This is a genomic window from Bradyrhizobium sp. MI1.11 (genome assembly GCF_055811255.1).
In genome coordinates, this window is the sequence record NZ_JBVVPM010000009.1 from 183,045 (window position 1) to 230,199 (window position 47,155).

Annotated in this window: 43 protein-coding genes and 1 pseudogene; 14 read left to right on the forward strand and 30 right to left on the reverse strand. The window is 60.7% G+C overall.

Going from position 1 to position 47,155, the window contains the following annotated elements; genetic code table 11:
• Positions 1-231: 231 nt before the first annotated feature.
• From AC0L30_RS12425 to AC0L30_RS12450, 6 genes are all read right to left on the reverse strand, one after another.
• The gene (locus AC0L30_RS12425; RefSeq protein WP_473404351.1) at positions 232-1,227 is read right to left on the reverse strand and encodes a tripartite tricarboxylate transporter substrate binding protein; all 996 of its coding nucleotides are present in this window, start codon (positions 1,225-1,227) and stop codon (positions 232-234) included.
• A 312-nt stretch (positions 1,228-1,539) separates the two neighbouring features.
• Positions 1,540-2,775, reverse strand: a complete 1,236-nt coding sequence (locus AC0L30_RS12430) for a CaiB/BaiF CoA transferase family protein (RefSeq protein ID WP_473404352.1) — start codon at positions 2,773-2,775, stop codon at positions 1,540-1,542.
• A 1-nt stretch (position 2,776) separates the two neighbouring features.
• Positions 2,777-3,574, reverse strand: coding sequence for an enoyl-CoA hydratase/isomerase family protein (locus AC0L30_RS12435; protein ID WP_473404353.1), 798 nt, complete (start codon positions 3,572-3,574; stop codon positions 2,777-2,779).
• Positions 3,575-3,671: 97 nt separating this feature from the next.
• The gene (locus AC0L30_RS12440; protein ID WP_473404354.1) at positions 3,672-4,661 is read right to left on the reverse strand and encodes a fumarylacetoacetate hydrolase family protein; all 990 of its coding nucleotides are present in this window, start codon (positions 4,659-4,661) and stop codon (positions 3,672-3,674) included.
• Between the two features lie 1,203 nt (positions 4,662-5,864).
• The gene (locus tag AC0L30_RS12445) at positions 5,865-7,427 is read right to left on the reverse strand and encodes a fatty acid--CoA ligase (protein ID WP_473404355.1); all 1,563 of its coding nucleotides are present in this window, start codon (positions 7,425-7,427) and stop codon (positions 5,865-5,867) included.
• A gap of 162 nt (positions 7,428-7,589) precedes the next feature.
• Positions 7,590-8,537, reverse strand: a complete 948-nt coding sequence (locus AC0L30_RS12450; protein WP_473404356.1) for a LysR family transcriptional regulator — start codon at positions 8,535-8,537, stop codon at positions 7,590-7,592.
• 174 nt (positions 8,538-8,711) lie between these two features.
• Here AC0L30_RS12450 and AC0L30_RS12455 point away from each other — a divergent pair, with 174 nt between their 5' ends.
• Positions 8,712-9,164 (forward strand): MaoC family dehydratase, encoded by a 453-nt coding sequence (locus tag AC0L30_RS12455; protein WP_473404357.1) that lies wholly within the window; start codon positions 8,712-8,714, stop codon positions 9,162-9,164.
• Here the strand turns inward: AC0L30_RS12455 and AC0L30_RS12460 are convergent.
• The 10 genes from AC0L30_RS12460 to AC0L30_RS12505 form a co-directional block, all read right to left on the reverse strand.
• Positions 9,161-10,003 carry an SDR family oxidoreductase gene (locus AC0L30_RS12460; protein WP_473404358.1) on the reverse strand — a complete coding sequence of 281 codons (843 nt, stop codon included), beginning with the start codon at positions 10,001-10,003 and terminating at the stop codon, positions 9,161-9,163. The two genes, AC0L30_RS12455 and AC0L30_RS12460, sit on opposite strands and share 4 nt — an antisense overlap.
• Positions 10,003-10,794, reverse strand: a complete 792-nt coding sequence (locus tag AC0L30_RS12465; RefSeq protein ID WP_473404359.1) for a crotonase/enoyl-CoA hydratase family protein — start codon at positions 10,792-10,794, stop codon at positions 10,003-10,005. Before AC0L30_RS12465 ends, AC0L30_RS12460 begins: the two co-directional genes overlap by 1 nt.
• 182 nt (positions 10,795-10,976) lie before the next feature.
• The gene (locus tag AC0L30_RS12470) at positions 10,977-12,077 is read right to left on the reverse strand and encodes an NADH:flavin oxidoreductase (RefSeq protein ID WP_473404360.1); all 1,101 of its coding nucleotides are present in this window, start codon (positions 12,075-12,077) and stop codon (positions 10,977-10,979) included.
• A gap of 70 nt (positions 12,078-12,147) precedes the next feature.
• Positions 12,148-13,347 (reverse strand): ABC transporter substrate-binding protein, encoded by a 1,200-nt coding sequence (locus AC0L30_RS12475; RefSeq protein ID WP_473404361.1) that lies wholly within the window; start codon positions 13,345-13,347, stop codon positions 12,148-12,150.
• A 100-nt stretch (positions 13,348-13,447) separates the two neighbouring features.
• On the reverse strand, positions 13,448-15,043 hold the full coding sequence (locus AC0L30_RS12480; protein ID WP_473404362.1) for a class I adenylate-forming enzyme family protein: 1,596 nt from the start codon (positions 15,041-15,043) through the stop codon (positions 13,448-13,450).
• Positions 15,044-15,381: 338 nt separating this feature from the next.
• On the reverse strand, positions 15,382-16,161 hold the full coding sequence (locus tag AC0L30_RS12485; protein WP_473404363.1) for an SDR family oxidoreductase: 780 nt from the start codon (positions 16,159-16,161) through the stop codon (positions 15,382-15,384).
• Between the two features lie 93 nt (positions 16,162-16,254).
• Complete coding sequence (locus AC0L30_RS12490) at positions 16,255-17,076, reverse strand: enoyl-CoA hydratase-related protein (protein WP_473404364.1); 822 nt, start codon at positions 17,074-17,076, stop codon at positions 16,255-16,257.
• Between the two features lie 84 nt (positions 17,077-17,160).
• Positions 17,161-17,865 carry an SDR family NAD(P)-dependent oxidoreductase gene (locus tag AC0L30_RS12495; RefSeq protein ID WP_473404365.1) on the reverse strand — a complete coding sequence of 235 codons (705 nt, stop codon included), beginning with the start codon at positions 17,863-17,865 and terminating at the stop codon, positions 17,161-17,163.
• 17 nt (positions 17,866-17,882) lie between these two features.
• The gene (locus AC0L30_RS12500; protein ID WP_473404366.1) at positions 17,883-20,204 is read right to left on the reverse strand and encodes a molybdopterin-dependent oxidoreductase; all 2,322 of its coding nucleotides are present in this window, start codon (positions 20,202-20,204) and stop codon (positions 17,883-17,885) included.
• A gap of 19 nt (positions 20,205-20,223) precedes the next feature.
• Positions 20,224-20,844 (reverse strand): TetR/AcrR family transcriptional regulator, encoded by a 621-nt coding sequence (locus AC0L30_RS12505; protein WP_473404367.1) that lies wholly within the window; start codon positions 20,842-20,844, stop codon positions 20,224-20,226.
• Positions 20,845-21,015: 171 nt separating this feature from the next.
• Here AC0L30_RS12505 and AC0L30_RS12510 point away from each other — a divergent pair, with 171 nt between their 5' ends.
• Both AC0L30_RS12510 and AC0L30_RS12515 read left to right on the forward strand, forming a co-directional pair.
• Positions 21,016-22,215 (forward strand): acetyl-CoA C-acyltransferase, encoded by a 1,200-nt coding sequence (locus AC0L30_RS12510; RefSeq protein ID WP_473404368.1) that lies wholly within the window; start codon positions 21,016-21,018, stop codon positions 22,213-22,215.
• A 93-nt stretch (positions 22,216-22,308) separates the two neighbouring features.
• A complete protein-coding gene (locus tag AC0L30_RS12515) occupies positions 22,309-23,520 on the forward strand; it encodes a multidrug effflux MFS transporter (RefSeq protein WP_473404369.1) in 1,212 nt (403 codons plus the stop codon).
• Between the two features lie 10 nt (positions 23,521-23,530).
• Here AC0L30_RS12515 and AC0L30_RS12520 read toward each other — a convergent pair whose 3' ends face one another.
• The 6 genes from AC0L30_RS12520 to AC0L30_RS12545 form a co-directional block, all read right to left on the reverse strand.
• Positions 23,531-24,184 carry a flavin reductase family protein gene (locus AC0L30_RS12520; protein ID WP_275168241.1) on the reverse strand — a complete coding sequence of 218 codons (654 nt, stop codon included), beginning with the start codon at positions 24,182-24,184 and terminating at the stop codon, positions 23,531-23,533.
• Positions 24,185-24,319: 135 nt separating this feature from the next.
• Positions 24,320-25,333: an NAD(P)H-dependent flavin oxidoreductase gene (locus tag AC0L30_RS12525; protein ID WP_473404370.1), complete on the reverse strand. Its 1,014-nt coding sequence runs from the start codon at positions 25,331-25,333 to the stop codon at positions 24,320-24,322.
• Positions 25,334-25,354: 21 nt separating this feature from the next.
• Positions 25,355-26,542 (reverse strand): acetyl-CoA C-acyltransferase, encoded by a 1,188-nt coding sequence (locus AC0L30_RS12530; RefSeq protein ID WP_473404371.1) that lies wholly within the window; start codon positions 26,540-26,542, stop codon positions 25,355-25,357.
• Between the two features lie 14 nt (positions 26,543-26,556).
• Positions 26,557-27,687: an acyl-CoA dehydrogenase family protein gene (locus AC0L30_RS12535; RefSeq protein ID WP_473404372.1), complete on the reverse strand. Its 1,131-nt coding sequence runs from the start codon at positions 27,685-27,687 to the stop codon at positions 26,557-26,559.
• Between the two features lie 23 nt (positions 27,688-27,710).
• Positions 27,711-28,892: an acyl-CoA dehydrogenase family protein gene (locus tag AC0L30_RS12540; RefSeq protein ID WP_473404373.1), complete on the reverse strand. Its 1,182-nt coding sequence runs from the start codon at positions 28,890-28,892 to the stop codon at positions 27,711-27,713.
• 9 nt (positions 28,893-28,901) lie between these two features.
• On the reverse strand, positions 28,902-29,639 hold the full coding sequence (locus AC0L30_RS12545; protein WP_473404374.1) for an SDR family oxidoreductase: 738 nt from the start codon (positions 29,637-29,639) through the stop codon (positions 28,902-28,904).
• A gap of 496 nt (positions 29,640-30,135) precedes the next feature.
• Between AC0L30_RS12545 and AC0L30_RS12550 the strand changes: the two genes are divergently transcribed.
• Complete coding sequence (locus AC0L30_RS12550) at positions 30,136-30,879, forward strand: SDR family NAD(P)-dependent oxidoreductase (protein WP_473404375.1); 744 nt, start codon at positions 30,136-30,138, stop codon at positions 30,877-30,879.
• Positions 30,842-31,558 (forward strand): glutathione S-transferase family protein, encoded by a 717-nt coding sequence (locus AC0L30_RS12555; RefSeq protein ID WP_473404376.1) that lies wholly within the window; start codon positions 30,842-30,844, stop codon positions 31,556-31,558. Before AC0L30_RS12550 ends, AC0L30_RS12555 begins: the two co-directional genes overlap by 38 nt.
• Before the next feature lie 24 nt (positions 31,559-31,582).
• Here the strand turns inward: AC0L30_RS12555 and AC0L30_RS12560 are convergent, their stop codons facing one another.
• Both AC0L30_RS12560 and AC0L30_RS12565 read right to left on the reverse strand, forming a co-directional pair.
• On the reverse strand, positions 31,583-32,782 hold the full coding sequence (locus AC0L30_RS12560) for a CaiB/BaiF CoA transferase family protein (protein WP_473404377.1): 1,200 nt from the start codon (positions 32,780-32,782) through the stop codon (positions 31,583-31,585).
• A gap of 100 nt (positions 32,783-32,882) precedes the next feature.
• Positions 32,883-33,515, reverse strand: a complete 633-nt coding sequence (locus AC0L30_RS12565; protein ID WP_473404378.1) for a DsbA family protein — start codon at positions 33,513-33,515, stop codon at positions 32,883-32,885.
• Between the two features lie 239 nt (positions 33,516-33,754).
• On the opposite strand from AC0L30_RS12565, the gene AC0L30_RS12570 reads away from it, so the two are divergent.
• Positions 33,755-34,267, forward strand: a complete 513-nt coding sequence (locus AC0L30_RS12570) for a winged helix-turn-helix transcriptional regulator (RefSeq protein WP_440639825.1) — start codon at positions 33,755-33,757, stop codon at positions 34,265-34,267.
• Between the two features lie 33 nt (positions 34,268-34,300).
• Here the strand turns inward: AC0L30_RS12570 and AC0L30_RS12575 are convergent, their stop codons facing one another.
• Positions 34,301-36,175, reverse strand: coding sequence for an AMP-binding protein (locus AC0L30_RS12575; protein WP_473404379.1), 1,875 nt, complete (start codon positions 36,173-36,175; stop codon positions 34,301-34,303).
• Entirely contained in the window at positions 36,159-37,358 is a 1,200-nt protein-coding gene (locus AC0L30_RS12580) for an ABC transporter substrate-binding protein (RefSeq protein ID WP_473318452.1), read from the reverse strand. The genes AC0L30_RS12575 and AC0L30_RS12580 overlap by 17 nt, the downstream gene beginning before the upstream one ends.
• Positions 37,359-37,700: 342 nt before the next feature.
• Between AC0L30_RS12580 and AC0L30_RS12585 the strand changes: the two genes are divergently transcribed.
• A complete protein-coding gene (locus tag AC0L30_RS12585) occupies positions 37,701-38,861 on the forward strand; it encodes an iron-containing alcohol dehydrogenase (RefSeq protein ID WP_473404380.1) in 1,161 nt (386 codons plus the stop codon).
• Positions 38,862-39,038: 177 nt separating this feature from the next.
• Here the strand turns inward: AC0L30_RS12585 and AC0L30_RS12590 are convergent, their stop codons facing one another.
• Positions 39,039-39,251, reverse strand: a complete 213-nt coding sequence (locus AC0L30_RS12590) for an SDR family oxidoreductase (protein ID WP_473404391.1) — start codon at positions 39,249-39,251, stop codon at positions 39,039-39,041.
• On the reverse strand, positions 39,221-39,874 hold the full coding sequence (locus AC0L30_RS12595) for an SDR family NAD(P)-dependent oxidoreductase (protein ID WP_473404381.1): 654 nt from the start codon (positions 39,872-39,874) through the stop codon (positions 39,221-39,223). Before AC0L30_RS12595 ends, AC0L30_RS12590 begins: the two co-directional genes overlap by 31 nt.
• 14 nt (positions 39,875-39,888) lie before the next feature.
• Here AC0L30_RS12595 and AC0L30_RS12600 point away from each other — a divergent pair, with 14 nt between their 5' ends.
• The 3 genes from AC0L30_RS12600 (at position 39,889) to AC0L30_RS12610 (ending at position 42,375) form a co-directional block, all read left to right on the forward strand.
• A complete protein-coding gene (locus AC0L30_RS12600) occupies positions 39,889-40,329 on the forward strand; it encodes a winged helix-turn-helix transcriptional regulator (protein ID WP_473404382.1) in 441 nt (146 codons plus the stop codon).
• A 206-nt stretch (positions 40,330-40,535) separates the two neighbouring features.
• Positions 40,536-41,528 carry an NADP-dependent oxidoreductase gene (locus AC0L30_RS12605; RefSeq protein WP_473404383.1) on the forward strand — a complete coding sequence of 331 codons (993 nt, stop codon included), beginning with the start codon at positions 40,536-40,538 and terminating at the stop codon, positions 41,526-41,528.
• 43 nt (positions 41,529-41,571) lie between these two features.
• Positions 41,572-42,375, forward strand: a complete 804-nt coding sequence (locus tag AC0L30_RS12610) for an enoyl-CoA hydratase/isomerase family protein (protein WP_473404384.1) — start codon at positions 41,572-41,574, stop codon at positions 42,373-42,375.
• A gap of 250 nt (positions 42,376-42,625) precedes the next feature.
• Here AC0L30_RS12610 and AC0L30_RS12615 read toward each other — a convergent pair whose 3' ends face one another.
• Together AC0L30_RS12615 and AC0L30_RS12620 are read right to left on the reverse strand one after the other, a co-directional pair.
• Positions 42,626-43,495, reverse strand: coding sequence for an SDR family NAD(P)-dependent oxidoreductase (locus tag AC0L30_RS12615; RefSeq protein WP_473404385.1), 870 nt, complete (start codon positions 43,493-43,495; stop codon positions 42,626-42,628).
• 59 nt (positions 43,496-43,554) lie between these two features.
• Positions 43,555-43,980 (reverse strand): Rrf2 family transcriptional regulator, encoded by a 426-nt coding sequence (locus AC0L30_RS12620; protein WP_473404386.1) that lies wholly within the window; start codon positions 43,978-43,980, stop codon positions 43,555-43,557.
• 30 nt (positions 43,981-44,010) lie between these two features.
• On the opposite strand from AC0L30_RS12620, the gene AC0L30_RS12625 reads away from it, so the two are divergent.
• The 4 genes and pseudogenes from AC0L30_RS12625 to AC0L30_RS12640 form a co-directional block, all read left to right on the forward strand.
• Entirely contained in the window at positions 44,011-45,075 is a 1,065-nt protein-coding gene (locus tag AC0L30_RS12625; RefSeq protein ID WP_473404387.1) for an NAD(P)H-dependent flavin oxidoreductase, read from the forward strand.
• Between the two features lie 43 nt (positions 45,076-45,118).
• Positions 45,119-45,661 (forward strand): 2Fe-2S iron-sulfur cluster-binding protein, encoded by a 543-nt coding sequence (locus AC0L30_RS12630; RefSeq protein ID WP_473404388.1) that lies wholly within the window; start codon positions 45,119-45,121, stop codon positions 45,659-45,661.
• On the forward strand, positions 45,658-46,644 hold the full coding sequence (locus AC0L30_RS12635; protein ID WP_473404389.1) for an FAD binding domain-containing protein: 987 nt from the start codon (positions 45,658-45,660) through the stop codon (positions 46,642-46,644). The genes AC0L30_RS12630 and AC0L30_RS12635 overlap by 4 nt, the downstream gene beginning before the upstream one ends.
• Positions 46,641-47,155 (forward strand): annotated as a pseudogene (locus tag AC0L30_RS12640) (hypothetical protein); the annotation flags it as partial. The gene AC0L30_RS12635 and the pseudogene AC0L30_RS12640, both read left to right, overlap by 4 nt.

The following is a 47,155-nucleotide window of genomic DNA, read 5'->3' on the forward strand; positions in this document are numbered from 1 at the left end:
TGACAGTGGACATAGTTACCTTCACACCCGCGTTCGGCCATACCATATTGGCGCAGCTTCGGGTATGTCTAGTCTCACCTAGCCCCTCGGCGATAACGGTCCGCAATGCTCACGGGCGCCGGCGGCCTCAATCACGGTTCCGAACCGCTGCAAACGTTCTCCGAACGTTCGGATCGTTTCATTGCGAGCCGCTGCAGCAGAGCTGTTCGTGGTTCCTTGGTTTCGGGGACTCTACTGCGGCTCAATTGAGAGCGATCCAAGGACGGTCATATACTTCTCGCGCTCGCTTTTGAAGAATTTCATTGCTTGAGAAACGTCCATGGGGGCGACTCGCCGCGAGGCGTTTGCTTTGATCCTCGCGAGATTCTCGTCACTCGCGCTCCAAGCGTTTAACGCATCATTCAAACGCGCGACGACATCGTCAGGAGTACCCGGCGGCGCAAGCAAGGCCGACCAGATACTGTACTCGAACTTGCCAACTTTCGCGCTCTCGCTAACAACCGGAACGGTCGGTAAGGCCGGATTGCGCTCCGCGCTGGCGACGGCGATCGCATTGACCTGCCCCGTCTCGATGAGATCAAGCGTTCCACCGCCCAGCGGCGCGAATGCGAGGTCGATGTGTCCGCCTAGCAAGTCCGCGATCACCGGCGCGGCACCCTTGTACGGCACCTCCAGAAATCTTGTCCCGGTCCGCATCTGGAAATCGGCGCCAACGACATGTGGCGAAGATCCGGCGCCCCAATGTGCAAGAATCAATTCCTTGCTGCCCGGCTTCAGCGCATACTCGACTAACTCGTCTATCGATTTGAACGAATGGCTCTTGCTCGACAATAGGATGAAGTCGGACTCGCCGAGGATGCCTACTAACTTGAACTTCTCAGGTTCATACTTCGCCGACGGAATGGTAGCAGGCGCTGTCAGGAAGTCCGAGCCTGTGGTACCGAGCAGCGTATAGCCATCCGCCGAAGCCCTTAGCACGGCCGTTACAGCAATCGAGCCGTTCGCGCCAGGGATATTCTCCGTGATTATCGGTTTGCCCAGATGCCGCTCCAGCACCACATTCGCAGCGCGGATCGAAACATCAGCTGGGCCGCCAGCCGGAAATGCCACCTTCACACTGAGCGGCTTTGTCGGGTAGCTTTGTGCAATCGACGGTCCCGTCGTCAAAAGTGCAAGCAGCGCTCCCCATAGCAATATGGTGGTGGTGATCTGAATGCGTGTTCTCATGTGCGAACTACCGGATTCCTCGTTCCAAATTCCCGCGCGGGACCACTTTTTCAATCCAGCGGGCTATGAAATCGCGATGAAGAACGCAACGAAAGTAACGAGCGTCACACTCCAGCCGACAATTATGATGGTCCACGATTGCGCCAAGATGTGATTTTGATTCGACTCTGAGATCTCGTCCATTTTCGTTATCAACTCTGGAATTGTTCATTCAGATTTCGGAACGACATCACAAACCGTCGCTCTTCGAAAAGCACCTCTAGCATCACTCCTTTGGAGGTGCTGTCCGCTCATGCGCCTTCGGCACCTTGGCTACGATGTTTCCGAACGGAGAGCGGCCCGCGGATGGGAAACCAGAACTCCAGCGCTGCTCAGACGCTTCAATTCCGCATCGCTGAGACCGAGTTCGCTGAACACCGCGAAGTTATGCTCGCCCTGGAAGGCAGGGGTGCCAATTGGTGCCAACTCCTCTGCCGAAAATCGCCACGGCCGACCTGGCAACCGATATTCACCGCCGCTGCGGTCAGAGACGCGTTGTACGGCGCCCCAATAATCGCTCCACTCCGATGCCGTGAGTTCCTTGACCGACCGGATCTCCCCCATGGCAATCTTGGCCTCGTCGAACTGGGCGTCGAGTGTCGCCATATCCGGAAACGTCAGCATCCAGGACTGGATGATCTGGTGCAGCACGCCGAAATTCAGCCGGCGCGCGGCGGCAGTGGAGAACCGCGGATCATCCATCAAATCGACGCGGCGCATGGCGCGCAGCCAAGACGGAAAAGTCCGGCTGCCTATAATGCTGGTCGCGACTGTGAAATTTTCCCCTTGCGGCCCAGTGAAGAACGAGCAATCGGTGGCGCCGAGGACCGCAGGTTCCGCCCCGATGTCGTCATCGGACAAATCGACATGCGCGCGCTCGTTGACCGCCAGCAGCGTCGCTGCCATTGCAACGTCGATATACTGGCCCTTCCCGGTCCTCTGGCGGCTGTTGAGCGCAGCAAGAATCGCGATCACGGCCTGCAATCCGGTGTAGACGTCGGCGTGTGACAGGCTGTCGGTGCGCGGCTCGGTCAGCGCGCTGCCGTAGTGACGAACGCTGTTTTCGGTAAAGCCAGCCTCGGCCTGCACGGTTGGCGCATAAGCCATCCGGCTCCGCCACGGACCGCCCTGGCCATAGCCAGTGATCGACGCATAGATCAATCGCGGGTTGCGTTTGGACAGTGTCTCGTAATCAAGGCCGAAGAAACCCAGAGTACCGGCTCGGAAATTTTCGACGACGATGTCGGCGCTATCGCAGAGCTTCAGCGCCAGATCATAGGCGCCCGGTCTATTGAGATCGAAGCTGACATTGCGTTTGCCGGCGTTTTGCTGGGCGTAATAGCCCGACATGCCGTCCGTCGACGGAAAGGCGAAGCGCGAAACATCCGGGCTTGGCGGTTCGATTTTAACGACCTCGGCTCCGAGATCCTGCAAGGTCCGAGCGCACAGCGGACCAGCCAGCACGCGGGAGAAGTCAACGACACGGATTCCATTCAAGGGGCCGGCCATGTCAACGCCCCGCGAACTTGGCGAGACCGGGCCCGTTCTTGCGGAACGACGCAAGACCAGTCTTGAGATCTTCCGACGCCCAGATCGGCGCCTGTACTCTTGCCATTGCCTCGTCCGCAGCAACCACACCTTGACTGACGGCGATATGAGCGAGCTCCTTGGTCGCGGCATGGGCGACCGTAGGACCCTGCGCAAACTCCTCCGCGACAGCCATGGTCGCCGCCTCCAACGACTCTTCCGGGACCGTGAGATTGATCAAACCCCACTTTTCCAGCGTCGGTGCATCGTAGCGACGGGCCAGCATCGACATCTCCTTGGCCCGCTGTGCCCCGATCCGTTGCACCTGCCGCTGGATTCCACCCAACAACGGATGCAGCCCAAGGGTCGCCTCGACCGAGCCGATCTTCGCGGAAGAGGCTGCGATGATGTAATCGCACGACAGCGCAAGCTCGAGACCGCCGCCCAGGCAAACGCCGTGAACGCTGGCGATTAACGGAATTGGCAGCAGTTCCATGAAGCGTAGGAATTCGACGCCGTTCAGCCGCCGATTTTCACTAACCTGATCCGCGCTGCCTCCCTCTACCCGCTTCTCGAAAATATCCAGATCTGCGCCAGCGGAGAAATGCCTCAGGCCGCTACGGATGACAATTGCGCGGCTGCCTGCCACTCGCGCCGCCTCCACCTGCTCCACGATCGCGTTGAGGAGCTTGGGGCCGAGCAGGTTGTACGGCCGGTAAACCATCGTCAAAACGGAGATATTGCCGCGCTGTTCGCGCGTCACCAATGCATCCTCGGACAAAGCTTCCTCCTGTTTGCCAGCGGTTCTCGCGACCGCGTCATTTCAGCCACGCAAGCTACATCATGACTTGCATTTTGCAAGCTGCAATTTGCCTGCATCAGACGTCCTGGCGTTCGACCCGATTCTCCAAGACGCCGATATTCTCGACTTCGAGCTCAATGCTGTCTCCGTGATCGAGATACCAGCCAAGCTCGAGGCCGCAGCCATTTCCTACAGTACCGGAGCCGATGAACTCACCGGGCATCAACGTTTCGTCCCGGGTGATGTGAGCGATGATTTCCTCGAACGAAAATAGCATTCCCTCGCTCGTGCCTTGTGAACGAACCTCGCCGTTGACACGGGCCTCCATCTTGAGCTTGTAGGGATCGCCGATTTCGTCGGGCGTCACAATCCACGGCCCGAGCACGTTGCCGCCATCGAAGCTCTTGCCTTTGGCCGGCCCCAACCGCCCTTCCATCTCTATGCGCTGAGCATCCCGGGCCGAAAAATCATTGAAGATCGTGTAGCCGAAAATGTGATTGCGCGCCTTCGCAGCAGGAATGTTCGCGGCTCTATTCTTGGTGACAATTCCGAATTCCAATTCGTAGTCCATTACCTGGCTATAACGCGGCCATCTGACCGTCGTGTTGGGTCCCTTCACGCTAAAGCGGTTGGTAATGTAGTAGATCGGCTGCTTCCGATACACCTCAGGCAGTTCGGGCAGCGGCGCCGCCTGGAGGCGGGCGAGCTCGGCCATATCGCCGGCCTGTCGCGCCTTTAGCTTGAGATGCCCAATCGGGCCCTGAACGATATGAACCGGAAACGACATGCCGTCGCGCATCTGACGCGGCTCCGGCAGCGGGGCGAGAAGCTTGGATTCCCCAACCGCGGAATTCAAATCCTGATCTTTCCGGTAGCGGTCGAGCAGGTTGGATGCTTCGTCGAGCGCAGCGTCACCGTGATCTACAAGATCAAGCATCGAGTTGAACGCCGGATTTGGCTTGCCGGCTCGCTGCGATGCCAAAGCGAGATCAAACAACAAGCTGCCGCCGGCATGGACTAGCCCGACCTTATTATGACCGCCGGATCGATAGGTAGCTAGTTTCAAGATGCGCCTCCCAACGAAATGAGCAGTCTCTGGGCCGCAGCATAGACGACAGCTTGCACTTTGCAAGCCGTAGCCCGAAGCTGAACTCGGAAAGACGACTGATCGCGCCAGTGCAGATCGGCCGAGTAGGACTAGACAGTGTAGGAGGCATAGAAGGCAGGATGGCTGCTGTCAGGCGGTCGATCCATCCGCGATTTCACGGCTCATTTGCGCGGAGATTCTTTCCATCCATGTCGCGCAGAGCACTGGTTTGCGCCATAGTGCCACGCCTTAGCGGCTGCGTGCCCATGCGGCGATGGCTTGAACGACGGCGGCGGGCTGTTCACAGGGAAGAGCATGGCTGGCGTTGGGTACCACGCTCACGCGGTCGCCGAATTCGTTCTTCAGTTCGTCAATCGTATCACGCGGCCGGAATGGGTCATCTGCAGCTTGCAGATCGAGTATGCGAGCCGTGCCGCTCGCCCACCAGGATTCTGGTTTCGTGTTGATCCCAGCGGGCTGCTGGCTGTCGGTGACGGCCTAGCGCGCTCGACGTTTCCTGCACATGGGGTTCGTGCACCAGTAATCCCGTGTACCACCTGCGCTTGCGGCCGTGTTGGAGTAGCCATATTTTGCCTGAGTGCGCAGGGTCCCGTGCCCTAAGGCCGCCGCAACCTCCTCGCCGGCTCCGAACGTCTTCTTGAGATCTGCGATCAACTGGTGGCGCATAACGCTGGGAGTGACCGTCACCTCGCTCTCCGCAAACGTCGTCTCCCCGAGCGCCTTGATTTCGCGAAAGGTCAGAAGACAAACGCCACAAGGCTGCCCAAGACGGCGACTGATAAAGCTACGAGAACGACAAGAAGTTGCCCAAACTGGACCTCCGTCATGTCGATGTCAGGCATAGTGACCATAGCGCATGTGATCATGAGACAATTTTCCATGGTGCTTCCTCGTTGCGGCCAAGATCGTGACCGATGGCGATTTGTGTCGGGCCTGCGATCCGAAGCACTTCAACGGTCGATTTCGTCACCACCACGCGGCAATCCGATATGTGCAAAAACGGCGATCTCGCATGCATCTGGTTCAATGGCGCTCAGGAGCGCATGTCCAACATCTAGGTCTGCTTCTCAGGTCTGCCCGCGGGTCGTACTGATGGTCACAGGCCGAAAAGTGGTCTGATGATTCCAAGCGTTCGGAGCGGAATCCCTCCAGCAGACCGCCTCAGTTGACCTTCCGCTCGTATCCTTTCCAATAGCGTTCGCGCAGCAATCGCTTCAGTATCTTCCCGGATGGATTGCGTGGAAGTTCGTTCACGAATTCGATTGACTTCGGGATCTTGAACCCAGCCAGCCTTTCTCGCGCGAAATGAAGTATGTTCGCGCGGTTCGCCGGGCGATCCGGTTTCAACACGATAAGCGCTTTGACCGCCTCACCCCACCGATCGTCGGGCACGCCGATGACGGCAACGTCGGCGATATCAGCGTGTCCATACAAGGCACTTTCGATTTCCGCGGGGTAGACGTTCTCTCCGCCGGAAACGATCATGTCCTTTAAGCGGTCGTGGATATACAAATACCCGCTTTCATCGAGGAAACCGGCATCGCCAGTATGCAGCCAACCGCTCTGGAGAGTCCTCGCGGTATCTTCGGCCCTGTTCCAGTATCCCCTCATATTTTGCGATGAGCGACAGACGACCTCCCCCACCTCCCGAGGCGGCAATGACTTTCCCGAACCATCAATGACCCGCAATTCGACGCCGGCGATGGGACGGCCACACGACCTCAGGACTTCGTCATTGCCAGCGGAATGGTCTGCGTCTCCGAGAACGGTGATCACGCCGGTCGTTTCAGTAAGGCCGTACACCTGAAAGAAACCCGTATGCCTGAACACGCGAAGCGACTTTCTAAGAAGTTCGAGCGGTATCGGGGACGCCCCGTAGAGAATCTGCCTCAGCGAGGAGAGATCGACTTTCTCGGCGTCAGGTTCGGCCAGCATAGCCAATAGCATTGCAGGGACGAGGAAGGTGATCGAGATCCGATCACGCTGTATCGTTTCGAGGGCCACTGATGGAACGAAATCGCGAAGCACGATCGTCTTGAGGCCGGTCATCAGGCCGAGCACGCCGGTGCCGACTCCCGCGATGTGGAACAGCGGCATGGCGAGCAGCATGACGTCGTGGGACGACCATCCCTTCCAATCGTCGAGCGGCTGCAAAGGAAAGTTTGCATGTGAAAGCTGCACACCTTTCGGATAGCCGGTCGTGCCGCTGGTGTATAATTGCAGACAAATGTCGTCCGGGCTGACCGGGAAGCCCGGATCACACCGAGGATGGGCATCGCGCCATTTCAGGTAACGCGTGTCCAGCACAATTATCTGGCGAACCGTTTCCAGCTGATCCTGGATCTTGGAGATGATTTTCTCGAACGATTCGCCGACGAAGAGGATTTCAGTCTGGGCGTCGTTGATTGCAAAGACGATCTCGGGAGGCGCGAGCCTTACATTGATCGGAACCACGACCGCGCGCATCTTGGCCGCCCCGAGCAATACTTGAAAGAAGATATCTGAGTTTCTGTCGAGAATCGCAATACGACTCGCCGGTCGCAGGCCTGTCGCCGCGAGGCCGTTGGAGACTTGATTGGATGCTTCGTCGAGGCTCCGATAGCTTGTCTCGCGCCCTTCGAAGCTCAGGGCGATCGCGTCGGGAGTGCTTGCCGCGTAGCGTCGCGGAATTTCCGCGATCGTCTGGATCGGCCTTCGCGACAAGGACCTGTCCGGTTCGATCATGGATCCCTCCCCCTATGTGTTTTGGGATACAGGATGGCTGGCAGTGCGCTCCGTAACTATCTAAATTCTGGACTACCGCTATTCAGCGCTGAATGACCGCGGCCCCTCGCGCGTTTTGCAGCGACGCGTCCAAACGGGACGCTATGGGATACTTGCAGCGCCCTAAGCTTTGCGCTTGGTCGACCTCGCACTCCGGGGGGCACCCGCAAGCCATTCTCTGGAAGTTGCGAATTCTGCCTCCAGAAATCGCCTCACTTCTCGAGTCAGGTTTCTCAGATCGGTCTCGCGCCTGCGGAGCAGCCATACGTTCATCGTAACGGTTTCTTGCGGCAGAACCTGAACCAACCCCTCAGCCTGCGCGAACGGCACAGCAAGGAGCGCAAGCCCGAGCCCACAACCGGCGGCGGCAAAGTGGTTTGCCACCGGATTAACCCGAACAACACTTCGGGTGCCCGCCGCTTCCGCGAAATACTCCAATAGGTGCCTCTGATTGGGCCGAACATTGCGGAAGGTGACAAAATCGGCCGTATGGCCGATGATGTCGTGATCCTTCAGGTCAGGCAACGACCATGGCGCGGAGCGTCCGGCGAGGTACTGCTCGGAAGCGAATATCCCCATCGGAACGTCGGCAACCCGCTTTCCGATGAGATCGTTCTCGCCAGGGTCTCCCATCCGGATGACGTAATCCAGGTCGCTCGTTGCCACGCTCTGCTGGCTCACCGTAGAGATTATTTCCAGATAGATGCGGCTGTTGCGGCGCCGCAACTCCTTAACGCGAGGCAGAAGCCAATGCTTGGTCATGCCTTCGGTCGCCGATATTCTGATCACGGACGATCTCTGCCCGACCCGCGAACGCAAATCGCGTTGAAACGACTCGAATGCGAGCATCATATCGCCGGCCGAGCGCTGCAGATCTTCGCCTTCCTGCGTCAGCTTCACGCCAGACGGCGCACGAAAGAACAGCGGCGCGGCGACGTAGCGCTCCAGCTCCTTGAGACGCCTGCTCAGCGTCGGCTGGCTCATACCCAGCTCGTGCGCGGCGCGATTGACGCTTCCGGTCCTCGCCACCACGGAGAATAAGCGAAACAAATCCCAGTTTGCCCCGGTCACGTTCTGGTCCTTTGCCGCCTAGGATTCTTGCGCGCCGGCGGAGCCGCGGGACCCGGAAACGCCGACAAGCGTTATTCAGTATCGCTGTCCCCATTCAACAAAATCAGCATAGCCTTCTTTGCAGCAGTGCGGAATATGCTCAGTATTCAACAGTCGAAACGGCGGACAGCGGCGATGACAACGGTCACACTTGCAGCGATCAGGGATTTCGTTGGCCAGACCCTCGGCAGATCAGATTGGGTGACCGTGGACCAAAGCATGATCGACCAGTTCGCGGCATGCACTGGAGATAAACAATGGATCCACGTCGACACAGATCGTGCGAGCAAGGAGAGTGCCACCGGAGGCACCATTGCCCACGGCTTCCTGACCCTGTCGTTGATCGCCTCACTGGGCATGGGCTTGGGTCTGGCTCCGGTAGACGCATCTGCCGCCATAAACTATGGCTTGGATAAGGTGCGGTTCTTGGCACCGGTAAAATCGGGTAGTCGCGTTCGGCTTCAGCTTTCCATCATCAGCATCGATCCGAAAGACAACGGGAGTATGCTGATCAAGGGCAACGCAGTCCTCGAGATCGAGAACAGCCAAACACCCGCGCTGGTTGCCGAGACGCTGGTGATGCCCTAGCCCGATATCACCGAAGTCAGGCCGCCATCCACGGCAAGTATCTGTCCGGTGATGTGCTTGCCGGCGTCGCTGGCGAAGAGAACTGCGGCGCCTTTCAGATCGTCCTCGTCGCCGATGCGGCGCAGCGGTGCGCCCGCGGCGAGCTTTTCGATACCGACGGCCTCGATGGTGCCCTTCGTCATCTTCGACGGGAAAAAGCCGGGCGCCAGCGCATTGGCCGTGATTCCATAGCGCCCCCAACTCCCCGCCAGCGCCCGTGTGAAATTCACCACCGCACCCTTGCTCGTATTGTAGGCAACCATCTGCATGTCCCCGGAACTTCCGAACAGGCCTGCGATGGAAGCAAGGTTGATAATGCGGCCATATTTGTTGGGGATCATCGAGTGCTTCGCGACCTGTTGGCTGAGCAGGAACAGCGAACGGATATTCAGGTTCATCACCTTGTCCCATGCTTCGATCGGGTGATCCTCGGTCGGCGCCCCCCAGGTTGCGCCCGCGTTGTTCACCAGAATATCCACCCGCCCGAGCTTCTTGATTGCTTCGTCGGCGAGCCGCTTGACGTCCTCGTCCCTGGAATTGTCCGCTGCAATCCACTCCGCCCTGATGCCGAGACCGGCAAGATGCGCCTGGGCTTTTTCAAGGTCCGGCGCCTTGCGAGACGAAATCAACACCCGAGCTCCTTGCTCGCCGAGCGCCTCGGCGATCTGTAGCCCAAGGCCACGGGAGCCGCCTGTAATCAGGGCATTCTTGCCGGTGAGATCGAATGCCTTCTTGATGCTTCCCATAGTCATATCCTCAAGCTTGTGGGCAAAGTTCTGCTGTGCGATCGGTGGGATCACTATCTTCCGCGGAACACTGCCGAGCGACGTTCCACGAAAGACTGGATGCCTTCTTTCATGTCTTCGCTGCTGAAAACGCGGTCCTTGATCTTTGGGATGTAATCGATCGCTGCTTTTTCACCGGCCTCGATGTATTTGAGCGCGGCCTCCTTGGTCACCTGAATGCCAATCGGAGCGTTCGCGGCGATCAGATTTGCAATCTCCATCGCGCGACCTATCTGCTGGCCGGGAGCGACGACTTCCTGAACAAATCCGACTTTATAGGCGCGCGCTGCGTTGAACTCGTCGCACAAGAAGAGGTGGTACATCGCATCTCCCCATCCGGCCCGGGTCAGATACCGGAAATGGGCTCCACCAAGGGGCGCGATCCCGCGCTTGGATTCCATTTGGCAGAACCGGGCGTCGTCGGCTGCCACCACGATGTCGCCAGCCAGCATCATTTCGATACCGATGGTAAAACAGATCCCCTGCACTGCTGTCACGATCGGCTTACGGCACCGGTTTTTCAACGCGAACGCATCGATGTTGCCGGGCTTGATCTCGGTATTCTCGGCCTTGGGTCCGAAGAACTTCGGCATATCGAGGCCCGCGGTGAAGTCTGGACCCGCCGCGCAGAGCACTCCGACCCAGTAGCCTTCGGTGCGGTCCAGAAGCGTCATCGCATCGGACATCTGCGCCATCATCTGTGGACTGAAGGAGTTCTTCTTGGCCACGTTGTCGATGATGATCTTGAAGACATGTCCGTGCACTTCGGTCCGAATCTGGCCGACTTGGGTCTTCGTCTCGCTCATTTGCTCGTCTCCCGAATTGCATCCTGACGACTGCACAACGACACGCAGGCTTCTCACGCCGACTGGCGTGCAGCCACTCTTCCCCGCCCAATTTGGAACAGGTGCCGAAACAACGGCTACAAAAGATTTGAATAACCCCTATTCAGAGAAGCGCCGCAGCCTCAACCCTTCACCGCTACCCGTTAGCTCAGCGCCGAGAACGCAGTCCGTTCGAAAGCCATCAGCTCTTCCGTCCTGCCGTCACGCACCTTCAGAAGCCATTGCGGGTCCTGAAGTAGCGCGCGCCCCACCGCGACCAGATCAAACTCCTCGCGATCAAGGCGGCGGATCAACTCCTCCAGAGACGCCGGCCGGGAGCTTTCTCCACCGTATGCCGCAATGAATTCGCCGGTCAGACCGACCGACCCGACCGAAATGGTCGGCGCTCCGGTCACCTTCTTGGCCCAACCAGCGAAATTCAAATCGGAACCTTCGAACTCCGACTCCCAGAACCGGCGTTGTGAGCAATGCAGAATGTCGACGCCGGCGTCGACCAGAGGTTTGAGCCAGGCTTCCAACGCCCGAGGCGTATCGGCCAGCTTTACCTCGAAGTCCTGCTGCTTCCATTGGCTGATCCGGAGCAATATCGGAAAGTCCGTTCCAACCGACTTGCGTACCGCGCGGACGATATCGGCGGCAAATCTCGCTCGACCAGGCAGATCCCTGCCTCCATAGGCATCCTCCCGGCGATTGGTACCTTCCCAAAAGAACTGGTCGATCAGATAGCCGTGCGCCCCATGCAATTCGACAGCATCGAATCCAAGTTGCTTCGCAGCGAGCGCTGCATCCGCGAAAGCGCGAATGGCGTCCGCGATGTCCTCTTCGCTCATCGGCTCGCCGAACTTCTTCTCCGGTCGCGACAGACCGGACGGACTGTCGTAAGCACCGGGAGGGGACCAATCCGGGGCGCGCGTGCGAACGGCTCCAACATGCCATAGCTGTGGTGCCATCAGCCCTCCGGCGGCGTGCACCTCTTCGATGACACGCCGCCACCCGGCCAGCTCCTTCTCGCCATGAAAACGGGGAACATTCGGATCGTTCAGGGACGCCGGACGATCCACGCCGGTCCCCTCCGATATGATCAACCCGACGGCTCCTTCGGCCCGGCGGGCGTAATACCGCGCGACATCTTCAGTCGGAATTCCGCCCGGAGAGAATGAGCGCGTCATCGGCGCCATCACGACCCGGTTCGGCAAGTTCAGCCCTTTCAGCCTGAAAGGCCGGAAAAGTACGTCGCTGGACATTGGTCCTCCATAATTCGGCTGATCGCCTTGCCGGCTCAGTTCACCCGCATTGGGCCTTCAGACGGCCAATTCACCTGGTCTCGGCGCTGAGCACGTTACCGAATTGCTCCCAGCTGGAGTCATTCCAACGCTGCAGTTGCAGCTGGGTATACGCCATGCTGCTTTCCGGGCCCGTGTTGATCGTAGCGCCCGGCATGAGAGTGGGAAGCGACAGCCCGCGTATGCTCCGCGATTGCTTGACGATATTCTCGCGTGAGAGATCGTTGCCGCACTGCTTGAGCACCTGCTCCAGGATCTGTCCCTGCTGGGTACCGAACAGATAATTGTTATCGCCGATATCGGCGCCCGGCAGGTATTTGGCAAAGAAGTCGCGGTACCACTTAATGCCGGGATCGTCGGCCCACTTCTTGTCGTTCGGGTCCTTGAAGATGGTCGCAGCGACTATGCCTATGGCCTTCTCCGGTCCCGCCGGGACGATAGTCGACGACACGGAGCTCGAGACGAGATTGATCAGGAACAGCGGCTTCCAACCGATCTCGTCGACTTTCTTGATGGCCTGCGCCGCGAATTTTGGCGTGCCGGCCACCAACAAGGCCTCTGCGCCGGACGACTTCAGCGACACGACGTGAGAATCAATGGTTGGCTCGGTCACCTCGTAGGAGGACACGACGACTTTCTTGTCGAAATCGTCCTTCAGGTATCCCTTGAATGCGTTGACGAAGTCCTTACCCAAATCGTCGTTCTGATACAGAATGGCAATCTTCGCGCCCGGACGGGTCTGGGTGATGTATTGCGCGTAGATCCGTCCCTCGGTGTCGTAGCTCGGCAATCCAGTCGTGGTCATCGGAAATTCAGCGAAATTCGTGAATTTGGTGACTCCGCTCACGACAAACAGATGGGGTACTTTCTTCGCGTTGACGTACTTGATGGTGGCGCTGATGCCGGGCGTGCCCAACGGACCGAACAGGAAGGCCACCTCATCGCTCTCGATCAGTTTTCTGGTCTGCTCTACCGTTTTGGGAGGGCTGTAACCATCATCGTAGGTGACGAGGTTGATTTTCCGTCCGTTGATTCCGCCACGCTCGTTGATCGAATTGACGTAGGCGATCATGCCCTTTCCGGTGTTGCCGAGCGGCGAAGCGGGGCCGCTAAACGGAAAGGTCGCCCCTATCTTCACCTCGGATTCGGTGACTCCCGGCGTTTCCGCACGAGCCGGCGCGCCCCCTACAGATACCGCGAGCGCAGTCGCAATCATGATCTTCCCGAACATGGACATCTCTCCTCCCGGCGACGGCTCGCGCCGCTTCTCGATTTCTTCTCCCAGCGGTCAAAGCGTGTTCTGGACGCCCTGCTTATGTTCCCTGCATGCGTCAGACCGCAGCCGCCACATCGGACCTGGTTGCGACCGCCGGCGCGACCGCCATCTCGCGCAATTTGTGTTTGAGTATCTTTCCGGTGGAGGCCGATGGCAGAGCCTCGAGCACGATCACCTCGGTCGGACGCTTGTACGATGCGAGCTGTTGAGCCGCGTACGACTTCAGGTCCTCGGCGCTAACGCGTGCGCCGGGAAGAAGCTGCACGAACGCGACGACCTCCTCGTTACCGTCGACCGATCGTCCAACGACGGCCGATTGCACCACCTTGTCGTGCGAGTTCAGCACAGCCTCCACCTCGGCGGGGTAAACGTTGAAGCCGGAGCGGATGATCAGTTCCTTGGTGCGGCCGGCGATATACAGATGCCCCTCGCCGTTGACCCGGGCGAGGTCCCCCGTGTTGAACCATCCCTGGTGGTCGATCGCGGCCGCCGTCAATTCCGGGGCGCGATAGTAGCCGAGCATTACATTGGGGCCCCGGACGTGCAATTCGCCGACCTCACCGGTCGCGACTTTGTTGCCTTGCATGTCCACGATCCGGTGCTCGATACCGGGAAGAAAGGGGCCAACTGACTCGTCTGCGACAGGATGCTCCGAACGGACACCCGACAAGCCCGGCGAGCATTCGGTGATGCCGTAATTGTTCAAGAGCGGGATTCCAAACTCGTCCTCGATCCGCTTTTTCAGATCGAGATCGAGGGGAGCGCCGGCAACCGACATGAGCCGCAACCTGCCCCGTTCGAGCCGCTGGATACCCTTCACGGTCTTGTATTCCAGCAAACGCTGATATGTGGCGGGCACGCCGAACAGGCTCGTAATACCCTCTTCGGCTATGGCATGTGCCAGCGCAGCCGGATCGGCCTTGGCTACGACGTGCAGGGTGCTGCCATGCATCAGCGTTGCAATCAGCAAAATCGAATAGCCGACGATGTGGGACATCGGCAGCACACCATAGATGCGGTCGGCCGGATCGTTCTTGCGCAGCAGCCCCGAGACCCTTCCGGTGAAGAGGAGGTTGCGGTGGCTCAACATGACCCCCTTCGGGGCACCGGTCGTGCCCGATGTGTAAAGAAGACCCGCAACCTGCCGCGCGCCATCCCTCTCGACGGGCTCCGGTTTCGCATCGGCATTGAGAGGACCGATACCAATTCCGCCAAACGGCCCTACGGCGCTGATCTCGGCCCCGATGCGGCTGGCGTGATCGGCGGCTTCCTTCGAAAGCGCCGCGTTGAACAGCACGCGCCTTGCGCCGCTATGCGTCCCGATCTGGTCGATCTCCCGGGCCGACAGGCGGGGATTGACCGCGATGCCCCATGCATCGAGCTTGCTGGCCGCAAACAGGATCGCGCCCAGAGCCACGCTGTTCTCGCTCGCGATCATCACGCGATCGCCGGGCCTGATCCCGAGATCGGCGAGATCCGTCGCCGCGGCGTTCACGGCATCGGAGAACTGCCGGTAAGTCCACGAACGCCCCCCTTCCACGAACGCCGGATGATCCGGGATGTCCCGCACGAAGGGCGCGTAGACCTCGTGTACCCTGGACGGCAGTCCATCCAGCAACTCGGCCGCAGTGATATCGTCCACGCTCCTCATGCCGTCCTCCCTGGTGCTTTGTTTTTGAGATCGCAGAGCGGCCCCCTTCAAACGGAAGGTCCGCACGGTCACTCCATCTGCCGATCAGTAAATCGTTCTAAAATAGAACTGTCAACACGAATGGCGGCGCGGTGACCTCAAAAGCCAGCTATATTGAAGCAATGGCAGAATTCCTATTCGGAATTGTAGGCAGAGCGCCCGTTCGAACGCAGCTGCGGTGATCAGTGCTCGCTGGAGTCTGCTGATCCTGGTGCAACGCTCGCGCTACCGCTCAGGTTTTAGAAGCTTCTGTCGGGACTTGGATGCGTTCGCCGGGTTGAGAGTTCGCGCACCCAGGGTCACCATTTCTCGACCCATGGCCGGAGCACGACTTCGAACGCCCAGGTCGACCGATGCTGCCGATGAAGCTGCAGATATGTTTTCGCGATATGGTCGGGGTCGGCCATATTGTCCTCGACAGTCGTCCCTGCCAGCCGATGCGCGCGAGTGCCGTCCTCCTGGGTCCAGCCGATCGCGGCGTCGATCGGCACATTCGCTATGTGGACGCCCTGCGGCATCAGTTCTCTTGCCATGCTTTGCGCGAGTCCGGACTTGGCATGACATGCCATTGCAAACGCGCCACTTGACGGAAAGCCCTTGAGCGCCGCGCTAGCGTTCGTGAAGATGATCGTTCCTCTCGCGCCGTTGCCGTCGGGTTCGTTTCCGAGCATGAGCCGAGCTGCTTGTTGACCGACCAGAAACGCGCTGAACGCCGAGTTTCGAAGAGTTTCGAGCACCATGACCGGGTCGGCTTCGATCACGTTCTTGCGGAAAATGCCGGGAACCCGGCCGTCGATGTTGTGCACGACAAGCCTTGGCTTTCCGATCTCTTGAACGACATTCTCGAACAGCCGTGCCACGGCTGCCGGTTCGCTTGCATCGCAGGCGTACCGACGCACGCCATACGTCTTCTCGAGAGTTTCAAGCACCGCCTTTTCGGGATTCCTGGCTGCAACACCAACGCGCATGCCGCTTTCCGCGAACAGCCTGGCGCAACTCGAGCTGATACCCGGGCCGCCGCCGATAATGAGAGCAACCTCCTGGGCGGAAGTCTGGGTGTCGCGGTTGGATTGAATCATGTTGCTGCCTCCGATGCGACTGGTGACCTATTGCTTCGCTGCAATGACGACATTGCCCTTTGCGCCCGGCCATCCCAATGTACCCAGCGGGTTTCACCTGTAAGTTGGAGAACGTTTCTCAATGAAAGCGCGGACGGCTTCGGCGTGTTGCGCAGTCCCTGCCGCAAGTACCATCCTCTCGGCCTCCTGATCCAATGACGTCAGGAAATCAGCCGACAGCGCAAGATCGAGATTGTCCTTGATGGAGGCAAACGCGCTCCCCGGACCGTTCGCCAATATCCTTGCCACCGCAAATGCTTCCTGTTGCAGTTCGGAATCGGACACCACGCGATTTACCAGTCCCAGTGCCTCACAACGGCGTGCATCGAGCCGTTCGGACAAATACATGAGTTCGCGAGCACGCGACGTACCGGCCAGCCGGGTCAATAGCCACGAAATGCCGTAATCGCCGGTCAGCGCAATCTTGGCGTACCCAGTCGTCATGATGGCGGATTCGGCTGCAATACGAATGTCACAGGCGAGGGCGATGGCAAGTCCGGCGCCAGCCGCCGCTCCCGGCAAGGCCGCGATGGTGGGCTTGCGCACCGAGACAAGTACGCCGGTGAGGGTTCGCTGACGATCCCTTAGTCGCTCGACCTTCTCGCTGACTGACATGGCCGGTGCTGCAGTGTTGCTGCCCATCCCCTTGACGTCGCCGCCCGAACAGAAGGCGGTGCCCGCACCGGTAATCAGCAATGCTCCGACGTCCGGATCGTCACCGTTGCGCTTGATCATCCGACGCAACGCCGGCGTGAGATGATCGGACAGCGAATTTCGTGCCGCCGGTCGGTTCAAAGTGATCACGGCGACCCGATCCCGAATCACACACAGCAGTTCGTCCGTTCCCGTATCGATTGAGATTGATTCATCCGCCATGTTATGTCCTCTCAAGTTTCGCGCAGAGCTCTCCAAATGACGAAGCGCGCACTACGGGTGATCGTTTTTCGCGTCAGCCGGGGATTACCAATTTTCGCGGAATGGCCGCAGCTCGGTAAGAAACGACCAGGCCGATCGGTCCTGACCGTAAAGATGAAATAGTTCTTCAGCGATCGCGGCAGGCCTGATGAAAAATTCATCTGGTTTGTCGCTCATCCGCGCGCGCATACGAGGGGTGTCGATCACGGCGTCGATGAGGACATAAGAGACGTGGACGCCGAGAGGTCCCACTTCGCGCGCAATCGATTCAGCCAGAATGCGCTGCGCCGCCTTTGTCGGCGCGAAGCCGGCGAAATTGGCCTTGCCCCGGATCGACGACGTGTTTCCGGTCACCAGGATTGCGCCCTTGCCGCGATCGATCATGTCAGGAGCCACTTCGCGCGCGAGGTACAACAAGCCCATTACGTTGACCTCGAAGTTGCCCTTGAGCATCTTCGGATCGATCTCGCGAAAACTCCCCCAGCCCCCGCCCACCGCGTTGTGGATGAAAACTTCAGCCGCGCCAAAACGGTGCTTTATATCGCTGACCACGGCATGCACTTGGCCCTCATCTGAGACGTCGCAGGTTACCGCGTGCACGTCCGGGAGCTCTTGCGCAAAGCGATTAATGAGCTCCGCTGAGCGAGCGAGCGCCATGACACGGAACCCGCCAGCGGAGAAGCGCCTGACGATGGCAGCTCCCGTGCCGGGCCCTACCCCCGTCACGATCGCGATCGGTTTCTCGGTCATTTGACGCTCCCTTCGAGTTATTGTGCGGCCGCTCTCATATGAATTCGCTCGGACTGCGCCTGATATGCGGCCGCCTCCTGCGCGGACACCAGGGCCAAACGAACCGCAACATTCTTGTGGTAGGGCGTACCGGCGATTGGATCGCGGTTGCCGCTCTCTGTGAGCAGATTGATACGCGGTCCGTTGATCAGTCGCTCTCCGTCCGACGCGGGGTATGCCTGGCCGTAGCCGTGCGGGAGCGCGAGCTGCCCATTCCTCATGCCGTCGTCGACCTTACAGCGCACCACGAGCCGGCCGAGCACGGACTCCACAGCGACCCAGTCACCATCCTCCGCGCCCAGATTCCTCAGATCGCTCGAATTGATCAACAAGGCGCCGTCCGGATCCTCGCGACGCCACGCGGGATCGCGAAAGATCTGGTTAGCATTGAACATGCGACGGCCACCGGCGGCCAGCATGAAGGGAAACTCCTTTGGCGCGCCCGCGGCTCGCGGATCGAGACGCGCGAGCCATTCCAGCATCTGAGGAACGGCGAGCCGCACCTTGCGATCCGAATGGCCGATCAATGACCAGACCTCGTCATAGTCGTGCTGAGTAATCGCCGTCCCTTGCCGGGCAGCCACGATCGTGTCGAACAGGAGATCGCCGAGCTGATGATCCGCCACGTCGTCCGATGCACTGATTGCCCGCCGCACCGCCTGAGGCGACCGCTTCGCGCAAGCCAGCGCCGCGCTCCACATAGGCGCCGCGGCCGCCGTACCATCCGGAAGCGTCTGCCCCAGTGTATGGTAGAGCACTAGGGCAGGCACTGCCGCTGGGTTTTCCGCGATGAAAGCACGAAAGGCCGCGGCGAATTCCGGTCGCGAGCGCCGTGCTATTTCGCGCAGCGGCGCGAGCACATTATCGCCCGGCAGAAGCCCCAGGGCGGATGCAAGCCGCGTGTAGATCTCAGGCTCAGGCAAAGTGCCGGCAAGCGGCGGCAATACGCCGGCTCGCACGTGGAAAAAGTTGGTTGGAAACTCGAAGTTGAACAGGGTAAACTCTGTCTTCTCAAATTGCGAAGACGCAGGGAGAACGTAGTGCGCAAGCCGCGCGGTTTCGGTCATCGCAACGTCGACCACGACGCATAGGTCGAGCGAGCGCAGCGCACGTTCTACCGCCTCGGTGTTTGCCGCCGTGTTGGCGGGGTTGGAACTGTCGACCCAGACGCAACGCAACCGGTCGGCATGGTCATTGAGCACCGCTTCAGGAAAGATGTTGGGAGGCAGCAGTCCCCCAATGATCGCGTCGCCAGTCGGCGCGAACGCCTGGTTCGGTGAATTGCCCCACAGAGGTTGAAGCCAGCTATGCAATTGGTTCGTACCTTTCCGGCCGAAATTTCCAGAAAGCATGATCAAGAGCTTCTCTAGATAGGAGTTGAGTGTCGAGTTGATGCCTTGCTGAATGCCAAGCTCGACCCGCACCACCATGGCCTTCGCGGCCGCAATCATCGCGGCGCAACGCTCCAGATCCGCAATCGAGATATCGGCGGCTGCCGCCCATTCCTCGACGGGAATGTCTAGTAAGGCCTGCCTCACGTCTGCGAAGCCGATCGTGTGCTCCTCAATGAACGTCTGGTCGATCCGATCGGACCGGACTAGCGTGGCCAGCAATGCGCCAAGGAGAAATGAGTCCGTGCCGGGGCGGACTGCGAGATGCAGATCCGCCATTTCCGCAGTTTCGGTTCGCCGGGGATCAATGACGATCAGCTTGCGCGCCGGATCCTTGCGTATCTGATTGAGATGATCGCGCGCATTGGGGAAGCCGTGCGCGATCCAGGGATTTGCACCGATGACCAGCAAGAGATCGCAATGATGGACATCCTCGGCGGTGTGACACGTCTGGCTGCCGAACATGTGGCCATTGACCCAGAAGTCGCCGGTCTTCTCCTGCGAAAGAGCGTTGAACACGCTGCGCGAACCCAGCGCGCGCAATAATCCGCTGGCATAGGCGCCGCCGGCGTGGTTGCCCTGCCCGCCCCCACCGTAAAGAGCGATACTCTTGCCACCATATCTGTCGACGATATCTCGCAGCCGCGCCGCAATATCCGCGATCGCCACGTCCCACTCGATTTCGTCGTAGCCTCCGTCCGTGCGTCGACGTAGCGGCTTCGTCAGCCGATCCTTGTGATGTGCATAATAGGGAATCCGGGTCGCCTTGTTGCAGAGATAGCCCTGTGATTTCGGACTCGAACGGTCGCCTCGCACCTTCTCGAGGCGCTCGTTGTTCACGAACACCTCGATCCCGCAATTGATGTAGCACAGGTTGCAGGCTGTCTTGAGCCACTTGCCGGCCGTCATGGTGACCTCCCTGATATTGCTATTTGTCGCAGCGCATCGTCCTTGTCGCTCTGAGCCGAGGCTTTTGAATCCGGCCACCGGCAGTCATGCGTCCCGCAGCGAGAATGCTGTCGGAAAGCTTCCCAGCACCAACGGCACGCGACAGCACGATCGATCCGACCAAGGTCGCGATAGCGCCGGTTGCGATTTGGCGGGCCTGTCGAGGTGACTCGTCGGGAAGCAGCTCGACAAAGACATCGATCATCTTCTCCAGCTTGGAAGCCAGGGCCTGCTGCTCGCTCGCGCCCGATCGAGCGACATCGACCGCAAGGGTTGGAAGCGCGCAACCGTGTTTGGGATTGTCTCGATGCTGGGGACTCAGATAATCGGTAATCAGCGTCTCGAAGCGTTCACCATTGGCCTTGTCGTTGGTCAGCTTTTTCCAACGATCGGTGGTCTGGTTCATCGCGAAGGCTATCGCCTCACCAACAAGCGCTTCACGAGACTCGAAATGGTTATAGAAGCCGCCATGCGTCAGACCTGCAAGCTTCATCAAGTCGATAACACTAAGGCCTTTGGCGCCCTTCAGGCGTAAACCGTAAGAGGCATTTTCGACTATTCGACGGTGCGTCCGACGCCTGTGGTTCTCTCCGTAGCGCATCGCCACCCCGTTGCAAGCTTCCAAGAGGACCGGCTGTACCACCGTACTCGTCCCCTCCGAACAGTTCTGGAACCGCGCTTCCTTGAAGCCTGCGGCAAGATTTCATTGCAATGCCTCCCATCTTATATGACTATCATCATATAACAAGAGATATCAGCAGGAGAGCTCGCGATGGCCGCCGTTTCAGATCCCGTTGTCATTCTTTCCGCCGCGCGGACGCCCCTTGGCCGATTCATGGGCGAGTTGTCGTCCGTGAGCGCCCACAGGCTCGGCGCTCACGTGATCGGCGCAGCGCTGGAACGGGCGAAGCTGGCGCCTGAAAGGATCGACGAGGTGTTCATGGGCAATGTGCTGCCGGCGGGCCAGGGCCAGGCCCCGGCACGCCAAGCCGCCCGCGGCGCCAAGTTGCCAGATGCCACCGGTGCCACCACCGTTAACAAGGTCTGCGGCTCCGGCATGAAGGCGACTATGCTCGCCCATGACATCATCAGCGCCGCATCAGCGGAGATCGTGTTGTCCGGAGGAATGGAGAGCATGAGCAATGCTCCCTATCTGCTGGCGAAAGCGAGGGGCGGGTATCGCGCCGGGCACGACCGGATCATCGATCATATGCTGATGGACGGGCTGGAGGACGCCTATGAGACCGGGCGCTCGATGGGCGATTTCGGCGAGGCGACCGCGGAAGCCTATCAATTCACCCGCAAGGACCAGGACGCCTACGCGATCGAGACGTTGACCCGCGCGCGCAAGGCGGTCGAGGGCGGCGCGTTTAAGGCCGAGATCGTGCCAATCACACTATCCGAAAAGGCCGGGCCGCGGATCATCGCCAATGACGAGCACCCGCTCAAGGTCGATCCCGCCAAGATCCCGGGGCTGAAAGCCGCGTTCCGCGCCAACGGCACCATCACGCCGGCCGCCTCCTCCGCCAATGCCGATGGCGCCGCAGCCCTCGTTCTCGCAAAGCGCTCGCTCGCGGATCGCGACAGCCTCCCCGTACTGGCCGAGATCAAGGGCCACGCCACCCACAGCCAGGAACCGCAATGGTTCACCACGGCGCCGATCCCGGCGATCCGCAAGCTGTTGGACAAGGTCGGCTGGAGTGTCGGAGATGTCGATCTGTTCGAGATCAACGAGGCCTTTGCCGTAGTGGCAATGGCTGCGCAGAAGGATCTCGGCATTCCCAGGGAAAAACTGAACGTCAATGGCGGAGCCTGCGCGCTCGGTCATCCCATCGGCGCCACCGGCGCGCGATTGATCGTGACGTTGTTGCATGCGCTCGAAGCCCAAAACCTCAAGCGCGGTGTGGCGGCTCTCTGCATCGGTGGTGGTGAGGCTACCGCGATCGCGATTGAGCGCGTTATCCGCCGATAGCACGGACAATCCCTGTAAATGGCCCGGCGAGCAGCGCCCAATCGCGACGCTCGCCGTATAATCTGCCTACCCCCTATTACCGCGAAAGTTCAAATGGCCGACCAGTGCGAAGCAATCGAATCCGCGCCGCCGAGTGTTAACATCTCCGGCGCGCTGCCGATTGCGATCCTTTCCCTCCTGGCCGCCATGGGAACGCTTGCGACCAACATTTTGCTGCCTTCGCTGCCCCAAATTGCGATCTCGTTGAATGTCACGAGTGCGGCGGTCACGTCCGCCATCACCGCCTTTCTTGCAGTGTTTGGGCTGGGCCAGCTTCTGGTCGGGCCGCTTTCGGATCGCTACGGAAGACGCTGGCCGGTCCTGATCGGATTTGCCGTGTTCTTTGGCGGCAGTGTTTGGTGCGGTTTGGCGAACGATCTACCTAATCTCTTGGCCGGCCGCATCGTGCAGGCTGCCGGCGCATGCGCGACGTCAGTGCTGTCTCGCGCCATCGCCCGCGACATGTTCAGTGGCGCGGCGCTGGCACGTGCGATGGCGCTGATCATGATCGTGATGTCGGCAGCTCCTGGATTTTCGCCGCTGCTTGGCGGCGCACTCGATCACAGTTTTGGCTGGCGCTCCGAATTCGCGCTCGTCGCGGCGTTCGCCGCTGTTGGCGCCATTGGCTACGGCATCGTCCTCGGCGAAACCCACCATTCGACCCGCACTCCGCTCAATCCGGCCGCTATCGTCAGGACCTATGCTGGCCTTTTTGGCGATCCTCGTTTCGCGATACCGGCCGCAACCGGGAGCCTGATCATAGGCGGCTTGTTCTCGATGTTTTCGGCTGCACCGCGGTTATTCATCGAAGCGCTGCACTTCACGCCGATCCAGCTCGGCCTCTTCTTCGCCGGCACTGTCTTTATCGTATTCGCCGCCGGTATGCTGGCGACGAGATTGGCACCACGCTACGGACTCGATGGCCCGATCCGGGCGGGCTTGTGGGCGACGGCCGCCAGCAGCCTTGCGATCCTGCTCATCTCGATGGTCAGCCCGACTTTCTTGCCATTTCTAGGCGCGATGTGCGTATTTCTCCTCGGCATGGGCATTGTCAGTCCACTAGCCGCCGCGCGAGCGCTCTCTCCATTCGGGGAGAAAGCCGGCGCGGCGTCGGCGCTGCTGGGCTTCTCGCAAATGATGACTGCCGCGATCGGCGTATGGCTTGCCGCCACGGTGTCGCATCAAGCCATGTTGGCGCTGGGCATCGTATTGAGCACGTTTTCTCTGCTGGCTCTTTGCCTGTACGCGCGGCGCCCGGGGTCTTGATTGGCGTCAATCAAGTGCCGTGGAATTCCGGTTTGCTGCTGCCAGGCGGCCGCTTCATCTCGAACATGTTTTCCGTTCTGACCTCGAGGTAATCTCCACCACGGCCGGCGCGCAGAATGGGACGCGCAAGTGCCGTGTTGTAGACGCCGTCCTCGATCAAGGACTTGTCGATGTATACCGCGACGACCTCGCCGAGCACGAACCACCCTTCTACCTTCTCGCCGCGCGCATTCGCCAACTGAGAGACGTCGACGACCTTGCATTCCATTGCCGCCCTGCTCTCGCCTACCCGCGGCACAGCTACGTGTCGCCCGGGTACTGGCGTCAGCCCTGCTGCTTCGAACTCGCTCACGCCGTGATCGAGAGGCGCCGCAGTCGTGTTCATGCGCTCGCCCAGATCCATCGTAACCAGATTCCAGACAAACTCCCGAGTCTCGCTGACGTTCTTGACGGTGTCCTTCCACGAAATAGAGGAGAACCCGATTATTGGAGGGTCGTAGAGAAACGCATTGAAGAAGCTGTACGGAGCAAGATTCAGTTGCCCGGCCGCATTCCGCGACGAAATCCAGCCAATCGGACGCGGCGCGACGATCGCGTTGAACGGATTATGTCGGAGTCCGTGGCCCTTCGATGGCTCATAGTAGTGGAAGTCGGCCGGATCCATACATTCTCCTTCCCAAGGCTGCCGACAGTCGGCCGCTCGCCAGTCGCGTCTCATCGATAGTAGTCAACGCACGCTCGATCATGCATGCGCAACCTCGTCAAAACATACGGTAGCAGCACAACGGTCCCAAAGCCCTTACGCAATCGCCCGGGCGACAGCCGGCCTGTGCTCGGCAGCATCGAGGAACCCGATCAGACGCTCCCGGATGATCTGCTCGGCCTCCATCATGATGCGGTTGATCAGCTCCTTCACCGTCGGGATGTCGTGGATCAGTCCGACCACCATGCCGCAGCTCCAGGCGCCCGCGTCCATGTCGCCATCGACCATCACTCTCGGATAGACGCCCGCCACCTGCTCGTGGATATCCTCAATCTTGAGGCTCGCCCCCTTCTCGCGCTCGACCTCGAGCAGATGATCGACCCCCTTGTTCTTCAGCACGCGCTCGGTGTTGCGCAACGCTCGCATCACCAGCACGGTATCGAGCTCGGTGGCTTTGACCAGGGCCTGTTTCACGTTGTCATGGACGGGCGCTTCCTTGGTTGCGACAAAGCGGGTGCCCATGTTCATGCCGGCGGCGCCCATCGACAGCGCGGCGACGAGGCTGCGCGCGTCCGCCATGCCCCCCGAGGCTACGAACGGAATCTTCAGTTCATCCGCCGCGCGCGGCAGCAGGATCATGTTCGGGATATCATCCTCACCGGGATGGCCACCGCATTCGAAGCCGTCAACGCTCACGGCGTCGCAGCCGATCCGCTCGGCTTTGAGCGAATGCCGCACTGAGGTGCATTTGTGGATCACCTTGATGCCTGCCGCCTTCAGCGCGGGCATGTACGCTTCCGGGCTGCGGCCGGCGGTCTCCACCGCCTTGACGCCGCCTTCCTTGATGGCGGCGATATATTCCGGATACGGCGGCGCGGTGAAGCTCGGCAGAAAGGTCAGGTTCACGCCGAACGGCTTGTCGGTCATGTCGCGGCAACGCGCGATTTCCTTGGCCAGCAGCTCCGGCGTCCGCTGGGTGAGCCCGGTGATGATGCCGAGCCCGCCGGCGTTCGATACCGCAGCTGCCAACTCGGCAAAGCCGACGTAGTGCATGCCGCCCTGGATGATCGGATGCTGGATGCCGAACAGTTCGGTAATTGCTGTCTTCACGTGAGCTTCTCCGCTTTCCGATCAGTTGAGGATTTCGAACAGGCCGGCCGCGCCCATGCCGCCGCCGATGCACATGGTCACCACGCCGTATTTCGCCTTGCGCCGCCGTCCCTCGATCAGGATATGCCCCGCAAGCCGGCTGCCCGTCATACCGTAGGGATGCCCGATCGCGATCGAGCCGCCATTGACGTTGAGCTTGTTCGGATCGATGCCGAGCTTGTCGCGGCAGTAGATCACCTGGACCGCATAGGCCTCGTTCAGCTCCCAGAGATCGATGTCATCGATATTGAGGTCGTGCCGCTTGAGAAGGCGCGGGATCGCAGCGACCGGACCGATGCCCATTTCGTCCGGCTCGACACCGGCGGCGACGAAGCCACGGAAGATGCCGAGGGGCTTCAGGCCCTTCCTGGCGGCGGTCTTGTCGCTCATGATCACGCAGGCTGAGGCGCCGTCGGAGAGCTGGCTGGCGTTGCCCGCCGTGATGGTCTTCCCCTCGAACACCGGCTTGATCTTCGCAAGGCCTTCCGCCGTGGTCTCGGGGCGCGGGCCTTCATCCTTTGACAGCGTCACCTGCTGATAGGTGACCTCCTTGGTGTCCTTGTTGACGACGGCCATCCTGGTCGTGATCGGCACGATTTCCTCATTGAAGCGTCCGGCCTGCATCGCGGCACCGATGCGGCGCTGGCATTCGAGGCTGTATTCATCCTGCCGGTCACGGCCGATCTTGTAACGCTCGGCGACGATCTCGGCGGTGTCGAGCATCGACATGTACATCTCCGGCTTCATCGTCATCAGCTCGTCGTCGACCGCGTGGAACCTGTTCATGTGCTCGTTCTGCACCAGGCTGATCGATTCGATGCCGCCTCCGATTGCGATCTCGACACCATCGAGCATGATCGAGCGTGCCGCGACCGCTATGGCCTGCAGGCCGGATGCGCACTGCCGATCGATTGTGGTGCCGGCCACCGTGACCGGCAGGCCGGCACGAATCGCCCCCTTGCGCGCGACGTTCATCACCATGGTGCCCTGCGGCATCGCGCACCCCATCACCACGTCCTCGACCTCGCCGGGCTCGATCCCTGCGCGCTTGACCGCTTCGGCCATCACATGACCGGCCATGGTCGGTCCCTCGGTGTTGTTCAATGCACCCCGATAGGCCTTGCCGACACCGGTGCGGGCGGTGGAAACGATAACTGCCTCTGTCGTCATGCTTGCCTCTTTTGTTACGCAGCCGCGTCGAGCTGCACATAACGCAGCAAGTGGTGAGCGGGATCGCCAAACTGGATGTTGATGGAGGAGATTCGCTTGAAGTAATGGCCGACATTCAATTCGTCGGTCATGCCCATGCCGCCATGGAGCTGCACCGCCTGGTCGGCAATGAACCTGCCGGCATAGCCGATCTTCGACTTGGCGCCGGACGCGAGGCGGGAGATGCCGCTGTCGCTGGCAGCGAGGCTGAGATTGAGATGCTGCATCAGGGAGAGCGCCTCCTGATGAGCGATGAACATGTCGACCATCCGGTGTTGCAGCACCTGGAAGCTGCCGATGGTGACGCCGAACTGCTTTCGGGTCTTGGAATAGTCCAGCGTTGCGGAGTTCAGTTCGGCCATGGCGCCGACTGCCTCGGCGCAGAGCGCGCCGACGGCCCGGTCACGGCAAGCTTCCAAGAGGGCGACGCCTTCGCCCTCGCTACCGAGCAACTCGCCGCGCACATCGCGGAAGGTGACCTCCGCGGCACGGCGGCCATCGATGGTCTTGAAGCTGCGCAGATCGAGATTGGCCGCCCGGGCGTCGACGACGAACAGGCTGACGTCGGCGCGATCGTCGCGCTTGCCGCCAGTCCGGGCGGAGACGATGAGATAATCGGCCCAGGGCGCGGCGATGACAGCGGTCTTCTCGCCACTGAGGATGTAGTCCTTGCCGTCGCGCCGCGCCGCAGTCGCGACATTGGCAAGATCGAAACGCGCGCCCTTTTCCGTCCAGGCCAGCGCCCAGATCTTCTGTCCGGCGATGATATCGGCAATCAATGCCTGCTTCTGCTCATCTGTCCCTGCATGCTCGATCAAGCCGCCGGCCAGAACGACCGTTTCGACGTACGGCTCCACGACGAGGTGACGGCCGAACTCCTGGGCGACGATCATGGTGGAGAGCGGACCGCCGCCGAGGCCGCCGCTCTCCTCGGAGAACGGCGCGGCGAGAAGGCCGAGCTCCGCGAAGGCGTTCCACTGCTTCCGACTCCATCCCTCTTCGCTGGCGATGATCTTGCGGCGCGCCTCGAAGCTGTATTGGTCGCGCAGCATGCGCTGCACGCTGGAGCGCAACAGTTCCTGCTCTTCCGTGAACTGGATATCCATCCGATCCTCTTGTCGCGCTGTTGCTAGAGACCGAGCACTGCTTTGGCGATGATGTTGCGCTGGATCTCGTTCGATCCGCCGTAGATGCTGAGCTTGCGCGCGTTCAGGTATTTTTCCGAGGCGGTGTGGCCGTAATCGGGACCCGGCATGAACTGATTTGCGCTCAAAGGTTGCTCCCGAAGCGCCAGCCCGTAATTTCCGATGGCACGGTGCGTCAGCTCGGTGATCCCCTGAAAGATCTCGGTGCCGCGGATCTTGAACAGCGAGGCCGCAGGACCCGGATCGATGCCGCGCGCCATCTGGGCAACAACGCGCAACTCGGTCGCCTCGAGCGCAAGCACGTCGAGCTCGATCCGGCCGATCTCCTTGCGGAATTCGAGATGGGCCGGGTCGTCCGGTGCGATCTCCGCCTTCACGATCTTCTTCAACCGGTCGAGATAGCGCGTCGACCGCCCGATCCCGGCCATGCTGGTGCGCTCATTGCCCAGCAGGAATTTCGCGTACGTCCAGCCCTTGTTCTCCTCGCCGATCAGATTCTCGACGGGGACGCGGACGTCCTCGAGGAAGACGTCATTGACCTCGTGCGATCCGTCGATCGTGATGATCGGACGCACGGTCACGCCAGGCGACTTCATGTCGATCAGGAGGAACGAGATGCCCGCCTGAGGCTTTGCGCTCGGATCAGTACGCACCAGGCAGAATATCCAGTCGGCGTGCTGCGCCAACGTTGTCCAGGTCTTGTGGCCGTTGACGATGTAGTAATCGCCGTCGCGCACGGCCTTGGTGCGGACGGTGGCGAGGTCCGACCCCGAGCCCGGCTCGGAATAGCCCTGGCACCACCAATCCTCACCCGAAAGGATCCGCGGCAAGAATTTCTGCTTTTGCGCGTCGTTGCCGAAAGTGTAGATGACCGGCCCCACCATGGTGACGCTGAATGCCAACGGCGGCAGCGTGCCGGCCCGGCTCGTCTCCTGCTCGAAGATGAAACGTCGGGTAATCGACCAGCCGGGGCCGCCATATTCCCTGGGCCAGAGCGGTGCGATCCAGCCTTTCTTGTGGAGAATGCGGTGCCAGAGCAACGATTGCTCCTTGGTCAGGTCGGTCTCCGGATTGGGGACCGGCATTTCCTTTGGATAGTTTTCGGCGATGAAAGCGCGCACCTCATCACGGAAGGCCGCATCTTCAGGAGACAGCGCGAGTTCCATCGTGCTTTCCTACCACTTCTCACCGAAGGGCCGGATTTCCAGCTCGAAGGTCCAGGCGCTCTTCGGTTGCTGATAGAGCTGCCAATAGGACGTCGCGACCGAGGCCGGCGGCATCAGCGCATCGGGATCGTCAAGCGCATTGGGCCCGAGTGCTTCCAGGCGACGCTGCCGAACCCACTCGGTATCCACGCCGGAATCGATGATCAAGTGGGCGACATGGATATTCTTCGGGCCGAGTTCGCGCGCCATCGCCTGCGCCACAGCGCGCAGCCCGAATTTGGCGCTGGCAAACGCGGCATAGCCGTTGCCGCCACGCAGCGACGCGGTCGCGCCGGTGAAGAAAATGTTGCCCTGGCCGCGCGGCAGCATCAGCCGGGCCGCCTCGCGACCAGCGAGGAAGCCGGAGTAGCAGGCCATCTCCCAGACTTTGCGGAATACGCGCTCGGTGGTGTCGAGGATCGGGAAGTTGACGTTGGCACCGATGTTGAAGATGCAGACCTCCAACGGCGCGTGCTTGTCGGCGTCACTCAGGAAGGAGATGATCTCCTCCTCCTTGCGCGCATCGAGCGAACGGGCATGGATCTCGCCGCCGGCGGCCTCGATCTCCTTGACCAGCGGCGCCAGCTTGTCGCCGTTGCGGCGGCCGGCGAAGACGGTGAAGCCCTCGGAGGCAAACTTCTTGGCGATCTCGCCGCCGATGAAATCGCCGGCGCCGATCACGGCGACGGTTGCATTTCTCTTTTTCAAGGAACTTCTCCCGGTTAGGTTAGGCGCGCTGTGTGCAAAGCTGTTCTATCGAGCCCGGAACGTGGATCACGGTGTTTGAGCCAGACCACAACGATGGGGATTTCGCCATCGCGCTGATCGAGACTACCATGGCCACGGCGCAGTTCTCGATCGGCGCGATTTGGTCCAGCGCTTTGGCAAGATGGCTGCCTGTCGATTGCTCGATTGGGCCCGACAGACCGAAAAACAGTCTGACCGAGACCGAGTGCTTGCGACAGCTTCGCCACGACTAACCGCCTCCCGACTGAAAAACATCGGCGCCATTTTCAGCATTGCGCCTCCCGGCGAAACATGCGTTCTTTTTTAGAACTCGTCAATCGATATTTTGTTGTTGTGGTCGGATCAGGAAACGGCAAGTTTCCTGCCCTATTCAGAGGCGCTCAATAACCCCGTTTACAACGCGGCTTCCAGACGATACCGATATCGTATCAAATAAGAACTTATGGGAGAGGCGAGCATGGGAGAAAGTCGCGGGGTCGCGATTCTGGTCGGCGCGGGCGATGCCATCGGCGCTGCCGTTGCGCGGCGGTTTGCCACCGAGGGCTACATTGTTTGCATCTGCAGGCGCGATGCGGCCAAGTCCCAGGCGCTGGTGGATGAGCTCAGGGCGAAAGGCTACGGCATCCACGCATTCAGCGTCGATGCCCGCCAGGAAGCGGAAGTGCAGAAGCTGTTCGCGGACGTCGAACGCGACATCGGGCCGATCGAGATATGTCTGTTCAATGCCGGATCGAACGTCAACAAGCCCCTGCTGGAGACCACCGAGAAGCTCTTCTTCAAAGCCTGGGAGCTGGCATGCTACGCGGGCTTCCTGGTCGGACGTGAGGCCGCGCGCGTTATGCTTCAGCGCGGACGCGGCACCATCTTTTTCACCGGCGCGACCGCAAGCATCCGCGGCAGCAAGGGGTTTGCCGCCTTCTCATCGGCAAAATTCGGCCTGCGCGCGGTGGCCCAGGCCATGGCGCGCGAGCTCGGGCCCAAGAACATTCACGTCGTCCATCTCATCATCGATGCCGGCGTCGATAGCGAAGCCATTCATCAGCGCATGAAGGCCGCGAAAGGCATCGAGGCCAGCGAGATCCCTCCCGACAGCCTGACCAAGACCTTCTCGATTGCCGAAGCGTATTGGTTTGCCCATCAGCAAAGCCGCGATGGCTGGACCCATGAACTCGATCTTCGCCCGGCTGTGGAGAAATGGTGACATGAGCGATGATCCAGACCTCACTTTGTGGGGCGCCGGGACGAGCCGCACAGTTCGCCCACACTGGGCGATGCACGAGCTCGGCCTCGCTTACAAGATCAAACCGATCGGCCCGCGGACCGGCGAGACCAAGACCGCCGAATATACCAGACTCAATCCGCGCCAGAAGATTCCGTTGCTGCAGGACGGCGACTTCCGCATCGGCGAAAGTGCCGCGATCGTCGCATATTTGTCGCGCATGTACTCCACGCCGGAACGTGCATTGATCCCGGAATCCACCCGTGACTATGCCGCGTGGCTGGAATGGTGCTTCTTCATCGTCACCGAGCTCGACTCCACCAGCCTGTACGTGATGCGCCGTCACAGCGCCGATGCGCTCGGCCCAATCTACGGCGTTGCGCCGGAGGTCGTGGCTCAAGCCGCCGAGTATTTTCGGGCGCAGTTGCGCCATGTCGAGGTCGCGCTGACCGACGGCCGGCAGTTCTTGATGGGCGACCGCTTCAGCAGCGCCGATATTCTGCTGACGACCTGCCTGGACTGGGCAGTCGCATACGGTGTCGGCATTTGCGACAACGCGCAGCCCTATCTTGAGCGCATGCGAAATCGGGAGGCTTACCAGCGTGCGGCTGCGGCGAATGTTCCGCAAGCACCGATTACGCCCGCGCCTGCCCAGGCTTGAGAGCCGATCGCGGCTCCCTCCGCGTTACAGAGCCACACGCAACGTGCGCGCCGCAACCATGCTGTCGATCGCCTCATCGTCGTAACCCAGATCGCGCAGCACCTCGCGCGAGTGCTCGCCGACGCGAGGCGCCGGCCCGCCGATGGCAGCCTGGTTAACCTCGAAGCGGGCCGCTGGCTTTGGCTGGCGCACACGGCCGACCTTCGGCTGATCGAATTCGGCGATGATCCCGCGCGCCACCACCTGTTCATTGTGGATGATTTCGCCGCGCCGCAGGATTGGCGCGCAAGGGACATCCGCGGCATCCAGACGCTCCAGCCATTCGGCGGTCGTGTGCTGGCCGATATACTCCGCCATCTTGTTGATGCGCGCCGTGGCGTTGACCGAACGCGCCGACGGAGTCGCAAACCGCGGATCCTTGGCGAGCTCGGGATCGCCGGATGCGCGGCAGAAGCCCTGCCATTCGGAATCGGAGATGGTGCCGGCCGTGATGTAGCCGTCCTTGGTCTTGAACACGAGATCCGGCCGGTCATTGGGATCGGCGGCAGCGGCCTCGGCTCCGACCACCGTGTACTGCATCATGCCTTCCGGCCAGAGGTATGAGATCATGGCATCGAGCATCGCGACCTGGATATGATCGCCCTGCCCGGTCTTCTCTCGCGCGTAGAGCGCCGCCGCCACCGCCTGTGCGGTGAACACGGCGGTGGTCTTGTCGCACACGATGGTGCGGATCATCTGCGGGCGATTGGTGACCGGCTGCGACTGGATATCGGCAAAGCCCGACAGGCCCTGAATGATCGGATCATAGACGCGCTTCTTCACGTAAGGTCCGGTGTCGCCGACACCGCTGATCGAGACGTAGATCAGGCGCGGGTGGCGCCGGCGCAGCTCTTCCACACCAAGGCCGAGGCGCTCCATGGTGCCGGGCCGGAAATTTTGCACCAGAACATCGGCCTGCGCGACCAGTTTGGCCAGCACCTCGCGCCCGGCCGGGCTCTTGACGTCGATCGAGAGCGAACGCTTGCCCCGGTTGGACGAGATGAACAGCGCCGAGAATTCGCCATCCTTGTCGATGGTGGCACGGCTGCGACGGGTGATATCGCCGCCGATTGGCTCGATCTTGAGCACGTCGGCGCCCTGATCTGCGAGAAACATTGTCGCAAACGGGCCCGAAACCACTCCGGTCAGATCGAGGACACGAACGCCGCTAAGCGGACCAGCCATTGCACTCTCCCTGGATCTTTTTTCTGCCGATGGGCCGAGGGTAAACTCTGGCTTGCCGTCAGCCCTTCGCCTCAACACGCACGGACCGCAAGTCGGTAGACTAGCCGGCCTTGGAAACGGGCTGCCGGGTCTGTTCGACGATCGACTCCTCGACGTCCCGGAGTTGGTCCTTGCCGAAGAACATCTCCTTGCCGACGAAGAACGTCGGCGAACCGAACGCACCGCGGCTGACCGCGTCACTGGTCAGGTCGATCAGCTTTTTCTTGACGTCGTCCTGCTGCGCGCGCGCGACCAGCCTGTCGATGTCGATGCCCGAGGAAGCAAATGCGCTCCGAAACACCTCGGGATCGTCCATCTTCTTGGGCTCCTCCCACATGTGATGGTAAGCGGCGCGGAAATAGGGTTCGAACACGCCTTCGAACTGGGCCGCGACGGCCCCGCGCATCAGCATCAATGTGTTGACGGGAAAGAAGGAGTTTTGGCGAAATTTCGTGATGTTGTGGCGCCGGATGAACCGCTGGGTTTCGAGCGCCTGGTATTCCGGCTTGTTCTTGATCCCGCGAAGCGAATCGAACGGCGACATGTTGCCGGTCGCCTTGTAGATCCCGCCGAGCAGGACCGGGACGTACTCGAATTTTACGCCCGTCCGCCGCTCGATCCCGGGGATGGCGACCTCCGCCAGATAAGCGTTCGGGCTGCCGAAATCGAACTGGAATTCAACCTTGAGGGTCATGACCGCTTTCTCCCGCAGAGCGTATTGGATGGTCAGGGACCGGCGATCCAATCGCACGGCTTACCAATTCTCACTTCTACAGTTCTAAAATCGAACTGTCAAATTCGGCCGGATCTATGCTGGTTTGACTGACCTATCGGGTATTGTTTGGAATTCAGTACCTATCTAGAATGCTAGGGAAATGAGGCGCCGCTCGGCGGTGATTCGAGCGGGCCTCGCCAGGATGACTGGAGATACGGATGAAGTGGAAAGAACTGGAGGAAGAGCCGTGTTCGATGGCCCGAACCATCGGCGTGATCGGCGACCGCTGGACGCTTCTGATCCTGCGCGAATGCTTTCTGCGCACGCGGCGCTTTGAAGGATTTCAGTCGGCGCTCGGAATTACACGCCATCTGCTCGCCGAGCGGCTGAAGAAGCTGGTTCGGCTGGGCATCTTGCGCCGCATTCCCTACCAGGAAGCGCCCAAGCGTCACGAATATATCCTGACCCAGAAGGGCCTCGACCTCTATCCGATCATGATGGCGCTCGTGCATTGGGGCGACACTCACATGGTCGACGAGCGCGGCCGGCCGCTCTTGCACCAGCACCGCAAGTGCGGAAAGGATTTCGACCCGGTCATGGTGTGTTCTGAATGCGGCGAGCCGCTCCTGGCCAGGGAGGTTCACACCCATCCAGGGCCAGGCGCCCAAAGCCCGCGGATGATGGAGGCACCTGAAAAGCCGAAGGCAAAGGCCCGCCGCAGCGCCGCTTGAGCAGACCACCGGCGTGACGCACGAAACGCATCCTCAGACTCGAATCACAGCCGCGTCGGGTTCGTTGCAGTGGAGACGGTCCGCTAGTACAGCCCGGTGTTTGAGCACGGCACGTTGATTGACATAGGCCTTGTCGGTTATTTCTCCCGCGGCCAATGAGGGTGGATCCTTCAGCAGGGTGAACGAGCAGATTTTTTCGCTGCTTCCAACGGCCTCATTATATTCCTGCAGACGATGTCTCAGGAATTCGATCACTTTGGGGTCGCAGATCAAATCCGCAGCCGGCGCGTTCGATATCCGCGCCGCCTCGGTCGGGTTCAGCCAGCACAGCAGCGCGCAGGCTTCACGGTTTTCTCCGGCAACGACAATGTCCAGCAGGACGCCGCGCGTTGCGGCCAGGATGGCGGCGCGCATATTGCCGATCGCAACCCAGGTGCCGTTCGCGAGCTTGAAGTTCTCCGAAATTCTGCCGGTAAAACGAAGACCAAGTTCCGGCTTCTCGGGATCGAGAAACGACACGGTATCGCCGATGCGGTAGAACCCCTCCTCGTCGAAGGCCTTCTCCGTCAGATCTGCCCTTCCGAGATAGCCGGGGGTGACGTTGGGGCCCTTCACCCTGGCCTCATACGTATCCGAAACCGGGACCAGCTTCAGCTGCACGCCGGGCGCGGGAAGACCAATCTCTCCGGGCCGATCCGTTGCCCAATGTGTCGTGCTGATTGTCGGCGCCGTCTCGGTCGTCCCATAGCCCGACATGACCGGAATCCGCCGGCCTGTGATCGAAAATGTCAGCCGGTACAATCTTTCAAGTGTGCCTTGCGAAATTGCAGCCCCCGCGTAGCTCAATCGATCCAGTCGCTTGAAGATGCTCGCGCCGAGTGCGGCGTCGCTCTCGATGGCATCACACAAGAGATTGTAACCGGCAGGAACATTGAACATGGCCGTCGGCGAGATCTCCTTGAGGTTCGCCACCGATTTGTGGAAGAGCTGAGGCAGCGGGCGGCCGTCATCGATGTAGAGCGTCCCGCCGTTCTTGAGAATGCCGTGAAGAATGACGTTGCTGCCCATCGTGTGGTGCCACGGCAGCCACTCCACCTGGACCGGCGCCTCCGGAGGCGACACCAGCTGGCTTCCCATTTGCAGGGAGCTCGCCATCATGCGGTGCGTGTTCAGAACGCCCTTTGGCAGGCCGGTCGAACCGGAGGTGAAGAGGACTTTCGCAATTGCATCGCTGGAGACCGCCCCCGACGCATGCGCGAAGCCTTCGCAGTCCGTTCGATCCGTCAGGACACGGAAGGGCGTCGTCTCCGGCGCGCCATCGACGCTGATCCAGGCAGAGTCTGCCAACTCGGGAATGGAGCGAGCCGCGGAAAAGTCGCGTCCGCTCTGAACGAAAACAAAATTCGGCCGCAGCACCTGCGCGATGTCCTTGAGGCGGGCAAGACCGCCGGGCATCAGCGTGTAGTTCGGCGATATTGGCGCCAGAATGACGCCCATCGACATCGCCGCAAACGAGATCACCGCGTTCTCGATGGAGTTACCCGAGAGCACGGCCAGCCTGTCGGCCGGCTTTGCGCCCATATCAATCAGGCTCTGGCCGACCGCCTGGACCTGCGACCATGCTTCGCCATAAGTGATCTCGTCCCATCCCCCATTGGCATTGCGTTGCGCGAGAAATATTCTGTCCGGAACCGCGCTTGCCCAGCGCGGCAGAAAATCGGTGACCCGCCAGTCGCATGGCCCCAATTCGAGCGGCGATCTCAATACGAGCGTGCCGTCGGTCCGGCGCTCGACGGAGAGTTCCCTTGGCGCAAACGTCAATGGCTTCGTCGACATCGAGAACGATCTCCTGAAGTACCGCGGACGGATAGAACGGCGGGCGGCGCCAGATTCACTCGGATCTGGCATCCAGGACTTCTCCGAAGGCTTGCCACGTCGCGCCGGTCCAGCGCTGCAGCCGCATCTGCGTCCAGATCATGTTCTCGGTCTCGCTGGTGTTGACCTTGATCCCGGGCAGCACAGTCGGAACGACGACGTCTTTCAGGTTCTTCGCCTGCGCCAGAATATTCTTCCGCGATAGATCATCACCGCATTGCTTGAGGATCTGCTCGAGCAGGACGCCTTGCTGATAGCCGGTCAGATAGCTGCCGTTGGTGATATCGGCGCCCTGCAGATACTTGTCGAAAAATGCCCGGTAGGCCTGCATGCCCGGGTCGCCCTTCCATGTCTCGTCGAGGACATCCTTGTTGGTCGTCCCGACGATCACGCCGACCGACTTGTCGAGCCCGGCCGGTGCAAGCGTGCCTCCGACGGATCCGGACGGGAAATTGATGATCACGGTCGCCTTCCAGCCGATCACCGAAGCTTGCCGGATGGCCTGGGCCGCGAACTTCGGCGTGCCGGCGATCACCAGGGCTTCGGCACCCGAGCTCTTCAGATTGGTGATCTGCGAATCAATCGTCGGTTCGGTGACCTCGTAGGACGCACTGACGACCTTGCGGTCGAAATCCTTGCCGAGAAACGCCTTGAAGGCACCGACGTAATCTTTGCCGAGATCGTCGTTCTGATAGAGGATGGCATACTTGGCGTTCGGCAGCGTCCTCGTCAGGTATTTGGCGTAAATTTTTCCTTCGGTGTCGTAGCTGACAAGACCCGTGGTGATCAGCGGGTAATTGGTGACGTCAGTGAACTTGGACGAGCCACTGACGATGGCGACACTCGGAACACCCTTGGCCTTCAGGTATTTTGCAGTGGCCGAGATGCCGGGCGTGCCGAGCTGGCCGAACATGAACGACACTTCGTCGCTTTCAACGAGCTTGCGGACGTGCTCCACCGCCTTGGGAGGGCTATATCCGTCATCATAGGCGATGTAGTTGATCTTGCGTCCGTTGACGCCGCCGCGGTCATTCAAGGCCTGGATGTAGGCAATGAGTCCCTTGCCCACGAGACCGATCGATGATGCCGGTCCGCTGAAGGGAAAAACCCCACCGATCTTGATCTCGGTAGCAGTGACTCCCGGCTCTTCGGCGGCGAATGCCGGGCCGCTCAAAAACAGGGCCAGAGCCGCAACGATCTTCCATTTCACCAGCATTGCTCGTCCTCCCAAACGTGCACCCTTTTCGGGTACGTGGCTTTGTTTTTTTCCCCGGTCGCTGCTCGTCTCACGTCCTTGCGAAAGACGCATCGCGCTGAACGGATCCAGCCGTAATCCGGCACTTCGCGGCCGTTGCGTTCGGCCATCTCGTGCTCGTAGCCTACAGTTCTTTTTTTGAACTCGTCAAGCGATTAGATTGTCGATGACTCGGTCCAAGAGCGATACGTCCTTTTGAGCAAGGTTATATATCAGCCCCTACAAGTCACAGCTGGTTCATTGCACGCCTCCATCGTTGAGCTTATAGTTACTTCTGTTTTTGAACTTACTGGGAGGACCGCAATGCGCAAAGCAGGGATACACAATTTTCCGGCAATCGATCGTGTCGTCTACGGCAAGGCTGCGTCTGACGCCTTGAACGATGAAGCGGTGCGACTGGATGCCAAGCGCGTCTTCCTGATCGTCAGCCGCACCTTGAACACCAGGACCGACGAGATCGAGAAGATCCGGCGCGCGCTCGGCGGCAGACATGTCGCGACCTTCGATGGAATCGCAGAGCACACCACGCGCAAGCAAGCCGCCGAGGTTGCCCGTCAAGCCAAGGATGCCGGAGCCGACCTGGTCGTCGCCGTCGGCGGAGGCTCGGCGATCGACCTCGCCAAGATCGTCATCATGGCGATGGAACATGACATCGCCGACGAAGCGGGTTTCGATCCATTCCCGATGGGCCCTGGGGTCACCGTCTCACCGTTCCGATCGCCAAAAATTCGACAGATCGCAGTGCCCTCCACGCTGAATGGCGGCGAGTACAACGCAGCAGCGCTCGTCACCGATGAACGCAACCGGCTGAAGCAGATTTTCTTTCATCCCCGGATGATGCCGGTGGCGATCATTCTCGACCCTGCGCTCACCGTTCATACGCCTTCCAAGCTGTGGATGGGATCGGGAACGCGTTCGATGGATCACGGCATTGAAGCCTTGTGCTCCCCTGCCGGCACCCCGCTCGCCGACGAGGTCGTCCTGGCCGGCATCCGCACCCTGCGCGAGGGAATGCTCCGAACCTTGCAGCACCCCGATGATCTGGAGGCGCGCCGGCTGTCTCAATATGGCGCGTGGCTCGCCGCTTTCGGCCTGCAGGCGCGGGTGCCGATGGGAGCCAGTCACGGCATTGGCCATGTGCTCGGCGGAACCTTCGGCGTTCCGCACTACTATTGCACACCGGTCATCATGCCGAGCCTGCTTCGCTACAACAAGGCGTTCACTGAGGATGCGCAGCAACGGCTGGCAACGGCCCTTGGCGAGCCGGGCATGGAAGCCGCCGCCGCCTTTGCACAATTCACCAGGAAACTTGGACTGCCCGGCCGTCTTGCCGACGTCGGGATCGGCGAAGACAAGTTTGATCAGATCAGCAAGATCGCCATCAATCATCGCTTCGTCCAGGCCAATCCTCGGCCATTCGAGAGCGAAGCCGAGATCGTCGATCTGTTGCGAATGGCCGCCTAGCCGAATTCACACAGGAAAATCCAGCCACGACAATCAGCTCCGGCAGAACTGCGGTCCGGCCCGCCCCTTTCCAACTTGCGCCGATCCGCCAATGACTCCATTGCAGGTCGAACGCGAGCTTTCGATCGAGCCGACCCGAGCTGCGCGCGTTACCGAGACGCTGACGCTGGTGATCCCCTAGCCCGATATCACTGAAGTCAGGCCGCCATCGACGGCAAGGATCTGTCCGGTGATGTGCTTGCCGGCGTCGCTGACGAAGAGAACAGCGGCGCCCTTCAGATCATCCTCATCGCCGATGCGACGCAGCCGCGCACCGGCGGCCAGCTTTTCGACACCGACGGCCTCGATCGCGCCCTTCGTCATTGTCGACCGGAAAAAACCTGGCGCCAGAGCATTGGCCGTAGTTCCGTAGCGGCCCCAACTCCCCGCGAGACCCCACGTGAAATTGACACGGCACCCTTGCTCGCATTGTAAGCAATCATCTGCATATCCCCGGAACTTCCGAACAGGCCTGCGATCGACGCAAGGTTGAGGATACGGCCGTATTTTCTCGGAATCATCGAGTGCTTCGCCACCTGCTGGCTGAGCAGAAACAGCGAGCGGACATTCAGATTCATCATTCGATCGGGTGATCCTCGGTTGGTGCGCCCCAGGTTGCACCTGCGTTGTTCACCAGAATGTCGACCCGTCCGAGCTTCTTGATCGTTTCGTCTGCGAGCCGCTTGACATCGTTGTCCTTGGCATTTTCCGCTGCGATCCAGCTCGCCCTTGACGCCGGGGCCGGCAAGATGCACCTGGGCCTTTTCCAGATCCGGTGCCTTGCGAGAGGAAATCACGACCCGCGCCCCCTGCTCACCGAGTTCGGATCGCCACATCTTCGCGGGCACCCTCTCTGGGAAGAGACGGCGCCAGGAGTTTGTGGCAACCTTGTCGGTTGTCGCATCGGCTTTAATTCCTGTCCAGGCGACACCGGCGAGAAGGAGATCAGTCCATGCAGCGGAAAAGTTGGGCATCGTACGAGTGTCCCATGGCCCGCTCCGTTGACGTCATCGGCGACTGGGGCAGTTTGATGATCCTGCGTCAGGCCTTTGGCGGCACGACCCGATTCGACGATTTCCAGAAGGAGCTGGAGATCTCGCGGAACCTGCTGACCGCGCGACTGAAGAAACTTGTCGCCTGTGGCATTCTCGAACGCCGGCCGATCGCCGAGGAAGCGCGGCGGCACGAGTACGTTCTGACTGAAATGGGCAAGGATCTCTTTGCGACTGTCATCGCACTCCGCCAATGGGGCGACCGATGGCTGTTCCGGCCCGATCCGCCCCCTATTAGAATGCTTGACGGCGTCGACGGCAGCGAACTGGAGCCGATAAAGGTCCGCTCCTCCCGTGGGCGAGAGATCACGCTTGCCGATATTCGCTTGCGCCGGCGCGCCGCGGCCAAGCCGAAGGCTCGGGCCGGCAACCTCTAGAGCTTTTTCGGTTCTGATTGAATCAGAACCGAAGCTCTAGAGTCTTGTTTTGACGCGTCTTCTTCACGCGAACAGGCATCCACTTCGCTCGAAAACGCTCCAATTCACGCCGGCGCCGTGACGGGGCTTGCCAACGTTCATTCATGCGCGTAAAAGTTCAATAATGAGACTAACGGGTCAGACGACCTAGCGCGAGGAGAATGAAAATGCGGGCAGCGTACATCACCGGCTACGGCGACAATTCCGTGGTCACCTGCGGGGAGGTGAGCGACCCCGTCCCGGGCGCCGACGAGGCGCTAATCGAGGTCCGGGCCGCCGGTGCGAATCCCGTCGAGGTCGCGATGCGCCAGGGTCTGTTCCATGCCGCCTTTCCATTCACCTTTCCGCAGGTGTTGGGCTATGACGTCGCGGGCGTTGTTGTCTCCGCGCCCTCGGGCGGAGCGTTCAAGGCAGGTGACGAGATTTACGCCCGCCTGCCCAACCGGCGTCCCGGCGCCTATGCCGAGCGCGCAGCCGTTCCACTCAGTCTCCTAGCCCACAAGCCGCGCACCCTTTCCTTCGAGGAGGCGGCGAGCCTGCCGACGGTCGCCTTGACCACCTGGCAGGCATTTGTGGAGCGCGCGCGGCTCAAGGCCGGCGAAAGGATCTTGATCCAGGCGGGGGCGGGCGGCGTTGGCGCCTTCGCCATCCAGCTCGCCAAGCACCTGGGGGCCTACGTCGTTGCGACGGGCGGACCGAACAGCCAGACGTTCATGGCTGGGCTCGGAGCGGACCGCACGATCGACTACACGACCGAAAGCTTCGAGGCTGCCGGCCCGTTCGACGTTGTCTATGACGGTGTGTGCGGTCCGCTGATCGAGCGTGGCATCGACACGCTGCGCGAAGGCGGCCGCTATGTCGGCCTCGTGCGCACCGCCGACGCCCAAAGCTATCGCGAAATCGGCTTCCCGCCTGCCGTGGCCGAGCAAGCTTCGGCGGCTGTTCGACCGTTCATCGCACGTGCCGCCACCCGCAAGGCGGAGTTCCACGGCCCCCTCACCCGGCCGGACGGCGCTCAACTGGCGGAGATCGCAGCCCTGATCGACACCGGCGCCATCCGCGCCTCCGTGAGCGCGGCCTATGGCCTCGATCAGCTCGCTGCCGCCTACGAGATTCTAGCCGGCGGACATACGCGCGGGAAGCTCGTCGTCGTCCCCTGAGGCAACGTTCAGGCTCATTCAAGTTCACGGAACGGAGGCAACCATGAGCGACATCCCCACCAGGATCAGCGTCGACAAGTCCACGCCGGGGTATTGGCGCGTGACCTTCAACAACCCGCCGATCAACGCGATCGACGATCGGACCTACGACGAGTTCTACGACCTGGTGGAGGAGATCGAGGCGGACGATGCGCTGAAGGTCGTGACGTTCGAGAGCGCCAACCGGGACTTCTTCATCGCTCACTACAGCACGGCCGAGCCCCGCAGCCGGTTCCGCGCGCCACGCTGGATCGAACCGGCCACCAAGTTGGCTAAGAGTAACGTCCTCAGCATTGCAGTGATCCGCGGCCGGGCGCGCGGCGGTGGAAGCGAGTTTACCCTGGCCTGCGACATTCGCTTCGCCAGCAAGGAAAAAGCAATCTTTGGCCAGCCAGAGGTCGGATGCGGCCTCATCCCAGGCGGCGGGGCGCTTCAACGCCTGCCGATCCTGGTGGGCCGCTCTCGCGCCATGGAGATCATCCTCGGGAGCGACGACTTCGATGCCGAGACCGCCGAACGATACGGCTGGATCAACCGCGCCATCCCCGAAGCTCAGCTTGATGAGTTCGTCGCGAATTTCGTGCGGCGCATCCTGTCGTTCGACAAACAGGCGCTGAGCACCTGCAAAGTGACAATCAACCAGCACGGGCTGCCGGACCCCGCTCAGCTGCAGGCGACGCAGGACACCTTCTTCACGACGTTCCGCTGGCCAGGCGCAGCAGAGCGCATGCCGAAGCTGCGCGCGCGAGGCATTGGAGCCGCTGGCGACTTTGAGCTGAACCTCGGCCGCGAAGTTGGGAATCTCTAGGCGACATGGCTGATCTTCCCGGAGCCACTCGAGGCGCCTGTCTTGTGGTGGGCGCGAGACTCGGCATCGGGGCCGCCTTCACGCGCGCCTTGCCATGCCGACGAACGGCCGTGAAACACACCAACTTGCTGAGCCAGGGCCGCACGCCCGGTTGTCCATTCTTTCGCGCGCGATTGGGATTGCGCGGCTGCGACTGGCCGCGGCTCAGGAGCGAAGAGAGCTGACAGGCGCGAGGCGCCCCGAGCGGAGATCAGCGTGGACGATGCTGCTGCATGAGCTTGCCAAATTTCCGCAGACCCATCGCGTCGGCAGTGGACGGCGATATGGCGTTCGCGATCGTAAGCATTTTGAGCGTCCCGCCGCCCATGACGTGGACTTGACGACGTTTGCGGATGGTGGCGAGGATCTCGCGCGCGACCTGGTCGGGTTCGCAGAGGTCGACGCCCAGCTTGCTCCACATGTCGAAGAAAGGCGACTCGGCCTCGGTGTTGGAGGGAACAGGCCCGAAGAAGGAAAGCATTACGTTGGTCCCGGCAAGCTCGCGGTTGGCGCTTTGCACATAGCTCGCCAGCGCGCCGCGGCTCGCGGCATAGGAGCTCATAAACGGCAGCGCCACCCTGCCGTCCATGGCACCGCCGACGTGGACAACCACTGCGTTACCGGCTTGCTTGCGCAGTCCAGGCAAGAAGGCCCGGGTCACGAACATCGGCCCCTTGACGTTGATCGCGAACAGATCGTCGATGTCGGCCAAAGTGTATTCCTCAATGGCTTTGCGCGGCGAGATGCCCGCGAGGTTCACCACCGCATCGATCCGGCCGAGGTGCTCGTAGGCTGCCGCCGCCAGCTTCTCGAGGCTCGCCGGATCGGTGACGTCCGCGCGCAGGTAAATCGCCGAACCGTCATTCCGGCCGGTCAGTGCGGCGGCGTCGTGCTCTCGCCGCGCAGCGAGCACCAACCGGAAGCCCTCGGCCGCGAGGAGCCTGGCCAGCGCGTGACCAAGTCCTCCGGTCACCCCGATGAGAACGGCGGTGGGCGCATTCTTGCCCTGCTTTGAAGCGGCGGGTCCGGTTCCGGTGGCGCCACCGGTAATCACGGGGGACTTTCCGTCCAGTTGCGTCATCTCGTGTTCCTTTCGACCGGTATTGGTTACTATGAAAGTATCTATTACGGGCAAAAAAACTACCCGGACGCGGCTCTGATTTTGGACACCACATCCGCCAACGTCGTCTGTCGCAGATCCCTACGGACGGCCTCCTGAGTGCCAATCAGCACGTCGCTCATGATTTCCTTGATGTTACAGCTCACGACACACTCCTTCCTTTTGGGATAGGTATGGATGGCAAAAGCATCTGGAGGATTTACCGCAGAGTAGATGTCCAAGAGCGTAATACTTTTTGGGCTTCGTGCCAGGCCATAACCGCCCGACTTACCAACAGTCGTCTTAGCCAGCTTCGCCTTCGAGAGTTTAACGAGGATTCTTTTAACGAAAACCGGATTCGCATTCACGCTGCCCGCGAGAACTTCCGATGCGAAAATTCCGTCGTGATGTGCGATTGCCGCCATCACGTGGACGGCAATCGAAAATTGAGTATTTACTGAAGCCATTTTCGGATACTATATTAGTATCCATATTTGATGCAAGAGCAAAATGCACAAGTTCGTTGTACTCGCCACGTCTTTCCAAATCTGGAGAAGAGAATGAGAACGGCAATTACCGAATTGTTTGGCATCGAACACCCGATTATCCAGGGTGGCATGCACTTCGTGGGCCTTGCCGAGCTTGCTTCTGCAGTCTCGAACGCCGGAGCTTTGGGACTTATTACTGCGCTCACACAGAAGACACCAGAGATGTTGGCGAAGGAGATCGATCACTGTCGGCAGATGACGGATAAACCCTTTGGTGTAAACCTGACCATTACGCCGTCCTTCTCCAGATGGCCCTATGATGAGTTCGTTGCGGCCATCATAGAGAGTGGAGTCAAAGTAGTAGAAACGGCAGGCCGTAGCCCGGCCACGTACCTTCCGAAGTTTAAGAAGGCCGGCATCAAGGTTCTCCACAAAGCGGCTTCGATTCGTCACGCGCTAAGTGCTCAGAAAATCGGTGTCGATGCCGTGAGCATCAATGGCTTTGAGTGCGGCGGACATCCCGGCGAGGATGATATAACGAACATGATCCTTCTGCCGCGGGCCTCAGAGGAAATTCAAATTCCATTCGTTGCGTCTGGGGGCATGGCCGACGCGCGAAGCCTTGTTGCAGCTTTAGCACTTGGGGCATCCGGCATCCATATGGGCACGCGATTCATCGCGACAAAAGAGGCGCCGGTTCATGACAACGTCAAGCAGGCGCTTGTTGCCGCGAGCGAGCTGGACACCAGACTGGTGCTGCGCACGCTCAAAAACACCGAACGGGTAATGAAGAACAACGGAGTCGACCGACTCATTGAGATCGAGCACGCAAAAGGTGTCGACCTCAAAGTCGAAGATGTTATGGAGCAGATCGCAGGAATTTATCCGAAGGTCATGATAAATGGCGACATGAACGCAGGCGCGTGGAGTTGCGGGATGGTTGTTGGTCTTATTCACGACGTGCCGACGGTAAAGGAATTGATTGATCGCATCATGGGCGAAACCGAAACGCTAATCCGAGATCGGTTGATCGGCCTGCTCGAAGGCAGCAAGCCGTCCAGAAAAGCCGCTTGAAGAATCAATTGTAGAGCGACGGTAGCCAGAAGGAGGCCGGATTATGCCCATCGAAGTGAATGGCTCAATCGTGTCCGTTCCGGACGATCCACGCACCTCGCTGCTCGACCTGCTACGTGAGCATCTGAATCTCACGGGCACCAAGGTAGGTTGCAATCAGGGCGCTTGCGGCGCCTGTACGGTCTTGGTCGATGGCGAGCGGATCATCTCGTGCTTGGCGCTGGCGGCGCAATATAACGGCCGCGCGATTACGACTGTCGAAGGTTTGGCCGAGGGCGAGAGCTTGCACCCGCTGCAGGCGGCCTTCATCGAGCATGACGGCTTCCAGTGCGGCTACTGCACGCCGGGGCAGATCTGCTCCGCCATCGGCATGGCGAGCGAGATCGCACGGGGCATCCCGAGCCATGTGACCGAAGACCTTGCCGCCGAGACCATCACCATCAGCCGCATCGAACTCCAGGAGCGGATGAGCGGGAATCTGTGTCGCTGCGGCGCGCACAACGGCATCATCGACGCGATCAGCGAAGTCTACGGGAGCGCCTGCGGCGCGCCGGACGTCGCGCTCATTGAGGAATCTGCGCAATGAACCCATTCAGCTATTCGCGTGCGGCAGATGCGTGGCAGGCGCTCGCACTGGCGTCCACGCCGGGCGCCAAGTTCCTGGGCGGTGGCACCAACCTCGTCGATCTCATGCGCGAGACGATCGAGCGGCCAACGGCGCTGGTCGACGTGACCGGCTTGGCCGATACCATCGAGGAGCGCGAGGACGGTGGCCTGTTGATCGGCGCAGGCGTGAGGAACAGCGCGCTCGCCGCTCACCCCGTAGTGCGCACCCGCTACCCTGTGCTTTCCCGAGCGATCCTGGCGGGCGCCAGCGCGCAGATCCGCAACATGGCGACGGTGGGCGGAAATCTGCTCCAGCGCACGAGATGCACCTATTTCTACGACAATGAAGGTTCGCGCTGCAATAAGCGTGCGCCTGGCGAGGGCTGCGATGCAATCGGTGGCTTCAACCGCATCCATGCCATTTTGGGTTCATCAGACGCGTGCGTGGCGACACATGCGTCCGACATGTGCGTGGCGCTCGCCGCGTTGGACGCGGTGGTCCACATCACCGGCGCGGGCGGAGCCCGCAGCGTAGCACTGAGCGACTTCCATTGCCTGCCCGGCGTCCGACCAGACATCGAGACGGTGCTCGAGCATGGCGACCTGATCACGGCGGTCGAGCTGCCGGCATTGTCGATCGCGGCACATTCCAGCTACCGCAAGGTACGCGACCGGGCCAGCTACGCCTTCGCGTTGGTGTCGGTGGCGGCGGCGCTACAGATCGATGGTGGCGTGGTCAAGGACGTGCGGCTCGCGCTTGGCGGAGTGGCGCACAAGCCGTGGCGCGCGGCCAAGGCGGAGGCGCTGCTGAAAGGCGGCCCGGCAAATGCGACGGCATTCCGCGCGGCTGCGGACGCAGAGCTGGCCGATGCCAAGCCGCTTGACCACAATGGATTCAAGATTGAGCTGGCGGCGCGGACGATCACCGCCGTGCTTTCGGAATTGGCAGGAGCGGAAGCATGAGCAACATTCTCGAGGACGCCAAGAACGCTGTGCAGGGCGTTGTGCAAATGGCGATGATGAAGGCGGTTCAGCTCGCGCCGGACAGCTTCATTCCCGGCGGCCGGCCCGATCCCCTGATCCGCGAGCAGCACGGCAATGTCGGCAAGCCTCTCTCGCGGCTCGACGGTCCGCTCAAGGTGCGCGGCGCGGCCCCGTTCGCGGCCGAGTTCCCGCTCGACGGGATGCTTTACGCATCGGTCGCGTTCAGCAGCGTGGTCAAGGGTCGCATCAGCCGGATCGATGCGGCGGCAACCGAAGCTGCGCCCGGCGTGACGCTCGTGATGACGCACCTCAACGCGCCGAAGATGGCCGTTGTCCCGCTGATCAAGACCCAGCCGAAGGCGGCGGGCAACATCGACCTGCCGATCATGCAGGACGACCGCGTGCACTGGAGCGGCGGATTCAAACGGTCGTCGCAACACCAGGAGTTTGGAGGTTGCGATGAACGTTGTAAGGCGCAGATCGGCGCGGT

What these genes read in the sequence shown, in the direction of transcription:
- AC0L30_RS12425 (WP_473404351.1), bottom strand. Translation starts at nt 1,227, where the DNA reads ATGAGAACACGCATTCAGATCACCACCACCATATTGCTATGGGGAGCG.
- AC0L30_RS12430 (WP_473404352.1), bottom strand. Translation starts at nt 2,775, where the DNA reads ATGGCCGGCCCCTTGAATGGAATCCGTGTCGTTGACTTCTCCCGCGTG.
- AC0L30_RS12445 (WP_473404355.1), bottom strand. Translation starts at nt 7,427, where the DNA reads ATGATCGAACCGGACAGGTCCTTGTCGCGAAGGCCGATCCAGACGATC.
- AC0L30_RS12455 (WP_473404357.1), top strand. Translation starts at nt 8,712, where the DNA reads ATGACAACGGTCACACTTGCAGCGATCAGGGATTTCGTTGGCCAGACC.
- AC0L30_RS12465 (WP_473404359.1), bottom strand. Translation starts at nt 10,794, where the DNA reads ATGAGCGAGACGAAGACCCAAGTCGGCCAGATTCGGACCGAAGTGCAC.
- AC0L30_RS12470 (WP_473404360.1), bottom strand. Translation starts at nt 12,077, where the DNA reads ATGTCCAGCGACGTACTTTTCCGGCCTTTCAGGCTGAAAGGGCTGAAC.
- AC0L30_RS12475 (WP_473404361.1), bottom strand. Translation starts at nt 13,347, where the DNA reads ATGTTCGGGAAGATCATGATTGCGACTGCGCTCGCGGTATCTGTAGGG.
- AC0L30_RS12480 (WP_473404362.1), bottom strand. Translation starts at nt 15,043, where the DNA reads ATGAGGAGCGTGGACGATATCACTGCGGCCGAGTTGCTGGATGGACTG.
- AC0L30_RS12485 (WP_473404363.1), bottom strand. Translation starts at nt 16,161, where the DNA reads ATGATTCAATCCAACCGCGACACCCAGACTTCCGCCCAGGAGGTTGCT.
- AC0L30_RS12490 (WP_473404364.1), bottom strand. Translation starts at nt 17,076, where the DNA reads ATGGCGGATGAATCAATCTCAATCGATACGGGAACGGACGAACTGCTG.
- AC0L30_RS12495 (WP_473404365.1), bottom strand. Translation starts at nt 17,865, where the DNA reads ATGACCGAGAAACCGATCGCGATCGTGACGGGGGTAGGGCCCGGCACG.
- AC0L30_RS12500 (WP_473404366.1), bottom strand. Translation starts at nt 20,204, where the DNA reads ATGACGGCCGGCAAGTGGCTCAAGACAGCCTGCAACCTGTGCTACATC.
- AC0L30_RS12505 (WP_473404367.1), bottom strand. Translation starts at nt 20,844, where the DNA reads ATGCGCTACGGAGAGAACCACAGGCGTCGGACGCACCGTCGAATAGTC.
- AC0L30_RS12510 (WP_473404368.1), top strand. Translation starts at nt 21,016, where the DNA reads ATGGCCGCCGTTTCAGATCCCGTTGTCATTCTTTCCGCCGCGCGGACG.
- AC0L30_RS12515 (WP_473404369.1), top strand. Translation starts at nt 22,309, where the DNA reads ATGGCCGACCAGTGCGAAGCAATCGAATCCGCGCCGCCGAGTGTTAAC.
- AC0L30_RS12520 (WP_275168241.1), bottom strand. Translation starts at nt 24,184, where the DNA reads ATGGATCCGGCCGACTTCCACTACTATGAGCCATCGAAGGGCCACGGA.
- AC0L30_RS12530 (WP_473404371.1), bottom strand. Translation starts at nt 26,542, where the DNA reads ATGACGACAGAGGCAGTTATCGTTTCCACCGCCCGCACCGGTGTCGGC.
- AC0L30_RS12535 (WP_473404372.1), bottom strand. Translation starts at nt 27,687, where the DNA reads ATGGATATCCAGTTCACGGAAGAGCAGGAACTGTTGCGCTCCAGCGTG.
- AC0L30_RS12540 (WP_473404373.1), bottom strand. Translation starts at nt 28,892, where the DNA reads ATGGAACTCGCGCTGTCTCCTGAAGATGCGGCCTTCCGTGATGAGGTG.
- AC0L30_RS12550 (WP_473404375.1), top strand. Translation starts at nt 30,136, where the DNA reads ATGGGAGAAAGTCGCGGGGTCGCGATTCTGGTCGGCGCGGGCGATGCC.
- AC0L30_RS12555 (WP_473404376.1), top strand. Translation starts at nt 30,842, where the DNA reads ATGAACTCGATCTTCGCCCGGCTGTGGAGAAATGGTGACATGAGCGAT.
- AC0L30_RS12560 (WP_473404377.1), bottom strand. Translation starts at nt 32,782, where the DNA reads ATGGCTGGTCCGCTTAGCGGCGTTCGTGTCCTCGATCTGACCGGAGTG.
- AC0L30_RS12565 (WP_473404378.1), bottom strand. Translation starts at nt 33,515, where the DNA reads ATGACCCTCAAGGTTGAATTCCAGTTCGATTTCGGCAGCCCGAACGCT.
- AC0L30_RS12570 (WP_440639825.1), top strand. Translation starts at nt 33,755, where the DNA reads ATGAAGTGGAAAGAACTGGAGGAAGAGCCGTGTTCGATGGCCCGAACC.
- AC0L30_RS12575 (WP_473404379.1), bottom strand. Translation starts at nt 36,175, where the DNA reads ATGCCAGATCCGAGTGAATCTGGCGCCGCCCGCCGTTCTATCCGTCCG.
- AC0L30_RS12580 (WP_473318452.1), bottom strand. Translation starts at nt 37,358, where the DNA reads ATGCTGGTGAAATGGAAGATCGTTGCGGCTCTGGCCCTGTTTTTGAGC.
- AC0L30_RS12585 (WP_473404380.1), top strand. Translation starts at nt 37,701, where the DNA reads ATGCGCAAAGCAGGGATACACAATTTTCCGGCAATCGATCGTGTCGTC.
- AC0L30_RS12595 (WP_473404381.1), bottom strand. Translation starts at nt 39,874, where the DNA reads ATGCCCAACTTTTCCGCTGCATGGACTGATCTCCTTCTCGCCGGTGTC.
- AC0L30_RS12600 (WP_473404382.1), top strand. Translation starts at nt 39,889, where the DNA reads ATGGCCCGCTCCGTTGACGTCATCGGCGACTGGGGCAGTTTGATGATC.
- AC0L30_RS12605 (WP_473404383.1), top strand. Translation starts at nt 40,536, where the DNA reads ATGCGGGCAGCGTACATCACCGGCTACGGCGACAATTCCGTGGTCACC.
- AC0L30_RS12610 (WP_473404384.1), top strand. Translation starts at nt 41,572, where the DNA reads ATGAGCGACATCCCCACCAGGATCAGCGTCGACAAGTCCACGCCGGGG.
- AC0L30_RS12615 (WP_473404385.1), bottom strand. Translation starts at nt 43,495, where the DNA reads ATGACGCAACTGGACGGAAAGTCCCCCGTGATTACCGGTGGCGCCACC.
- AC0L30_RS12620 (WP_473404386.1), bottom strand. Translation starts at nt 43,980, where the DNA reads ATGGCTTCAGTAAATACTCAATTTTCGATTGCCGTCCACGTGATGGCG.
- AC0L30_RS12625 (WP_473404387.1), top strand. Translation starts at nt 44,011, where the DNA reads ATGCAAGAGCAAAATGCACAAGTTCGTTGTACTCGCCACGTCTTTCCA.
- AC0L30_RS12630 (WP_473404388.1), top strand. Translation starts at nt 45,119, where the DNA reads ATGCCCATCGAAGTGAATGGCTCAATCGTGTCCGTTCCGGACGATCCA.
- AC0L30_RS12635 (WP_473404389.1), top strand. Translation starts at nt 45,658, where the DNA reads ATGAACCCATTCAGCTATTCGCGTGCGGCAGATGCGTGGCAGGCGCTC.